This window comes from Bacillus sp. FSL K6-3431 (assembly GCF_038002605.1).
Taxonomy (GTDB): Bacteria; Bacillota; Bacilli; order Bacillales; family Bacillaceae_C; genus Lederbergia.
On the sequence record NZ_JBBOCT010000001.1, the window covers coordinates 1,211,101 to 1,268,771 of the forward strand.

The window sequence follows — 57,671 nt, forward strand, 5'->3', positions numbered from 1 at the left end:
TCAGTATCGGCAGTCATATTTCTAATTTTTCCACTGCTCCATAAATGTGTCACTGTCATCTTATTCTGCGTCATCGTTCCAGTCTTATCGGAGCATATAACAGATGCACAGCCTAATGTTTCTACGGCTGGTAACTTACGCACAATTGCTTTTTGCCTTATCATCCGCTGGACACCTAGCGACAATGCTACTGTTACAATTGCGGGTAGTCCTTCTGGAATCGCAGCTACTGCTAATGACACACCTGCGAGAAACATTGTATATGCATCATGACCGTGATATATTCCTGCTATGACAACCAATAACGTAAGAAGTAACGCTACTGTAATTAAGATTTTTCCTAGCTGTTCCAATTTTCTTTGTAATGGAGTAATTAGTGCATTGACTGATTGAATCATATCAGCAATTTTCCCCATCGCAGTTGTCATACCAGTTGCTGTTACTATTCCAATTCCATTACCCCGCGTAACCAGAGTCCCCATAAAGGCCATATTGCTTAAGTCGCCTAAACTAGGTTGTATACCTAAAATTGGATGGGTCGTTTTGGTTGTTGGGATAGATTCTCCCGTTAAGGCTGATTCCTCTATCTCTAAATTATTAGCGATCAAGATTCTTATATCGGCACCAATTTTATCACCAGTTGCAAACTTAATAATATCTCCTGGGACCGCATCACGTGAATCAGTTTTTACCCATATACCTTCTCGTAATAATAAAATTTGTGGCGCTGATAAACTTTTTAATGCCTCTAAAGATTTCTCCGCTTTTCTTTCTTGAAAAAAACCTAAAATACCATTGATAAATACAATCGCCATAATTGCGATGGCATCAATATATTCGCCGAGTAATCCTGATACAAGTGTCGCCCCAAGCAGAACAAGCACCATAAAATCTTTAAATTGACTAAAAAACAGAAGAATGGCTGATTGCTTCTCACCTTCAGATAGTTCATTCCATCCATACTTCTTCCTTCTATTCTCTACAATTTTGCTTGACATGCCATTTGATACATTTGTATTCAGTACTCGTTCTATTTCAGCCTGTTCCATCTCATGATACTTCATGTGTCTATCACTCACTTTCCTCTCGACAAGTTGTCCTCTATAATAGGAAGCATATTCAGTGTCAGAGTGATTCATGATATAATTTTTATTATCGGAACGTAGCGGAAGAAATTATATAGAGTAAAGGATGTTAATCATGTCATTTGATGGATTTTTCACAAGAGCTATGACGAGGGAACTGGCAGAAACAATTGGCGGAGGAAAGATTAATAAAATCCACCAGCCTTTTAAAAACGAACTTATTTTTACAATTAGAATGAATAGAAAAAATCACAGATTACTTATTTCAGCACATCCGACATATGCACGTATACAATTAACAAACGATCTTTTAGAAAACCCGAACGAGCCACCAATGTTTTGTATGTTACTTAGGAAGCATTTAGAAGGAGCAATCATCGAAAATATCCGGCAAATCGGTATGGATCGTATTATTGTGTTCGATTTAAAAGGCCGAAACGAACTTGGGGATGTGTCTTATAAACAATTATTTATAGAAATTATGGGAAGACATAGTAATATCATTCTTGTTGATCAAGAAAAGGAAATGATCCTTGACAGTATTAAACATATTCCTGCTTCAATTAACAGTTACCGAACAATCTTGCCTGGCTCTACCTATATTTCACCACCGCCTCAAGAGAAGCTAGAGCCCTTAGAAGCAAATAATGATGATGTATTAAAGGCTTTAAACTTTAATAGTGGAAAGCTAGACAAACAATTAGTTGCCAGTTTTGCTGGCATGTCGCCACTTTTAGCGAAGGAAATCATTTTTCAAGCCGGATTGGCTAATAGGGAAACCCTTCCACCAACATTTATAACATACATGGAAAAGCTCAGTGCACATGATTATCAACCAACCGTCACTACGGCTGAAGGTAAAGAATTCTTTTATTTAGTCCCGCTCATTCATCTTAAAGGAGAGTATAAATCATTTGCTTCTTTAAGTGAGATGCTAGATCGATTTTATTTTGGAAAAGCTGTTCGTGATCGCGTGAAACAGCAAGCATATGATCTTGAAAGGCTAATGAAAAATGAAAAGGAAAAAAATGAAACAAAAGTTAAAAAACTTGAAACTACGCTAAAAAAAGCGGAAAATGCTTCACATTACCAATTACTTGGAGAATTACTTACAGCTAATATGCATCTCGTAAAAAAAGGTATGCAAGAAATAAATGTCATTAATTATTATGATGAAGCAGGAAAAGAAATAACCATTCCACTTAATCCACGGAAAAATCCGGCAGAAAATGCTCAACAATATTTTTCAAAATATCAGAAAGCAAAAACAGCCTTACAGATTGTCAAAGTACAAATTGAAAAAGCACTGGATGAGATTAATTATTTTGAAGGATTGCTACAGCAAATCTCATCAGCAGCGACGAAAGATATCGAAGAAATACGGGAAGAATTGGCTGAAGAAGGGTATATCCGGTTGCGACAAAAAAGAGGACAAAAGAAAAATATTTCAGCAAAACCGGTTGTGGAAAAGTATATCGCTAGCGATGATACTGAAATTTTCGTCGGGAAAAATAATAAACAAAATGATTATTTAACGAATAAGATAGGACGCCGTGATGATATATGGCTTCATACGAAAGATATACCAGGTTCACATGTTGTGATTAAAAGCTCTGAGCCAAGTGAAGAAGTCATTCTTGAAGCAGCTAATCTTGCTGCCTACTTTAGTAAAGCAAAAAGTTCATCGGCAGTACCTGTTGATTTCACTAAAATAAGACATGTTAAAAAGCCAAATGGTTCTAAACCAGGTTTTGTTATATACGACCAACAACAGACGGTATACGTAACACCGAATGAGGATATAATCACAACAATGAAAAAAGGCTGATATCAGCCTTTTTTCATTGTTTCCCCCATACCTCTGGGTCTATTCGCCAGTCTCTAAGTGTGATGGCATCTTTTTCTTTGATTAGTTTTTTTGCAAGCGCAATATTGATTAGATCGGAATAGCCAATTAGAGATTTTACCTGAATATTTGCTGTTGCTAATAATTCTTTCCCTCTATCTAATTCATACGAAAATATCGCTGCGACACCTAACACTTCACAACCAGCTAAGCGCAGTGCTTCGGCTGCATTGATCACACTTCCACCAGTTGAAATTAAATCTTCAATGATAACTATCTTCTGTCCAGCGAGTGCTTTGCCTTCAATTTGATTTCCTTTGCCATGACTTTTCGCTGAAGAGCGTATATAGCACATTGGTAGATCAAGTAGATCACTAACCCATGCAGCATGAGGGATTCCTGCAGTTGCGGTACCCGCAATTACCTCTACCTCAGGAAAATTTTGTTTAATTATTTTTACTAGGCCAGACGCAATGTCTTTTCTTAAACGGGGATAGGAGAGTGTTAAACGATTATCACAATAAATCGGTGACTTCAATCCTGAGGACCATGTAAATGGTTCATTTGGGCGTAAAAAAACTGCTTCAATCTCAAGAAGTTGAAGCGCAAGTTGCTCTGCATTTTCATTATTCATTATTTCCACTCCATTCTAATAGCAATTTTCGATAGGCAGATACTGGATTCTCAGCTTGTGTGACTGATCTGCCAACGACAATCATTGATGCTGCATACGTTCGTGCTTGACTCGGAGAAACGATTCGCTTTTGATCATCGGCTGTATCACCAAGCATACGGATACCAGGTGTTACCCGTAAAAATGTTGGATGTGTCGCTTTAGCAATTGCACTTGCTTCTAATGCTGAGCAAACGACTCCATCTAATCCAGCTTCATTCGCAAGTTGCGCATAATGAATGACAGAGTCTTTCAATGGGACAGTGATTAATTGCTGCTTTTGCATTTCCGACTCACTCGTACTCGTCAATTGCGTGACAGCAATCAACTTTGGTCTCGTGTACCCACTTCGGGTACCTTCTTCCAAGCCTTTTAAAGCTGCTTGCATCATCGCTAAACCACCTGCAGCATGAACATTTACGATATCTACCTGAAAACCAGCTAATACTTTCATTGCTCGATAAACAGTATTAGGGATGTCGTGCAATTTTAAATCTAGAAAAATATCATGACCTTGCTCTTTTAACCATTTTAATAAAGGTGGGCCTTCTTGATAATAAAGCTCCATCCCTACTTTTACGAATAGTTTCTCATCTACAAATTGCTTTAGAAACTGCTCAGCAGTAGCTCTATCGTGAAAATCAAGAGCAATGATTGGTTTATGTACCATATTACTTCCAACTCCTTCCAACTAATTCCGAAATATGTGTAACACCTAATTCATCAAGTTTGCCAGGAAGTTGTTCTATTAAGTTTGGACAAATAAACGGATCTGTGAAATTTAATGTGCCAACAGCAACTGCACTTGCCCCCGCATAGAAATACTCGATAATATCATCAACCGACTCAATTCCACCCATTCCTATAATTGGGATATTTACTTTTTGGCTTACTTCATAAATCATCCGGATCGCAACCGGTTTAATTGCCGGTCCAGATAATCCCCCGCTTTTATTCGCTAAAATCGGTTTACCTGTTTTCAAATCGATGCGCATCCCAAGTAATGTATTAATCATTGTCAGACCATCCGCACCTGCTTCTTCCACTGCTTGTGCCATGCTACCAATATCTGCTACATTCGGAGATAATTTTACATAGACCGGAACTGTCGATACTTCCTTTACCTGCTTAGTTAATTCATAAGCCACTTCTGGAACAGTCCCAAAAGCAATTCCACCTTTTTTTACGTTCGGACAAGATATATTTAACTCAATTGCATGTACATTTCGAGCCGTAGAAATTTGTTTTGCTACCTCTACATAATCTTCTGTCTCTGAACCAGCAACGTTGGCAATGATTGGAACATCAAATTGCTCTAGCCATGGCAATTCGTTCGTCATTACGCCCGATAGGCCTGGGTTTTGCAATCCAATTGCATTCAACATACCAGCAGCAGTTTCGGCAACTCGTGGAGTCGGATTCCCGAATCGCTGTTCAAAAGTAGTCGCTTTAATCATAATAGCTCCAAGTAAATTAAGATCATATAACTGACTAAACTCTTTTCCAAAACCAAAACAGCCGGATGCTGGCATCACTGGATTTTTCAACGATAATCCGGGTAATTCTACTCGTAAACGATCCATCATAAAACCACCTTTCCGATTGGAAATACAGGACCATCGCTACACACTTTTATATAACTTGCCGGATCATCTGCTACATGGCAAACACACGCGAAGCAAGCACCAATGCCACAACCCATTCGTTGTTCGAAAGACAAGTACGCTTTTCGTTCACTAAAACGGTCTTCCAACGCTTTTAACATCGGCGTTGGCCCACAGGAATATAAAATATCAAAGTTAAATTGATATTCATCAATTACATTTGTCACAAAACCTTTCGTTCCACTAGTCCCGTCGACAGTTGTAATAAATGTTTCTCCTAGATCCGCAAATTGATCAGCATAAAATACTTTATCCGCTGTTTCAAAGCCTAATACATGGATAGTTCGAACACCTTGGGCATTGAGGCGTTTAGACAATTCGTATAACGGCGGTACACCAATGCCTCCGCCAACTAAAAGTGCCGTTTGATTCTCCGTCACTTCGTTAAGTGGGAAACCATTACCAAGTGGACCTAATACATCTGCTTGCCCACCGGCCATATTCATTGCTAGCAATTGCGTACCTTTTCCTTCTGCACGATAAATAATAGTAAAACGATTATTCTCTTGGTCTATCGAAGCAATGCTAATTGGTCTGCGTAAAAGCGGATCGAGACCCGGGTTTGTCCGAATATGGACAAATTGACCGGGCTCTTTCATATCTCCAACCATTTCACCTTCTAATGTCAGTTCATAAATATCTTTAGCTAGCTGTTGCTGCGAGATTATCCTCATATTTTCCTTTTGAATCATATGTTGATCGCCTCTTTCTGCCCAGCTCCTCCACTCGACATCGCTTCTGCTGAAAAGACCATTGATTCCAATACACCAAGGATGGCTACGGCCGTATCGAGTGAAGTTAAGCATGGAACTCCATTTTCTACAGATTCTCTGCGGATTTTAAATCCATCACGCTGAGGCTGTTTTCCTTTTGTTAAAGTATTGATGATTAGTTGTGCTTTTCCTTGTCTAATTACATCAATTAAGGTAGGTCCCTCGGAACCAATCTTCCCAACGACTTCTACCTTTACACCAGTGCTAGCAATCGTATCCGCTGTGCCGCTTGTCGCAATGATCCGATAACCAATGTCTGAAAAGCGTTTTGCGATTTCAGTTGCTTCTTGTTTATCTTTATCGGAAACGGTAATTAATACCGTACCATAACTTTTAATTTCCATTCCTGATGCGACTAGTCCTTTATATAGGGCTTTTTCCATTGTCGTATCTTTCCCCATTACTTCACCAGTTGATTTCATTTCAGGCCCTAATGTAATATCTACTCTTCTTAGTTTAGCAAAGGAGAACACAGGGACTTTCACGTATACCCCATTCATTTCTGGTGCAATGCCTGTTTCATAACCTAGTGACGTTAGAGATTCACCAAGAATCACTTTCGTTGCCACATTTGCCATTGGAATTCCTGTAATTTTACTCAAGAATGGTACTGTTCTACTTGAACGTGGATTTACTTCAATCACATATAATTCATCGTTAGAAATAACATATTGGATATTCAATAACCCGATGATTTCTAATCCTTTTGCCAATCTAATCGTATAATCTACAATTTTCTTTTTCATCGCTTCACTTACATTTTGAGGTGGGTATACAGCAATCGAGTCACCAGAGTGGACTCCCGCGCGCTCGATATGTTCCATAATGCCAGGAATTAGTACAGTTTCCCCATCTGAAATGGCGTCTACTTCAATTTCTTTTCCGATTAAATATCGATCAACTAGTACTGGATGTTCTGGATTTATTTTCACAGCATTTTCCATATAATGTAATAATTCATTTTCTTCATAAACAATTTCCATTGCTCTACCACCAAGTACGTATGATGGTCTGACGAGTACCGGATATCCAATTGAATTTGCGATTACAACAGCTTCTTCTACTGAAGTGGCCGTTTTTCCTTTTGGCATAGGAATGTCTAATTGAGTGAGTGCTTGTTCAAATTTATCACGGTTTTCTGCGCGATCAAGACTTTCTAATGAAGTTCCAAGGATTTTAACTCCTCTATCTGTCAAATCTGCTGCAAGATTTATCGCCGTCTGCCCACCAAATTGTACAACAACACCTTCAGGGTTTTCTAGGTCGATAATATGCATGACATCTTCAATTGTTAATGGCTCAAAATACAACTTATCTGAGATACTGAAATCAGTAGAAACTGTTTCAGGATTATTATTGATTATAATTGCTTCGTAACCTGCCTCTTGAATTGCCCATACACTATGCACTGTCGCATAATCAAACTCAATCCCTTGACCAATTCGGATCGGACCTGAACCAAGTACTACCACACTTTTTTTATCCGTTGTTATTGATTCATTCTCTATTTCATATGTACCATAAAAATATGGTGTATCTGATTCAAATTCTCCAGCACATGTATCTACTTTTTTATAGACAGGAATGATGCCATTTTCTTTTCTCCATTCATATACTTCTTTTTCATTTATCCCCCATAGCTTCGCAATTGTGATGTCAGCAAATCCATATTCTTTCGCTTTTCGCGCCATTTCGATATCAAATGTACAATCTATTAATTCATTTTCCAACTTAATAATTTTTTCCATCTTATATAGGAAGAATAGATCAATTTTGCTCCATTCATTCAATTCCTCAATGGTAATTCCTTGTCTCAATGCTTGGCCAAGATAAAATAGTCGTTCGTCAGTCGGATGGCGCATTTCTTTTTCTAACACAGATTTATCAATCATATCAGCGCCGTTAAGCTCTAAATGATATACATCGCTTTCTAAGGAACGGACTGCTTTCAATAAAGATTCTTCGAAAGTCCGGCCAATAGCCATTACTTCTCCCGTTGCCTTCATTTGTGTACCGAGCAAACGATTAGCTGATTCGAATTTATCAAATGGCCATCTTGGTATTTTCGTTACGATATAATCAATGACGGGCTCGAAGCAAGCATAGGTTTTACCTGTTACTGGGTTCATGATTTCATCTAATGTATATCCGATAGCAATTTTTGCAGCAAGCTTAGCGATTGGGATTCCAGTTGCCTTTGATGCCAATGCAGATGATCTACTAACCCGTGGATTTACTTCAATAATATAATATTGAAAACTATGCGGATCTAGAGCGAGCTGAACATTACAGCCACCTTCTATTCCTAGTTCACGTATTAACTTTAAAGAAACATTGCGCATCATCTGTATTTCACGATCACTTAATGTTTGGCATGGTGCTACTACAACCGAGTCACCTGTATGAACACCGACTGGATCAACATTTTCCATATGACAAACAACTATTGCATTATCATTTGAATCACGCATAACTTCATATTCTATTTCTTTAAATCCTGCGATACTCATCTCTAGCAAACACTGATTTACGGGACTATTCTTCAATCCACTAGCAACAATCTCATGTAACTCATCTATGTTATGACAAATTCCACCGCCAGTTCCGCCAAGTGTATATGCTGGGCGCACAATCACAGGAAATCCTATTCTTCCAGTAAACGTCACCGCTTCTTCAATTGTATGGATGATTTCGCTCTCTGGAACAGGCTCATTTAACGTATTCATCAGTTCTCTAAATTGATCACGGTCCTCTGCCTGTTCGATCGCAGCTAATTTAGTACCTAATACTTCTACATTACATTCGTCCAATACGCCTGCTTTTGCTAAATCCATTGCCATATTAAGACCTGTTTGACCACCAAGTGTAGGTAAAATTGCATCCGGTCTTTCCTTGCGAATAATTCGACTAACAAATTCGACAGTAAGTGGCTCTATATATACTGCATCAGCGATTTCCGTATCTGTCATAATTGTAGCGGGATTAGAATTGATTAATATTACTCGATAGCCTTCCTCTTTTAAAGCTAAGCAAGCTTGCGTTCCGGCATAATCAAATTCAGCAGCTTGTCCTATTACTATCGGACCTGATCCGATTACTAAAATGCTTTCTATATCAGTACGTTTAGGCATGATTTTCCACCTTTCCTTGGTTTTTAATGATCAATTGGATAAAACGATCAAAGACTATTTTTCCGTCTTCAGAGCCTGGTGAGGATTCTGGCTGATACTGGACTGAAAATGCTAGGTAATCCCGATGTTCGATTCCTTCAATAGATCCACCATTCAATGCTCGATGAGTAATAGAAAGTGGCGTGCCATCTATTGATGACTCTTTCACTTCATAACCGTGATTTTGTGAAGTAAATATTATTTTCCCTGTTTTTAGGTCTTTAACCGGATAGCTCGAACCCCTATGTCCGAATTTCATTTTCTCTACAGTACAACCATTAGCTATTGCGAATAATTGATGACCAAGTCCAATTCCGAATAACGGAACTTTTTCTTGCAACACGCGGATCATTGCCGTAGCTTCCTCCACATGCATTGGATTACCGGGACCGTTAGAGAGTAATACACCATCCGGACTTAAGGCACAAATCTCCTCGACAGGGGTGTTATAAGGGACAACTGTTACATCGCAACCTCTTTTTGTCAGCTCCCGAAGGATTCCATGCTTTACACCAAAATCGACAACAACAACATTTTTCCCCCGACCTGGGCTTGGATATGGCTTCGTTGCTGCTACTTGTTTTACTTCATCTACTGGAAAGGTGATAGCTTTTAATTTAGCTAATACAACTTCATCTTCTTCATCCAGATTGCAAATGGCACCCTTCATTGTACCTTTATCTCTAATTAGTCTTGTAAGCATCCGTGTATCAATACCAGCTATCCCCGGAATATTTTTTAATTTTAAATATTCATCAAGTGACATGTTATTTCTCCAATTAGACGGGTAGTCAGCAACCTCCTTTACAATTACACCTTTGATTACCGGTTGAATGCTCTCAAAGTCGTCACGATTAATGCCATAATTACCGATAAGCGGGTAGCTAAATGTTAGAATTTGACCATAATTAGACGGATCAGAAATGGCTTCCTGATAACCTGTCATACTAGTATTAAAGACTACCTCTCCCATATTATCTTTGTTACCACCAAATGATGTGCCGATAAAAACTGTTCCATCTTCTAATATTAGTTTACGTTTCACTGTTCCTCACCCCGTTCAGCCCATTTTAAGTTTCCATCAACAAATGTAGTAGCAGGCCATCCTTGGCATGTCCAGCCACCAAAAGGAGTATTTTTCCCTTTTGACGCAAAGTCAGATGGATTAATTTGTTTCTCCGTTTCCAAATCTATTAATGTAATATCAGCCGACTTACCGACTTCAAGCGTGCCACTTTCTAATTGGAATGTTTTTGCCGGCAAGACTGTTAACCAATTAATTAACTGCTCTATACTACAAATACCTTTTTTTACTAGATGCGTATAAAGCAATGGGAATGCTGTTTCTAGACCGACTATTCCAAATGGTGCAAGTTTGATGCCTTGGCTTTTTTCTTCGTGTGTATGTGGTGCATGATCTGTAGCAATAAAATCAATTGTTCCATCAAGCAATCCTTCGATAAGTGCTTCTTGGTCCGCTTTGCTTCTTAGCGGCGGATTCATTTTATAATTAGCATCGTCACCAGGGATATCATCTTCACATAAAAGTAAATGATGCGGACTTACTTCTGCTGTTACACGAATTCCAGCCTTTTTTGCATCCCGCACTGCTCGTACAGATTCTTTCGTGCTAATATGACACACATGGTAGTGGCAACCTGCTGCTTCAGCAAGTAGCACATCGCGGGCAATATGTACCGATTCACATATGGAAGGTATTCCGGCAAATCCATTTTCTTTGGAAAAATTACCGTCATGGACAGATCCGCCATAAATAAGTGAGTTATCTTCACAATGTGCGACAATTGCCATATCTAGGTCTGCAGCTTTTTTCATTGCTTCAAACATGGTTGCCGCTGTCTGCACCCCAACCCCATCATCCGTAAAGGCAAAAGCTCCAGCTTGTTTCAATGCGGCGAAGTCCACTAGTTCTTTTCCTAATTGACGAATAGTAATCGCTGCATAGGGTAAAACTTTTACGCTGCCTCTTTCTTTAACCTGGTTAACAAACCAACCCATTTGTTCTGCATTGTCCGGAACCGGCCTTGTATTAGGCATTGCAGCAACGGTTGTAAACCCGCCTTTCGCTGCGGCTTTAGTACCTGTTTCAATTGTTTCTTTTTGTTCACCACCTGGCTCACGCAAATGTATATGTACGTCTACAAAACCCGGAGCAACCGACATCCCTTTCGCGTCAAACTCTTGCTCACCATTTGACGAAAGATTTTCACCAATTTCTGCGATAATACCATCTTTTATTCGGAAATCAATTAACGCTCTATTATTTTCTTCACCGATACTTTTTGCATTTCTTATTAACCAGTTCATATTTATTCCCCTTTCTTATAGTAAGTGTTCAAAAAGGCGCCAAATTAGAAACAAGAAGTTCGAGGCGAGAAGGTTTTGAGGATCGGACTTGCACAGGATGTGCTGACTTCTGTGTTGCTAACAGGACGTGAGCGAACTTAACAGAAGATCCATCCTATGGCTACGTGAGAACCGGAAAAACCGAGCAACGAAGAAATTCGACGTTTATCATTTGGTGACTTTTGAACATCCTCTTATAGTTCAAGAATTGATTTAAGTACTGCCATTCTAGTAAAAACACCATTTCCCATTTGCTTGAAAATTCTTGACTTTTCGCTTTCTACTAGGGAGTCTGCTATTTCTACATTTCTATTAACAGGAGCTGGATGCATAATAATACTCGTCTTCTTCATTCTTTTTTCTCTAGCTATTGTCAATCCATATTCGGCATGATAACCATCAGCTGTCATAAAAGACGTACTTTCATGACGCTCATGCTGAATTCTTAATAACATTACTACATCCGCTGTTTCTACCGCATCATCAATATTACAAAAGGTAGCATTTAATTGATTACTGTCAAACCATTCTGGTGGTCCAGAGTATAATACCTCTGCCCCCAATGCAGAAAGTGCTTTATGATTTGATTTCGCTACTCTACTATGTGATAGATCCCCGATAATGGCTACCTTTAATCCACTAAATCCTCCGAACTCCTGCTTGATGGTAAATAAATCGAGAAGTGATTGAGTCGGATGCTGTCCACAGCCATCACCGGCATTTACAATACTAATTTGTAGTTGATCTAAAAAGTTCCGATAATAGGATTCTTCACCATGGCGGATGATAGCTGTATCCACCCCGATGGATTCTAAAGTTTTAAGTGTATCGTAAAGAGTCTCTCCTTTTAAAAGACTAGAGCTACCAATATCGAACGGAATAACTTCTAATCCTAGCTTTCTTTCAGCTATTTCGAAGCTCGATTTCGTTCGAGTACTTGGTTCGAAAAATAAATTTACGGCAAACTTTTTATTTTCCGGGTGCCATTCTTCCCCTTTTGCAAATGATTCTGCACTATGTAAAAGCGCTAAAATTTTATCTTTAGATAAATCGTTCATAGAGACGAGGTGCTTCATCTGTATCCCTCCGCTGTCTTCATAACATAATTTCGGATAAAAAAAACCTCTTTATCTAATTTCAGACAAAAAGGGTATGTAAACGCGAGGCATAATCAAGCCTCATTTACCCCCTTTGTCAGCCTCTCGGGACTGCATTTAAAAGGGAAAGTATTCAGTTCAGTTCATATATACTTACTTGATCTAGTTCATCCGTCTCCATTAGTTCAACAACAATACGTTCTTGATTAGAAGTCGGAATGTTTTTTCCGATAAAATCTGCACGAATTGGCAATTCACGATGTCCCCTATCAACTAGAACGGCGAGTTGAATTTGCGAAGAACGACCGATATCCATTAGGGCATCCATTGCTGCACGTACAGTTCTTCCTGTAAATAAAACATCATCAACGACAATGACCTTCTGGTTATTAATATCAACAGGGATTTTTGATCCTTTAACTTCAGGTTCAGCATCCGCATTTTTAATCGATAAGTCATCTCGATAAAGAGTAATGTCCAGTTCTCCTACAGGTATAGGTTCCCCTTCGATTTTCTCAATTCTTTTTGCTAATCTCGCGGCTAAATGAATGCCTCTAGTTTTTATACCAACTAAAACACAATCTTCAATTCCCTTATTACGTTCAATAATTTCATGAGCAATTCGAGTTAATGCCCTTTGTATCGCCTTTTCATCAAGAAGGACTGCTTTTTGAGTCATATAATGTCACTCCATTTTAGTTTTGCACCATATAAAAACCCTCTTACCGTAGACGGCAAGAGGGTATACTTATCCCAAACATAGTAACTGATCAGCATTCGATGCCAACAGTTCTGTTTTCGTATCCTTCTCAGTCTCACGGGACTAAATTAAAGGTGCTTTATTCAACTATTATTACTATAAGTCTAATTATATTATTTGTCAATCTCTATTTCGTAAACCTGCCAAAAGTTCATCAATATAATTAGGTAAAGGAGCTGAATATTCCATGTATTCCTGTAAACGTGGGTGCACGAAACCTAAAATACCCGCATGAAGGACTTGCCCCTCTGTCTTTAATGTTTTACGCGGGCCATATTTTGGATCACCAGCAAGTGGATAGCCAATATATTTCAAATGAACACGAATCTGATGTGTTCTTCCTGTTTCCAATGTACATTCTACAAACGTAAATTCTTCGAATCGTTCCAATACAGTAAAATGTGTCACAGCATCTTTACCAGTATCCGTGACAGTCATACTTTGACGATCCACCTTGTCTCTCCCAATCGGAGCTTCAATTGTTCCATGATCATGCGGAATAACACCATGAACAAGGGCAAAGTATTTACGGGTAACTGTTTTCTTCACTAATTGATCTACTAAACCTTCATGGGCAACATCGTTTTTAGCAACCATTAATAGCCCAGATGTGTCTTTATCTATTCGATGAACGATACCTGGGCGCATGACACCATTAATCCCAGATAGGTCTGTACAATGTGCTAGTAATCCATTAACAAGGGTTCCTCCAGGATGACCTGGAGCCGGGTGGACAACCATCCCTTTTGGTTTATTCACAACAATAACGTCTTGATCTTCGAAGTAAATATCTAAATCCATTTGCTCTGGCTCTACATCTAATGGTTCAGGTTCTGGAATGGAAATTACGATAAGGTCATCTATCACACATTTATAGTTTGATTTTCCTACATTCCCATTTACCTCAACATGTCCTGAACGAATCCATAACTGTACTTGGGAGCGAGACCACTCTTTATTTAATGATGTAATCACTTTATCCAATCTTAATCCACGTTCTTCTTCGAGAATGCGATGGTCAATTTTGTTCATTCTTTATCCTCTTTTCTTCTCGGCCTTCTTTGAACATTTGTATAAACATAAGAAATACTCCAACTGTTAAGGCAGAATCGGCGATATTAAAGATTGGAAAATCATATGTGAAAATATATGTATCGAGAAAGTCTACTACTTCTTTCCTGAAAAGTCGATCAATAAAATTCCCAATCGCTCCACCAAGAATAAAAACCAAACTAGTTTGAAAAAGTGGTTTACCTTTTGCATGCTTTTCAAAATAATATATAATGACGCCAATCACAACGATTGTAATAATATAAAAGAGCCACATCTGACCTTCCAATATCCCCCATGCTGCTCCACGATTACGATGAGAGGTAATATGGAAAAAGTCATTGATTATGACAATGCTTTCACCAAGCTCCATATTTTTCACGACTAACCATTTTGTAAACTGGTCCAATACCACAATAAATACTGCAATTATATAATATACCAATTCCAAACCTCCGAATCTCTAGAAGTCTTTCCATTGAATTTTAGCATTTAACTTTGTTGATGCCAACAATTATTACCAAAGACCCTGAAAGAATGATCAATACCTTCCAGGGTCCTTATCTAATAATACTATTTCACTACAGAAGCACAACGAAGACACAGCGTTGGATGTTCTTCATCTTTCCCAATTTCCGGAGTTACAACCCAGCATCTTTCACATGTTTCACCATCAGCTTTTTCTACAACAATTGCTACACGCTCAAATGCATGTGCATGCTCTGGTGCATCTTCAAGAGATCCTGCCACTTCAAAGCCTGAAACGATAAATAACTGCTTTAGATTTTCAGTAATATCGTCCAACAATACTTTCGTTTCAACATTTACGTATAAACTAATTTTTGCTGCTAAAGACTTACCAATGACTTTCTCATTTCGAGCAATTTCCAATGCTTTGAGAACATCATCACGAAGCTGTAAGAATGCTTCCCATTTCTCTTCTAATTGCTCAGATTTGGCAATTTCAGCATATTCCGGCATATTCGTTAGTTGCACACTTTCTTCCACTACTCCAGGCGTATGTGCCCATACCTCATCAGCTGTATGTGGGAGAATTGGTGATAGCAATTTAGCAAGTGTAATAACACACTTATACATAACTGTTTGCATCGCTCTACGCTCATATTGATCCGCCGCTTCGATATACAACACATCTTTAGCGAAATCCATATAAAAAGAACTTAATTCATTTGTACAGAAATTATTAACGGCATGGTATATACTTGCAAACTCATATTGATCATAAGATGTGCGGACTTCTTTCACTAAATTATTGAGTTTTACAAGGATAAATTGATCTACTTCACGTAATTCATCATATTCAATGACATCTTTTTCCGGATTAAAATCAGCAAGGTTTCCAAGTAAAAAGCGGAAAGTGTTTCTGATTTTTCGGTATACTTCACTTACTTGTTTCAAAATAGCGTCAGAAACGCGGACATCCGCTTGATAATCCACTGATGAAACCCATAAACGAATAATTTCTGCGCCAAGTTGATTTGTCACTTTACCCGGTAAAATAACATTACCAAGTGATTTACTCATTTTACGGCCATTACCATCAAGTACAAATCCATGACTTAATACACCTTTATATGGCGCTTTTCCTGTTACAGCGACAGCAGTCGTTAATGACGAGTTAAACCAACCACGATATTGATCTGACCCTTCTAAATACAAGTCTGCAGGTCGTTGTAGATCTTCGCGTTCCTCTAATACTCCTTGGTGTGATGAACCAGAGTCAAACCAAACATCCATAATATCTGTTTCTTTTGTGAATATTCCGTTCGGGCTACCCGGATGTTTAAAACCTTCAGGAAGAAGTTCCTTCGCTTCTTTTTCAAACCAAATATTTGAACCATATTGACGGAATAACTTTGCTACATTTGCAATTGTTTCATCCGTAATAATCGATTCACCATTTTCCGCATAGAAGACTGGAATAGGTACTCCCCATACACGTTGTCTGGAAATACACCAATCTCCTCTGTCGCGCACCATATTATACAGCCTTGTTTCTCCCCAATTCGGAACCCATTTTACATCTTTAATTGCTTCCAATAGGTCGGAACGGAAATCTTTAATCGATGCAAACCATTGGGCAGTAGCACGGAAAATTACCGGTTTTTTCGTTCTCCAGTCATGTGGATATGAATGCGTAATAAATTCCAATTTAAGCAATGCACCGACTGCTGTTAATTGCTCCGTAATTGGTTTATTCGCAGCATCATAAAATAAACCTTCAAATCCAGGAGCTTCATCTGTCATATTTCCTCGATCATCTACAGGACATAACACGTCAAGCCCGTATTTCTGTCCTACATAGAAGTCATCTTCCCCGTGCCCAGGTGCCGTATGGACACAGCCCGTTCCAGATTCAGTCGTCACATGATCACCTAATACTACAAGCGAATCCCGCTCATATAATGGATGTTTCGTAACGATGTTTTCCAGTTCTGATCCTTTGACCGTTTTAACTGTTGATACATCATCCCACTCTAAGGTTGTGGATACTTGTTCCAATAATGCTTCTGCTACGACAAACTGGTCTTCGCCAACTTTAACAACAGCATATTGTAAATCAGGATGAACAGCGATCCCTAGATTAGCAGGAATTGTCCATGGTGTTGTTGTCCAAATGATAAATTTAACACCTTGCTCTAATGTATCTTTGCCATCAGAAACAGCAAAAGAAACGTAAATAGAAGGTGATCGTTTATCTTGATACTCTATCTCGGCCTCGGCTAAGGCAGATTCACTTGATGGAGACCAATACACTGGTTTTTTCCCTTTATAAATATAACCTTTTTTCGCCATTTCTCCGAAAACATGAATTTGCTGAGCTTCATACTCAGGCTTTAGAGTGATATATGGATTATCCCAATCGCCTCTAACGCCAAGTCGTTTAAATTCATTTCGTTGATTTTCAACTTGTTCATAAGCATATTTAGTGCATAGTTCACGGAATTCAGCTACAGACATCTCTTTACGTTTAATTCCTTTATTAGCAAGTGCTTGCTCAATAGGTAAACCATGTGTATCCCAACCCGGTACATATGGTGCGCAATATCCGCTCATTGATTTATATCGAACGATGAAATCTTTTAATGTTTTATTTAGCGCGTGTCCCATATGGAGATCACCATTCGCATATGGAGGACCGTCATGTAAAATATATAATGGCTTCCCTTTCGTATGCTCTTGCACTTTACGATATATATCTTGTTCTTTCCATTTCGCTTGAATTTCAGGTTCTTTTTTCGGTAAGTTTCCACGCATTGGAAATTCTGTTTTCGGCATTAGTAAAGTATCTTTATACTCCATTATCCATTCCTCCTTTATTATTTCCGCAAAAAAAATATAACCTCCTTATCCCCAAAGGGACGAGAAGGTTATATTCCCGCGGTACCACCCACATAGACAAATCCCGATTACTCGGTTAACTGTCCGCTCATACTCCGTATCGTGGATGGCCGCTATCATTTACTAGCAATAAGCTTTCAATTCAAGAACTCGAGGGTGATCTTCTATTTCCCACCTATTCTAGGCTTACACTGTCCCTAGATCGCTATCCAATCTTCTATAGGTTTCTGAGAAATATACTGTCCCTGTCATCATTTAATTATTTAAAGTATATTTTATTATATGTGAGAAGCATCAAGTGGTCAAGATTACTGATCTACATCTTCCAATGCTTTCAATTCTGTTGCATCCACTTCAAATTCCATTAAGTGATCCCAATCATCATTGCCAATTAAATCCAATTGCGCTTCGACCAACATCTTAAATCTCGTTCTAAAAACTTTTGATTGTTTTTTTAGGTCTTCAATTTCAATTGCGATTTTACGCGCTTTAGACAACGATTCATTTACGATTCTATCGGCGTTTTTTTCCGCCTCACGAATAATAAGCTTCGCTTCTTTTTGAGCGTTTCCTCTCACTTCTTGAGCTGCTTCTTGAGCAACAACTATGGACTTTTGTAATGATTCTTCTATACTTTGAAAATGCCCTATTCGCTCATTAGCTGAAGATAATTTACTTTCCAATTCTTTCTTGTCACGAAGCACTATTTCAAAATCTTTAATAATTTGATCTAAAAATTCATTTACCTCATCTTGGTCATAACCACGTAACCCTTTGCTAAACTCTTTATTATGTATATCTACTGGCGTTAACGGCATTCATGCCACCTCCACTGCTCATCTTTCGACTTTGCGTATATTGATATTATACAGAATTTCGACCGAATATGTCGAAATTCTTGAAAAAACATCTTGTTTATTTTAATACCCCTATTTTTATACGCCATTTATCTTTTTTGGTTTTTCCTTGGATTTCAATTATTTTACATCTTCCCAATCCACGAACGGACAACACATCGCTTTCCATACATTCAAAAGCAGGTTGTTCTAGCTTTTCCCAATTCACTTTTACGAGCCCTTGTTGAATGAATGTCTGCGATTTTTGTCTGGAAATATTATATGCTGCGGCAAGTATTACATCAAGACGCATAGAACTCGTAGTTTTTTCAGATTCTCGCCATTGTTCATCTGATGTAATCGGGTCACTCACTTGTTTTTGAATCAATACTTTCGCTTTGCCAATTTGATTTAATTCAAAAAGAATATAATTTTCAACTTCTTCTGCCATAAAAAATTGGATTCGATCACCATTTACAATAATATCTCCAAATTTGTCCCGCTTTAATCCTAGAGACATGATCGAACCGAGTACCATCCTATGATCTATTTGTACGAATTTTCGCGGATAATCAATTTCATATAGACCAATTTGAAAATCCTCTATATTCCATTCATAGTAATCAGGAAAAATACAGGCTCTTTTCCGCTCACATATTTCTGTTCCCCCAAAGAATTGAAAACAAACATCATTATTCTCGCCCAAAAGTGAACTTAAAATAAACTGTTGACGAGGATCAAGAAAATCTGTTAATTTGGGGGCATATGTACGCTCAACATACTCTCGCCATCCAACAACTTGATCAATAAAATCTTTTTCTTCCGGTCTAAAATGCTGGTAAATCACAGACATTGTTCACACTCCATCTAGAGCTAATCACTTTGCTTGTTAGCCTATCCATCTTCCAAGTTCAGCTAATCCGTTTGTCGCCAATCTAAGAACGAAAAACGCAACAATTGGTGATATATCAATCATTCCAAGTGATGGTACAATTCGACGAAAAGGTTCTAAATACGGTTCACAAATACGCGCTAAAAATTTGCCAATACCTGTTTCCCGTGCATTTGGAAACCAAGACATTAAGATATAAATAATTAAAGCAAAAGAATAAAAATATATTATTTGAGAGATTAAACCAAAGATCATATTCATGCTACTCAACTCCACCTCGTATCTTGATATTCACTATCATTCATTAATTCGGATATATTACCAGATACTTCAACATTATCTGGTGTACATAAGAAAATTTCTTGGCCTACTTTTTGGATATCTCCACCAATTGCATAAACTGCACCACTTAAAAAATCAACAATACGGACAGCTTGATCTCTCTGTATACGTTGTAAATTTACCACAACAGCTTTACGGTTAACTAAATGGTCCGCTACTTCTTGTGCTTCAGCATAAACTCTCGGCTCGATTAAAATGACTTTTGATGATTTTTGAACGCTTTGCAGGCTGACAACATTCTGTTTCCGATTTACAGGCTGTTGCTCCGTTTCAACGCTTGGCCGGGTTTCTTTTACGACTTCTTCTTCCTCGTATTCATATTCATCCTCCAGCTGAAAAAAGTTTTTAAACTTTGTTTTAATGCCCATCATTTTCCCTCCTTTGATTCATCTCCTACAAGTGCTGTCCCAATCCGAACAAACGTTGCTCCTTCTTCGATAGCAATAAGATAGTCATTTGACATCCCCATTGATAATTCTGTGCATGGGGCATGTGGCATATCCATTGCTGCTATTTCCGTTTGAATATTCTTCAGTTTTCGAAAACAGGTACGTGGAACACTCTTGTCATCTGTATATGGCGCCATCGTCATTAAACCAACAACAACAATGTTTTGATATTCACTTAGTTTTTCAATGAACGGAATTACTTCTTCAGGACTAATACCATGTTTTGACTCTTCACCTGAAACATTTACTTGAACAAAGCATTTAATTTGATAAATTGCCCGCTTATCTATTTCCTGAGCAAGCGAAAGCCTGTCCAGGGAGTGAATATACGTCACTTTATCAATCATATTTCTAACTTTTCTCGTCTGCAATGTACCAATAAAGTGCCAAATACCCTTATCTTTTATTATCTCCCATTTAGAAGTAAGACCATCATCACGATTTTCACCAAAATGTTTGATCCCTGCATCATATGCTTCTAGGGCTCTTTCTGGAGAAACATATTTTGTCACCGCAATGATAGCTACTTCTTCGGGATTTCTATTTGATTGTTCACATGCTACTTCAATATTATCAATTATACATGCTAAATTACTCTTAACTGTCATAAACTTTAACTCCTAATGTTTCTTTGTCTCATTTAGACGAAAAGATATTTTCTATAGTGTACCATAAAAGCTTGTCAACGGATATTGTAAACTTATTCTTGTGGCTCATCTAGTTGTTGCTGAACAAATTTTGTTGCGTGATGTCTAACTAATATGACATCTGTTCCAATCTTAATAATCTGATTCCATGGGATGACTATTTCTTCTTCTTTGCCGAAAAAGCCTAATAGCTTTCCGCCATTCCCAATAATGATCGTTTCAATTTTTCCAGTCTCAAGATTAATTTCAATATCCCCAATATTCCCCAACTTTCTCCCGTCGCTAATATTTACAACATCTTTAATTTGAAATTCAGATATCCGGACCATAACAATCCCCCTCATGCATCCATTATTCGCTCTTATTATATATATGCTTAAGGGACCCCTGTTCATGAATAGATAAAAGCGTAATTCCCCACCTAGCCTAGATAGTGAGGAATTACGCTTTTTATTGGATATTTTTATTCATTTGTTTAATTGCTGCTTTTTCTAGTCTAGAAACTTGGGCTTGTGATATCCCAATTTCTTCTGCCACTTCCATTTGGGTTTTCCCTTGAAAAAATCGTTTACGAATGATCATCTTTTCACGGTCATTCAATCTTTGTAATCCATCATGAAGTGCGATTTCTTCAATCCAATGTGTGTCACGACTTTTCTCGTCACTTAACTGATCCATAACAAAGATTGGATCCCCTCCATCATTATAAATCGGTTCAAATAATGACACCGGGTCTTGGATAGCATCTAAAGCAAATACAACTTCTTCATGTGGGATGTCAAGCTCTTTTGCAATTTCCATGGCCGTTGGCTCTTTCGAATGCTTCGCCATTAATTTTTCACGTACATGTAAAGCCTTATAAGCGATATCTCTTAATGATCTGGAGACTCGGATCGGGTTATTGTCCCGTAAATATCTCCGTATTTCACCAATAATCATAGGTACTGCATAAGTAGAAAAACGAACATTCTGACCTAAATCAAAATTATCTATCGATTTCATCAGTCCAATACAGCCAACTTGGAAGAGGTCATCAACATATTCACCTCTGTTGTTAAAGCGCTGAATGACACTCAATACTAGCCTTAAATTTCCATTCACTAGTTTTTCACGAGCAGATAAGTCCCCTTGTTGCATTTGTCTTAAAAGTTTCCGCATTTCATCATTTTTTAGGACGGGGAGCTTAGATGTATCCACACCGCAGATTTCAACTTTATTCCGCTTCAACTTTTTCCCTCCTTGCAGGAGCAGTTATACAAAATTAAGTATCTCCGTAGAGGGAAAATCTATGCATGTTTACTTTTCTAATTAAAATGAAAAATGCGTGAAAACCTTTAGTATTATTGGGAACAACTCACTTAAAATTTTTCTAAACCATCTTGTTAAACTCTTTTCGAAGTCGTCTAATAATTCTTTTTTCAAGCCGAGAAATATACGATTGTGAAATACCAAGCATATCAGCTACATCTTTTTGTGTTTTTTCTTCACCACCAACAAGACCAAATCGAAGTTCCATAATTTGTTTTTCGCGATCAGATAACTTTTCAAGCGCACTGAACAATAATGATTTATCTACATCCGAATCTAATTCCTTAGTAATAATATCATTTTCCGTTCCTAATACATCAGATAATAATAATTCATTTCCATCCCAATCTATGTTCAATGGTTCATCAAAGGAAACCTCAGAGCGTGTTTTATTATTTCTCCGTAAATACATTAGAATCTCATTTTCTATACAACGCGATGCATATGTAGCTAATTTTATCTTTTTTTCGGGATTAAAAGTATTAACAGCTTTAATGAGACCAATTGTTCCAATACTAATTAAATCCTCGATATTTATGCCGGTATTTTCAAACTTTCTTGCGATATATACGACAAGACGCAAATTTCTTTCTATTAAAATCGATCGAGCAGTTTTATCACCATTTGGCAGTTTAGTTAATAATATTGCCTCTTCATCACGTGAGAGCGGAGGTGGTAATGCTTCACTACCACCTATATAAAAGATTTCGTCAGATTTCAAACCAAGTTTCTTCAGGAAACGATACCAATAATAATACAAGCGTAATCGAAGTTTTTTCAAGAATATCCTCCTTCCAACTTTCAAGCTTTTTACTGATTGCATCTGATACCTTACAATTTTTTTATTTATCTAGGAAGCTGGCTGAACGATTCCATCTGAAGCCATTAAAGGATGGATAATACATTGAAAACGTCCATCCGCTGAAAGGACCTGATCTGTGAATACGACTAATGCTTTTTTTACATCTTTAGCAGAATGATTATCAAGCAAGGTGATTTTATCCGGTTTAAAAGCACATAGTAATTGATTTTTTTGTCCTAGCGTCGTGGCTGGGATTAATCTCATCGTACTTGCCCATTGCGATGGTATCTGCCCTACTTTATCTAAATGATCACTATTATTAGAGGCTAATTGTAGTATTTCCTTTGGAAGCTGCCCTTCAACAGCTGTTGATTGTACAATCATTACAGGTACTTTGGAAATTGGATCATATAAACTGTTCCCACTATCAACTAATCCCTTAATTTGAAATTCTATGTCATTTATAACCACAACTACATCAACTAAAACATCATAGACTAGATTCGATATCGTAATACGATTCATGCTCCGTTGTGAGAAATGCCATGCAGCAGGAAAGCCAAAAATGACGAAAACCCAGCTAATTGGATCACCAAAACCTTGTATACTTTGTAACAGGACAGTCGACTGTATCTCATTATCGAAATTCACAAAATAATGAACACCAATTAAGATACCCCCCATTAAAAATGTAGAGAAATACAATGTCATTAAACCACTAAAGAAATAATTTACGCGCTTAAACCCAAACGCAATAATAATCATACAAATGGAAATACCTATTTTTGAAATAGGATGATTTGCAAATGTTGACCATGGTGTGACGGAAAGGATAATAAGTAAAGATCCAATTAGTCCTCCTGCAAAAATTCTGACAGGATGGATATTTCGCTTCAAAAAAATTGCGGTCATCCAGATAAGTAAACTATCAACAAGGAAATTTAACAGCCAGATCACATCTAAATATACGACCAAACGATCCTCCTCCCTTTCTTGAAAGCGAAACATATTATCTTTTCCTATGTTCTATTAGTGCTTGTTCAAAAAGATGGTAAATTAGAAACAAGAAGTTCGAGGCGAGAAGGTTTTGAGGATCTGACTTGCACAGGATGTGCTGACCTCTGTGTTGCCCACAGAACCTACTTGCACACGACGTGCTGACCTCTTTGTTCATAGGATGTAGTGATCTTGATCTTAACAGAAGTTCCTCCTTCCTAAACAGAGGTTCCTCCCTTCCTTAGTAGAAGTACCTAATTGCCTACGAAGAAATTCGCCGTTTATCATTTGGTGACTTTTTGAACATCCTTCTATTATGAAAAAGTATATAGTACATACATTTTGAAGTGTGTCGGTTTGTAGGTGGGAAATTGGAGAAGTTTTCACATCTTCTTTGGAAGATTGTCAAATTAACAGGGAATTTTTTGTTTCCATGTGAACGAGGATTTTATAAAGACTAAATCAAATGACAATTGAACCGAAATTTGTTTAATCATAGTATTTATGTTACCCATAGAAAAATAGACCTGACAAAATGTCCAGGTCTACTTTAATTCTAAGTATCTATATTAATATATTTAATCTAAAAACATATTTTTCTTAGTAAGCAATGTCAAAATCTAACTTTGATACTGAGTACTTTCTTATATTTAGTAGAATTCCGATTTATCTTCTTCTATTTCTATTTCGTAAAAATGTTGGAATGTCTAATGTGTCTTCAACAGGTTGTTGGTTTGATCGTGAAGGCTCTTCCGCCTCTTCTCTTTTTTGTTCACGTGGAGCTACACGTGGATTTGGGTTTGCTTGCTTAGGTTGCCCAAATGAAGGACGTTGTTGCTTTGGATGTTCAGGTGCTTCATCAAATCCTGTCGCTATAACAGTCACAATGATTTCATCCTTCAAATTATCATTGATGACAGAACCAAAAATCATATTGACTTCCTGGTCTGAGGCTGAAGCTACGATGTCTGCTGCTTCTTGTACCTCATACAAACTCAGGTTTGTACCACCTGTAATATTCATCAAAACACCTTGCGCACCTTCGATCGATGTCTCAAGTAATGGAGAGGAAATAGCCTTTTTAGCAGCTTCTGCCGCACGGCTTTCTCCAGTTGCAATTCCTATTCCCATTAACGCTGAACCTTTATTCGTCATTATTGTCTTAACGTCAGCGAAATCTAGGTTAATTAAGCCTGGAACAGCAATTAAATCTGAGATACCTTGCACACCTTGTCTTAATACATTGTCCGCTTCACGGAATGCTTCTAGCATTGGTGTACTTTTATCAACAATTTCTAGTAGTCTATCATTTGGGATGACGATAAGTGTATCTACTGCATCCTTCATGGCGCCAATTCCGCCACCTGCTTGATTTGCACGTTTTCTACCTTCAAAAGTAAACGGTCTTGTGACAACACCTACAGTAAGCGCACCTAAATCGCGAGCAATCTGAGCGATAACAGGAGCTGCACCAGTACCAGTACCACCACCCATACCGGCTGTTACAAACACCATATCTGCACCTCGTAATGCTTCTTCAATCTGCTCTTTGCTTTCTTCTGCAGCTTTTTTCCCGACTTCTGGATTAGCCCCTGCTCCAAGCCCTCTTGTAAGCTTTGCACCGATTTGCATCTTAATTTCAGCTTTTGATAAATTAAGTGCTTGTGCATCGGTATTTACCGCAATAAATTCTACACCTTGTACATCATGCTCTATCATTCGGTTAACAGCATTGTTTCCGCCGCCGCCTACACCGATAACCTTAATCGTCGCTAATGAATCTACGTTTGTATCGAAATCTAACATAGCAAGTCCTCCTAAATTGGTTTATCTTGATCTTTCTTTAGGGTATAAGACTCCCACCTCTATGCGAAGCGTAGATGGAATTTACCAATCAGATGGAATAATATCCACACCTGATTCCCCAATGTTTCAGCTTACTGGGATGACTTACTCAAAAAAGTAATCAAAAAATCTTTTTACTTTCGAGCCTATTTTCTCATCCGAATCTTTCTCTTTCCGCTGTTTTGATGAAGCTTCCTTCACAGGTCGTTTCTCAGTCGTATCACTTGAATGCTGAATCGATGAAGCACTAACATTCCTACCTTGTAATCTAGCATTTTTATAAGCATAGCGAATCAGTCCAACAGCTGTAGTAAATTGCGGCTCTCTTACACCTATATAATCAGGACTGGCAACACGTACACGATTTTGCAATATAAGCTGAGCCAAATCCATCACACCAGGCATATTTGCTACTCCACCTGTTAGTACATAGCCTCCGGGAAGATCAGAACTACCCATCCGCTTTATTTCCTGCTGAATTAGTTCAAATACTTCTTCCATTCTGGCCTCTATAATATCGGATAATTCTAGCTGGTTAAATTGTTGATGCTGATCACTACCAATGATCGGAACGCTGAATACTTCATCTTCAGATGCATGGTCATAAAAAGCATGTCCATACTTAATTTTAATTTTTTCAGCATCTTCCGTCGCAGTTCTCAACCCTATGGAAAGATCCTTTGTGATGTGTTCTCCGCCAATTGGAATGACACATGTACCTCTTATAGACCCTTGCTCAAATACAACTACTGTAGTAGAGCCACCACCAATATCGATCAAAGCGGTGCCGAGATTCTGTTCATCTTTTGAAAGCGCTGCTGAGGCAGTAGCTAATGGTTGTAATACAATTTCCACTATTTCAAGACCAGCTCTTTCAACACAACGCAATGTGTTATGTAAAATAGTTTTTGATCCAGTTATAAGTGTACCTTCCATTTCCAGTCGGACACCGATCATACCTCTTGGATCAGTGATTTCCTCTAATCCATCTACAATAAACTGTTGTGGTATAATATTGATTATTTCCCTTTCGGGTGGAATAGACACAACTTCTGCCGCATCCATCACCCTGGCAACATCGTCATCGGATATTTCTCTGTTTTCACTTGATACTGCTACTACACCATGACAAGATTGAAGCCCTACGTGATTACCTGCAATCCCAACGATAACATGATTAATTTCCATGCCTATCATTCTTTCTGCTTGTTCAACTGCCCTTCTAATAGACTGAACAGTTTCATCAATATCTACAATAGAGCCTTTCCTAATTCCTTCGGCTTTGGCATTTCCAACACCAATGATATTCAAAGAATCATTTGCCATTTCTCCAATTATCACTTTTACTGTGGATGTACCAATATCCAGGCTGACATATATTTCACTGTTGTTCAATCCATGGCACCTCCTTTACGAAACTTTTCTTCTTCGTTTATTTAACAATTTCATTAGTAATCATCCTACATTCACTTATTCCATTACATTCGGCATTAATTGATTATTTCCTTTTTATAATACTATTTATTTTGAACTTTCTCTAGCAGTTGCCCATTTATTTAAAAGAATTCTGCGGATAACGGCTATATTTTGAAATAATCTTACACCAAATGCAAAGATTGCAGCTAAATACAAGTCTACACCAAGATGAACACCTAGAAAAGCTAAACTTGCTGCTAATATAATATTAAAGAAAAAACCCGATACAAAAACGCGATTATCATAAAGATTTTGCATATGAGATCTAATCCCACCAAATAAAGTATCAAGTGACGCTAATACCGCTATAGAAAGATAGTTTGCATATTCATCTGGTATTTTTATATCGGTTAATAATCCAAATGTGATACCAATTAAAAGACCAAGTAATGGAAGCCACATATTATTTCTCTCCTTTTTCTAGTACGGGCTCCATATGTTGCATGCGAAGTTTATCGACGAATGGAGGAACTGTAATGGAATCTGAAGGCTTTGATATTTTCACACGTAAATTATCAATAAAAAAGTCTTCAATTGATGGAGATACTTGCATCCTATTATACATTTTTTCCGCTGATTCTTTATTCTCGGTAATAATTAATATGTTGAAAGGTAACATACCAAGAGCGTGATTACCAACTTTTGTTTCACCATTAATATCACGAATAACCGTTGTATTAATGATTCTTTCACCATCTACTGATATATGTTTTGCTCCAAACATATTTAATTCATTTATTAATCGCTGGAGAATAACCGGTGAAACAGAAACATACCTTTCACCGAGTAACATTGCTTCAGTAAGTGGTTCAATTGTTAAGACAATACCTGGACCCGTAGCCTCCATTAAACCGGCTTCCTTTTTTAACTCTGTGATTGTTGTTCTTAGTATTTCCTCTTTACTACCTGAAATTTCCGATTCATAGTCGCGGATTCTGTTTTCATTTTTTCGAATTTCTTCGATTAGCTTTGAATAAAGATCTAGTTCCTTTGTTAGTTCTTGACGAAGTTCCCAAGTGTCACGTGTATCCCTTACAATAGGTTCTTGCACTGTTTGAAACTGGATAGCTATCATAAAGCCAATAATAAATGTAATGATTGTAAAGTAAAGTTTGGCCTGTTTGGTCATTATGATGCCTCTCCTAAAACTGGTTCCAATACAATTTCTTTTTTCTTTTCCAACGTAAATGTAATATTATCATTCACCAATTGATCACGGATACCACCATTTAAAGTCAATGATGATGACATGACATCAGCATCACCGATTGCCGTAATATTAAAAGGTGCTGGAAATGGATTTCCATCTACCGTAATAACTGGACCGGTACAAACAATATATGAATCATGTTTTAATCTCTGTCCATTAACTGCAACTGCTGAAGCGCCAGAAATAAATAGTTCATTTATCACTTTAAATACATGATGTTCATGTACGAGATAATCATTTACATTGCCTTCGGCTGTAAACTCTCCGTCCTCTAGGCTAACAACAACACCTGGACCTTCGACTTTAATTTTCCCAAGAAACATTCGATATTTTTCCGCATTCTCCGCTAGGTCGGAAAAAGTTTGTTCTTCCTGTGATAACTTCTTTTCCATTTGACGTACTTTATCTTGTTTATCTAATAACTCTTTTTGCAAATCGCGATTTCTATCTTGATAACCGACTAATTGTTTTCGCAAATCCATTTCTTTCATATACTGTTTATCCGTTATGTTACTGGACGACTTTTTATCCTTGCTTGCATAGCTATACGAGAAAGCAAGGATAAAGCCGAATACTAAACAAACAAGAGACAAAACTACGTATTTACTCTTTCTTCGCTTCTTCATCCGAACCTTTCCCTTCTACTCCATAAGCTTTAAAAAAAGATCCTACTTCTAAGTCAAGTACCCCCCTAATATCTGGATCAAGCTGACTTATATATGAAGGATAATGGACCATTTTTTCCGAAAAGGACGAAATCGAAGCTTGTACTTCATTACCATCATTCATAAATAAGTAAATATGATATTTATCTGTTTTGTTTGGATCATAACGGATTTCAGAAATGACATGGACGATTTCGGGCGGAAGCTGTTCGAGTTCAACAGCAAGAGTTTCCAATATAGCACCCGATTCGAAATTCACTAGAATGGGTGCATTTTCAACTAGGTTCATTCGTTGTCCTTTTTTTAATACTTCACCAGTTTCCAGTAGTGGATAGAAATTTTGTTTGTTTTCTACATATGCAATCGTCGCATTTTCCACTAGGTCGATTTTTAATATATTTGGAAATGCGATACTTATATCTACCTTTTTAATCTCTGATAGATCCATTAATTTTTCTTTCGCAAAATGTTTGTCCACTTTCCATATATTCAAGCCTTCAGTAAGTCCTGTCACTGACAAAATGTCTTTAGCAGACATTTTTTCATTTCCGCTGATTTCTATTTTTTTTATATGGCTAAGTGGGGATTGAAAATATACGACAGATACAATTAATAGGAAGAATAAAGATAGCAGAAGAATAAGGCGTCTGTTTGCCTTTCGCTTTCGATGTTCTTTTATTTTTGGTATCCTTTCTTCTAGGGATAAAACCTTCCCTCTTTGCATAGCCACTTCCCCTTTTAAATACAACCTTTATTATAGTCTAGAATAACATGATCATACTTAAATTGCTCCGTTCTTCATCTAATTTTTGTCCCGATTTTTCTTTAAGGTTTAAGACCCCCACCTGATTCCACGATGTTTCAGCTTGCTGAAACGAGCTCACTGGATGTTTGATTTATTCTACTACTACATTACCTATTGTTTGTCAGCTCTTTGATTACGTCAAAAAGTCGATTTGATGCATCCTGAATACCAAGTTTTTTAGAAGCATTCCCCATATTTGTTCTTTCTGACTCATCCAATAATATTCTATCAATGGCTTCAATCAATCGTTGACTAGTCAATTCTTTTTCGGTCAACATATACGCTGCCCCTTTTTCGACGAGGGCTTCGGCATTTTTTTCCTGATGGTTATTTGTAACGTATGGACTTGGAATCAATATGGATGGTAAGCCAAGGGCTGTAATTTCAGCAAGTGATGTTGCGCCTGCCCTCCCAATGACAACATCAACAGATGCCAGCAGTTCTTGCATATTATGTATAAATGGCAAAATAACAATATTATTAAATTCACCAAACAATTCCGCTTCTTTTCGAACCTCATCATAATGTGATTCTCCCGTTACATATAGTACCTGATACGGTTTCGTTGATAATTGGGAAAGCGACTTAATTACTACTTCATTAATTGGTCTAGCTCCGCGACTCCCTCCAAAAATTAACGCTATAGGTAAGTCGTCTCTTAATCCAAATGATTGAATTACCCCCATTTTCTTCTTCCCGATTACTTCTGAGGCACGCGGGTTTCCTGTTAGAACTACTTTACTTTCGGGAAAATATTCACGAACTTGTTCAAAGCAAACAGCTACTTTATCTACATATCTACTTAAAAATTTATTAGTTAATCCCGGAATACTATTCTGTTCATGAATAATGGTTGGGATTCGTTTTTTTGCAGCAGCGTAAACGACCGGACCACAAACATATCCTCCAGTACCAACAACAGCATCTGGATTAAATTTTTTCAAAAGTTTTTTACTATCTCGAACACCTTTAAAAAAGCGGAAAATTGTTTTCAAATTTTCTAATGAAAGTGAGCGTTTAAAACCTGTAATATTAATTGTTTCAAAAGGAATATTTTCCCTGCGAATAATATCAGCCTCTAAACCTTTTTCTGTGCCGATATAGAGAAATTGTGTTTTAGGATATTCTTTTTTTATTGTTCGGATTAATGCTAAGGCAGGATAAATATGCCCTCCGGTGCCTCCACCACTTACAATTATTTTCATTATGACACCTCTATCTTATTTAATATCTATATTTTTACTATGTATAACACTGCAATTATCTTATTTTACTATATAAAGTACAATAAAAACGCGTTTTAGGTATATTGTTGTTGAAATGTAAAATAGGCACTAAAAAATGGAAACATTATCGCTCCCATTTTTAGTACCTTATGCCATTTCATCTAAATTTTGTGCTTAATCAAGCACTGTCTTCGCTATCTAGCATGACGGCTAATGTTTAATAATACCCCTATGGCCATGAGCATTAAGGTTAATGACGATCCACCATAGCTTAATAGCGGAAGAGTGATTCCCGTTACTGGCATCAACCCAATCACCACTCCGATATTAATCATCACTTGTATAGCAATCATTGATATAATTCCTACCGCTAAAAAACTACCGAATAGGTCTGGGGCCGAAAGAGCAATTTTAATTCCTCGCCATAAAAGTAGTCCAAACAGAAGCAGGATAAAACTACCACCGATAAATCCTAATTCTTCTGCAAGTATCGCAAAGATGAAATCTGTTTGTGGTTCAGGTAGATAGAAATACTTTTGTTTACTTTCACCCAAGCCTAGTCCCAATAATCCACCAGGTCCGATTGCATATAATGATTGGATGATTTGAAAGCCACTATTCAATGGATCTTGCCAAGGATCAAGAAAGGAAGTTATTCTTTTTATACGGTAAGGGGCTGAAATTACAAGCCCAACAAAACCAGCTAAGCCCAGAAAGCCTAGAAAGGCGAAATGAGCAATTCTTGCACCGCATACGTAAATCATTACTACGCATGTCCCGACCATAACTGTTCCTGTACCCAGGTCCGGTTGAAGCATTATTAATGCAAATGCTAGAAACACAAGTGAAAGGGAGGGTAATAATCCTTTTTTAATTGTTGTAATATACCTTTGCCGCTCAGATAGAAATTTTGCCAAAAAAACAATCATTGCTATCTTCATGAATTCTGATGGTTGTACAGAAAAAGCTCCTACCCCTATCCAACTTCTTGAGCCATTGATTTCTTTTCCGATGCCGGGAACGAGTACTGCAACCAAAAGCAGAAAGCAAATAATTATTATTGGCTTCGCCCATTGCTTCCACACCCAATAATCGAAGTTTATGATTAGAAACATTGCAACGATACCTACCCCAGCAAAAAGCAGCTGGCGTTTTAAGAAAAAGAAGGGATCGGCAAATTTATAATTAGCCCACACTGCACTTGCGCTGTAAACCATGATTAAGCCAACACCTAATAAAGTCAATGTAGTCATAATCAATATTAAATCTGGAGCTGTTTTTTTTGTTGGCACTGTGCATCCACCTCTGCCGCTCATATTGAAGCATTATTATGAGAGTCTTATCTTCATGGTGAGAATACACTTTCTGTTGTTTGCTCGTTCATAATGACATGCTTTATTTAAGCTTATGCACAGCTTCTATAAAAATATCACCTCGAACTTCAAAAGTTCGATACTGATCCCAACTTGCACATGCAGGAGATAATAAAATAATATCATCTTCCTCAGATAAATCGTAGGCAACCGGAACTGCTGCTTCCACATTCTCCACAAGTTGAATGTTTTCGATCCCAGCAATACGACCGGCTTTCTCCAACTTTTTAGCTGTCTCACCGAATACAATCATCGCCTTGACATTATTGAGGAATGGGACTAGTTCATCAAATTCATTTCCTCGATCAAGTCCACCTGCTAATAAAATGATAGGCTCGTTAAATGCTTTTATTGCACTCGCAGCCGCTAGAATATTAGTCGCCTTAGAATCATTATAAAAGCTTCTACCATTTATCGTTTGAACAAATTGCGTTCTATGCTTAACACCCCTGAATGTCATTAACACTGAACGGATCCCTTCATTTTCGATGCCCATTATTTTTACAGCTGCTACAGCTGATAAAATATTTTCTAAATTATGTGCACCTGGTAAAGCAATGTCATCCAAGTTAATAATCGCTTCCCCTTGGTAAAAGAGTTGACCGTTCTTCACTGAAGCACCCTCTTCTATATAACACTTCGTTGAAAAAGGAATAATCCTTGCCATAGAAAAATGAATGAGATCCATTAATTCATGTTGATCAGCGTTTACAATCAGAAAATCTTCTTCTGTCTGATTTTTAGTAATATTTACTTTCGCTTCTGCGTATTCCTTCCAAGTACCATGATAATCCAAATGTGCTTCATATAAATTTGTAATAATAGATACCTTAGGTCGCAATGTTTGGATACCCATCAATTGAAACGACGAAAGCTCTACAACCATTTTATGATCAGCCGTTGCTTTTTGGGCTACTTCCGAAGCAACTGTACCTATATTTCCAGCAATTAATGGATGCTGTCCTCCATTTTGGAGCATCTCATAAATAAGTGTCGTCGTAGTTGTTTTTCCGTTTGTCCCTGTAATACCAATCATATCTGCTTCAGAAATTCGATACGCTAATTCAATTTCTGTAATAATTGGAATTCCTAAATCGACAGCTCCCCGAACAAGTGGATTCGTATAAGGAATACCAGGGTTTTTTACGATTAATTCAAAGCCCTCATCAAGGAGTTCTACTGGGTGACTTCCACAAATTACTTTAATCCCTTGTTCAAGCAACCCTTGAGCATCTGGATTCTCTTCAAATGGTTTATAATCATTTACTGTAACAAAAGCCCCCAATTGATGGAGAAGCGATGCAGCGACAACTCCGCTTTTCGCTAATCCAAGGACAAGTACTTTTTTATATTCGTATTCCGTTATCCTTTTCATTTCACACCCACACCTCAATATATATTCCTAAAATGGCACAAAGCACTCCAACAGACCAAAACGTTACAACAACACGCCATTCGGACCATCCAGACAATTCATAGTGATGATGGAGTGGACTCATTTTGAAAATACGTTTCCCTGTAGTTTTAAACGAAGCTACTTGCAATATAACCGATAATGTTTCTAATACAAAAACTCCACCGATGAGTAATAGGATGATTTCCATTTTAGTAAGAATGGCGATCGCAGCAAGGGCACCACCAAGTGCTAATGAACCTGTATCCCCCATAAAAACCTTCGCTGGGTTTGCATTAAAAACAAGAAATCCTAAAACTGCACCCATTACCGATACTGAAAATAAAGTTATATCAAGCAAACCTTGACTCCAAGCCAAGATCGCAAACGCACCAAATGCAATAGCGGCTGTACCAGATAAAAGACCATCAAGTCCATCTGTTAAATTCGTCGCATTTGAAAAGCCAACTAACCAAAAAATGATAAAGAGGGCATATCCCCAACCTAAATCAATGGAAAAATCAGTAAGCGGAATGGTAATAGCAGTAGAGAAATCATTCATCTTTAAAATAATATAAAAAACAACAGCAATGACAATTTGCCCAATTAATTTTTGCAAAGACGTTAATCCTAAATTTCTTTTCATAGCTATTTTAATAAAATCATCTAGAAAACCTAGCAGGCCAAACCCTAATAGGACAAATAATAATAAGTATGTATCCATCCCTGGCTCCGAATACTTAGCCGTCATAACTAAAGTGGTAATGATAATCGAGATAACGATTAATATGCCACCCATGGTCGGTGTTCCACTTTTCTTTTGATGCGACTTTGGACCTTCGTCGCGTATACTTTGCCCAAACTTCAATCTTCTTAAAAAAGGAATAAACACTGGTGATAATATAACAGTTATGAGAAAAGCCATAATAATGGCAAATAGAATAATGCGCTCCATTATATATGCTCTCTCCCATTCTGATTATCATCATTTTTCTTACTTAATAACGAAATAACTTCACGAATATTTGTATCTTCAGTTGGTAATTCTGTACTTTTAAGTATCATATTTGTCATATCTCCACTATTATTCAATATTATTTTATTTATATGTTTTTTTACAATAACAATTAATGAATCCACAGGCTTATTTACATAAAAGATCGGAAAATGATTTGGGGTATAATGTGGCAGTTTCACATCATGTGGCCATATAGCTGCGATTGCACCATTTCCGATTGCTTCTAATAAATCAGGATCAGCATTATTGTAAATAAATAATCCTTTTGCCATTGGGATCGAACTATTTAATGTGATTGTATGAAAATGGATCGAAACATTTTTTATTCCCGATGTCTTAGGAATGATTTCAGCAAGATCAGCATAACTCAACATTTTTTACCGCCCCTTTAATGCTTCTAAAGCAACAAGACGATCATCAAAATCAAATACTTGCTTTCCAATAATTTGATATGTTTCATGCCCCTTACCAGCCACTAGCACAACATCCCCCGCTTTAGCTGATTGAATTGCATGGTTAATAGCTTCACTTCTATTTGGAATAATTTGATAATCTTTTCCTTTGACCCCTTGTTCCATATCTTTCAATATTGCGAGTGGGTCTTCACTTCTAGGATTATCCGAAGTGAAAATGGGATTGGTTGCGTATTTACAGGCTATATTAGCCATCAGTGGACGCTTTGTTTTATCTCTGTCACCACCACAACCAACAATCGCAAAAATTCTTTTTTCGGCAAACTGATTAATTGTTTTTAATACATTTTCCAAACTATCTGGTGTGTGAGCATAATCAACAATTATCGGAAACTCCTGACCACCATCAACAGATTCAAATCTCCCAGAAACACCAGCAACGGTTTCTATGGATTGAATGATTGAATCAAGGGGAATATTAGAAACATATGCAGTTGCAATGGCAGCCAATACATTGTATACATTAAATTTACCTATCAATTTCAAGCTAACTTTCTGTTCCGCCCCAGGAGATATCAGGGTAAATGTAGTCCCACTGCCATCCAATACAATATCTTTCGCACCAAAATCAGCTGGATGATCGATACCATATGTAATTATATGTGCAGCGGTATCGTTTAAAAACTGTTCCGTAGCTTTATCATCTTTATTCAAAACTGCAAATTTTGGTTTATCAGATTGGTACTTATTTCCTAGCCGGGAAAACAACAAACCTTTAGCGCGTTGATATTCTTCCATTGTCTGGTGGTAATCTAAATGGTCCTGACTAAGATTTGTAAACACCGCAACATCATAATCACATCCATTAACCCTTCCTTGAACAAGAGCATGTGAAGAGACTTCCATGATGGATGTATCGATTTCCGCTTGAACCATTTGCTGAAAAACTGATTGTAACATAATACTGTCAGGTGTTGTATTTTTTGTTTCAATCACATGATCTGCAACTTTCATATGAATCGTACCAATTAATCCAGTAGTTCTACCAACATCACGAAAGATTTTATCAATCAAATGACTTGTCGTTGTTTTACCATTTGTACCAGTAATACCGATCATATGCAGCTTATGTGTAGGCCTATCATAAAAAGCATCAGCAATGACTGCCATGATGCGTTTACTATCTTGTACTTGAATAACAGGAATGTTGACATCTAATGTTTCTTCAGCTAAGATCGCAGCTGCCCCTCTTAATTCAGCTTCCTGAGCAAATTGATGCCCATCAACCACGTGACCTTTCACGCAAACAAACATACAACCCGGTTTGGCATTCCTATGGTCATTAACTATACTTTTAATTTCCGGATTTTCAATAGGTAGTGATATAAATGGAATTGTCTGTAAAAGTGTATGTAATTTCATTTCTTCCTTCCTTCCCCATGCAAAAGAACTTTCGGTTCTTCATTAAAGTGCGTGTTCAAAAAGGTGCCAAATTAGAAACAAGAAGTTCGAGGCGCAAAGGTTTTGAGGATCTGAGCGTATGCTTTTCATACGTGAGAACCGGAAAAACCGAGCAACGAAGAAATTCGCCGTTTATCATTTGGTGACTTTTTGAACTCATTAAAACACTTTATTATAAACCATATTATCTATTCTACAAAATTATTGCTTATGAAGCTATCATGCTGGTAATATTTTTTTAGAATTATATTAGAAAAGCGTTTTCAACAAGTGAGATACATACCACTAATCGAAGGAAAAATACTGACCAAGATTAAATAAACATATACGCTTTGTCGAACTATTTAAATAAGCGGCAATGAATATTCATGCCGCAAACAAAGTTTATCTCGCTCTTTCACTAAGGACTAAGTGAAGGTGTACAATCAGGTGGAATAAAACCCCACCTGATTCCCGATCTTTCAGCTTTACCGAAACGAGTTCACTTCATATAAATACGAATAACAGATCCTACTTCAATTTCTACCCCAGCTTCAGGTGCTTGTTGAGCAACTGTATCACCTTCCCCATTCGTTTCAAGCTTTACATCATATATTTGTTGCTGCAAAATTTCTTTTTTTGTCATTCCGACTAAATTAGGAACAGTAATCTTAATGGGGTCATCCCATTTTTTCTTTTTTTCAATTTGATTATCTCTCGGTTTTACATCCATTGCCCGCAATGAATCCTCAATGATATTACCAACTATTGGAGCAGCAACTGTACCGCCAAATTGAATAATTCCCTTTGGATTATCTACTGCAGTATAAACAACGATTTGTGGATCATCCGCAGGAGCAAAACCGATAAAAGACACCACATGATTATTTTCGAGATAACGGCCATCTTTTGCTTTTTGTGCTGTACCTGTTTTACCTCCTACTCGATAGAAATCAACGAATGCATTTCCACCTGTACCTTGAGCAACAACACTTTCTAATGTATGACGAATCTCCTTTGAAGTTGCTTCCGAAATGACTTTCCGCTTAGCAATCGGTGTTTTACGCATAACAACTTCACCAGTAATCGGATCAATCAGTTCCTTCGCGATATATGGTTGGTATAAAGTACCTCCATTGACAGCAGCAGCAACTGCAGCCACCTGTTGAATTGGCGTTACAGAAACACCTTGACCAAACGCTGTTGTCGCCAACTCTACAGGCCCAATTTGATCCATTTTAAACAGTATACCAGTTCCTTCACCCGCTAAATCTATCCCTGTTTTCTGACCAAACCCAAAGTCTTTTATATATTGAAATAATTTTTCTTTACCTAGTCTCTGCCCAAGTTCAACAAATCCTGGGTTACATGAGTTTTCCACAACTTCTAAAAATGTTTGACTGCCATGGCCACCTCTTTTCCAACATTTTAAAGTAGAACCCCCGACCTTGACGAATCCTGGGTCATGAAAATGATCCTCCTCTAAATCTACTTTTCCTTCCTCAAGTGCAGCAGCAAGTGTAATAATTTTAAAAGTCGATCCAGGCTCATATGTGCTCCAAATGGGCAAATTTCGATTATAAATTTCTTGAGGTACCTCTCTAAAATCAGCTGGATCAAACGAAGGTCTACTTGACATCCCTAAAATTTCTCCGTTATTCGGGTTCATAGCTATTGTAACTAGACCATCGGGATTATATAATGCTTCCGCATTATCCATTTCTCTTTCGATAATTGATTCGATTTTTGTATCTATTGTTAATTTTAATTTGTATCCATCGATCGGTGCTTTGAAATCATCAGACATATCAGGCATTCTCTGACCTTTTGCATCGGAGAAAAATTGAACTGAGCCTTTACTTCCCTTTAACTCTTTATCATAATATAGTTCTAATCCCATTAATCCTTGATTGTCAACTCCTGTAAAACCAAGCACATGTGACAAATATTTCCCAAATGGGTAGTGACGTTTTGAATCTTCAGCGATATAAATTCCTTTTATATCTAATGCCTGAACTTCCCTCGCCTTTTCGAAGGTGATTTTTCTACCTTCTTTCACCCTGACGTTCATGGCATTCTCTACCAATTGTTTATATATTTTTTCTTCGGGCGCATCTAATAATGCCGCCAATTTCCGAGCCGCCTCAGCCGGTTTCTCTATTTGTCTTGGAACGACATAAACTGTAGGTGCACTTTCGTTTGTTGCAATCGCTACATCATTCCGGTCCACAATTTCACCACGTTCTGGTTCAAATGGTATTTCGCGACTCCACGAATCATGTGCACGATCCGTCAAAAAGTCACCCATAGCAAATTGGACATAACCAAGCCGTAAATCAATAATAAAAAAAATGATTAAGCCAGCTAAGAGGACAGTAAATAATCTTTTTCTAACTGTTACAGTTGATACTCGCTTCACAAAAAGAACCTCCTTTTTTTCGGCTCGTTCAACTATATGACTTGTCCCCTAACGATAGAACTTGAGAAAAAGCAAAATAGGCACTGAATGCAAACAGAGTAAAGCCGATAAATCACTTTAGATCGGTTTGAACTAAAACTATAACTGCCAAATCCGTTAGGCCTCTGTACAAGATTAGTATAGGTACCAGACTGCCTTTTCCAAAATTACTCCACCTATGCCTATGCTATGTGGTCTGTGCGATAAATTAAACGAGTGTGACCAAGCTCTCATGGGCTAGTGTACATTGATTTAATATACGAACACAAAGAACCGGCATCAATATGCCGGTTCTTTGTGTCTCTAATTTAATGGTGGATCTTCTTTTTGCTCAGATTGTTTCTTTTCTCTTTCTAGCTTTTGTATAGGTGTTTCAAAATTCACGACAATTTGATCTTCTGGTTTAAGCACCGAACCCGCTTTTAGATTTTGTTTAAAAGCAAATCCTTCACCAGTCATATTAACTTTTACCTCTAATTGTTGCGCTATTTTTAATACATCCCGTTTAGACCATCCAATCATATTTGGGATTGTCTTATCTCCTTTTAATCTTATGATTACTTTTTCACCTTCAAGAACCTGTGTACCTTGTTTCGGTGATTGGCTGATAATTTTATCGCCTTTTCCAATAATAACCGGCTCTAGCTTATTGTCTTTTAATACCTTAGTCATATCCTTCGTATTCATCGTTGAAAAGTCAGGTAATTCAAAGATTTTCGCTTCAGGTACCTTTTCAGGTTTTATATTTAAATATTGTAGGCTATTTTTCATAACAGAATTAAAAATCAATGAAACTGGTTCACTGCCGCTTTCAACTAATTTTAATTGCGGCTGTTCCACTGCAACATAAACAACCAATCGTGGATCATCCGCAGGGGCTGTTCCAAGAAATGAGAAAATGAAATTATTCCTACCTTCTAAGTAACCGCCGCCTTTGGGATTCGGAATTTGGGCTGTTCCAGTTTTCCCCGCTACACTATAGCCATCTATCTGAAAGTTTTGTGCTGTACCGTTTGGTGGTAATAATGTTGTCTCTAATATATCTCTTACTTCTTTTGCAGTTTCTTTACTAATTGGCTGACCAGCAATCTCCGCTTTATTCTGTTTTACTGTACCATCATTTGGATTAACGATTTTATCAACCACATAAGGCTTCATCATCTTACCATCATTAGCGATTGCCGACATTGCCTGTACCATTTGAATCGCAGTAACTGTTGTACCTTGTCCATACACACTCGTTACTTTCTCAATTGGCCAATCATATAAAATATTTCCTGCTACTTCATTCGGTAAGGCAATCCCTGTTTTCGTACCGAATTTAAATTCATCCATATATGCTCGCCACGTTTTGGTACCCATTTTTTCCAAAAGATAAGCAAATCCAACGTTGGATGAGCGTTGTACACCTTCTAAATAAGAGATTGGCCCCCAACCAGCCCCATTATTATGATCTTTAATCGTTTGACTTTTTTTGTCTACACGATAGGTTCCAGATTTAAACTTTTCATTCGGATTAAATTTCTTCTCTTCAACTGCAGCAGCCAATGAGAAAATTTTCATCGTTGACCCTGGCTCAAATGATGTTTCAATAATCTCATTATGCCAAGACTGATCAATTCCTTCTCTAGTGTCCGGATGATAGGTTGGACGTTGCCCCATAGCTAGAATTTTTCCCGTTTTTGGATCGGCAACAATCGCCATAATTCTTTTTGGTTTGTACTCCTCATCCACTTTATTCATTGCATCTTCTAGAAATGTTTGAATTTTTTTATCGATTGTCAAATACATTTCATGGCCCATTTCCGGCTCAACAATCTGTTTTTTAGAATTAGGCAAAATATAATCCCAAGAGTCGCCTTTATATTGGATCGACCCATCTTTTCCTTTTAACATTTTGTCGTAGCTTTTCTCAAGACCCATCATACCTACTATGTCTGCATCCACATCCTCAGATTGATCTTTTTGTGCATAACCAATAAGATGTGAAGCGAATATACCATTTGGATAAAAGCGTTTGGAGTCCTTTATAAATGAAACTCCCGGTAATTTCATTTCCTCTATCTTTTTTTTGACTGTATGCGATAAATCTTTCCCCGCCTTACCAAACTCCACTTGCTTACTCCCTTCTTTTGTTAGACGGGAATAAATATCTTCCTCACTCATTTCGATTTGCTTTGCAAGCTCTGTAGCCGTTTTTCGTGGGTCTACCACATGTTGGGGCTTTTTTTTATCCCAAGTTAATTTCTCATCTAATATAGCAACAAGTGTATATGATGCAGTATCTTCCGCAATTACCTTCCCATTTTGATCATAAATTGTTCCGCGCTTCGCTTGAATAATATCTTTACGTAAATAAGTTTGAGCAGCTCTCGCAGCAAGAGCTTTTCCATCTACCTCTCCTGTGAATTGGATTGTAATAAAACGTACAATCAAGACAAAAAAGAGCACTCCAAATATAATGAATAAGAAGGCTGCTCCTTTGTTTCTATTTTTTTTACTATCAGTCATTTTTTCTCTACAACCTTGACGTTATTCTCATCCAAATCCAGCCCTTGTTCTTTAGCTATTTTACGCACACGATCATATCTGCTTAGATCGCTAATTTGGTCTGTTAAATCACCATTTACCTTCTGTTGTTCGTGAATACTTGTTTTCATATCTTCAATTTCTTTATTTACTTCATAGATAGATGCTTGAGCAGTGATAATTTTAATTGCCATAAAAGCAAACATGGCAATGAAAAAAAATGCAATTACTTTTTCTCCTAGAGTAATTTTTGCATGTCGCTGTACTTTTTTGATTTGAACGTTTACTTGATTCATCGATTCATTTACTTGCTGCTCATGCTTACGTGCTAGATTACTCACTCCATTTCCCCCTATTCTTCTTTTTATATCGTCTTGTGCACTTCTCAATCTCATTTAAATTCATTCAATTTCCGTCCACATTAATATCTAAGTTGCTTACGCTTTTTCTTAAAGTTTTTCGGCAACTCTTAATTTAGCTGATCGAGCACGATTGTTCATTTCTAATTCCTGTTCAGATGAAACGATTGGCTTTCGATTAATTAATTTCATAATTGGTTCATACCCTGCAGGAATAGCAGGCATACCAGGTGGTAATGCTAAGCCTTCACTCGCTTCTTTAAAAACACTTTTACAAATGCGGTCTTCGAGTGAGTGAAAGGTAATGACACTAATTCTCCCACCAGGATTTAATAATTCAATTGCTTGTTTTAAAGAACTTTCAAACACGGCCAACTCATCATTTACAGCAATTCTTATTGCTTGGAAGATTCGTTTTGCTGGATGTCCGCCTTTTCTTCTTGCCGGTGCTGGAATTCCCGCCTTTATCAATTCTACAAGTTCAGCTGTAGATTGGATCGGCGATTTTTGTCTTGCAGCTTCAATCTTTCTTGCAATCTGTTTAGAAAACTTCTCTTCTCCATATTGGAAGAAGATACGTACAAGATCTTCATATGCCCATGTATTCACGATGTCATATGCACTTAGCTCACCTTGTTGATCCATTCTCATATCTAAAGGTGCATCATGATGGTAACTAAATCCTCGCTCAGGTGTATCTAGTTGCGGTGAAGAAACGCCAAGATCATATAAAATACCATCAACATTATGTATATCTAGATTGTATATTTGTTCTTGAATATACTTAAAATTACTTTTAACTAATATTAAGTTATGTTTATATTCCTTCAGTTTTTCTTCTGCATGTTTAAGAGCAGTTTCATCATGATCAAATGCAATTAGTTTACCTTTATCAGATAACTGCGAAAGGATTTTTTCGGAATGACCCCCGCCACCTAACGTGCAATCCACATAAATTCCATCAGGCCGTATATTCAAACCATCAACGGTTTCGTCCAATAGGACTGTTTTATGTATAAACAATGGCTATCACCTTTCATTCATCTGACCAGTTTTCACTTAAAGCGGATATTCAAAAAGTTCGATAAAAACGGCTGTCAATCTTCATTGTCAGCTTGCTTTCTAAAACTTAGGGATTCCTAGTGCCGACGTTGTAATAGGACGTGGCATTTTTGTCGGTCCCAGCTCTTTTATCTTCTTTTTTGAACACGTACTTAAATATCAAAACCAATCATGTTTTCTGCGATTTCTGCAAATGAATCTTCAGATTCTGTTATATAGTCTTCCCATAATTCTTTGCTCCAAATCTCAAATCTGCTTGATACCCCTAAAATGACACATTCTTTTGTGAGATTTGCATAACCAAGCAAAGATGTCGGCAAATTAATTCTACCCTGCTTGTCTAATTCGCACTCTGTCGCACCAGAGAAAAAAAATCTGGTAAATGCACGAGCGTCTTTTTTAGTAAGTGGTAATGCTTTTAACTTTTCTTCTAGCAGTCTCCATTCGTCCATTGGATATCCAAATAAACATTGATCGAGCCCACGGGTAACTACAAAGGTATCACCTAAGTGTTCCCTAAACTTTGATGGGACGATTAAACGGCCTTTTGCATCAATGTTATGTTGGTATTCACCCATGAACATAAGACATGCCCCCCACTTTCTATATTTAATGTACCACATCCCCCCACTTTGTACCACATTTTTTTCAACTCTTATAAAAAGTGAGAAGAAACACCTACTCATCAGTTAAATGTTCTCAAAAATGGTTTTGTTAAATAATATTTCCGATCGACTTTTTAAACTTTATTCGTATAAAACCAAGAGTGCACAGGCTTTTCGGCTTTCCTGCAGTATTGGTGATCTAGGCCAATAGACTGAAAGATAAATGAATCATAATACAATTATTAAGCCTATAAAATAGAAAAACAAAAAAGCCCTCCACATGGGAAGGACTTTAATGTTAAATTTTGATTAGTTTATGTTTGCCGTTAAATTCATATTCTTGGTTAACTAAGGTGTGTATAAAATCTTCTCCTCGATCATTCAAATAGTAAAAAATATTCCATACCCTTTCTTGAAAACTTTCATCGGGACAGAGATGTCGTTCAATCCGATCATATTTACGAATCATCGTTTTGTGTTGATTCTGGATAGATGTCTCTACTTTATTCTGTAAGAAATCAAACTGCTTAATATGATAAGCAAGGTTTTTTTCAGCTAAAGGTAAAAGCCCTGTATCTATATTATGTAATCTCTTATATAAACCGCTATACTGAGCAACCAAAAATTCTTTGGCTTGTTCCGTTATTCCATCAAACTCTTGATCAGAAACTGATCGAATAAACTGTTCTTTTTCATTATGAAGGCCATTCTTAATCACGTTCTGAACCGACAAAGTTAATTCATTTACATCTCTTTCGACAGAGGATTCCAGAAATGAGATATTCAACCTTGGAATAATAGGCGGCATCTTTTTATTTGTTAACTCAAAAGCTTGTTTTAATTCTCCCCAATATGCTATTTCACCAGGCCCAGCAATAAATGCAAGTGTCGGAAATAGCCATTCCTGCATCATTGGCCTTGTGACAACATTATTACTGAATCTCTCAGGGAATTGCTCCAATAAATCAAGTAATTCTGCTTTTTGGAAAGCTAGATCACCCTTTTTCGAAAAGAATAAATCCTGACTACAATCATAATAAAGAAGTATTCGCTCATTATTTACATAATAAAATACATTAGCCGAATTATTTTCTATTTCGATCGCTTGATTAAAGGCATTGCTTTTTATCATACCCTGCTGCTTCAATACGGAAGTAGTAATTTCTGCATTATTTTCCAGCAAATGATAGAAGTAACGTTTTTCCAATTTCCTAAGTTGCATATCTGCTGAATCAATCACTAATAGTCCATATTCTTTAAAAAAGTGGATAACGATATAGGTGAAAAAATCGGTAACCGTTTTATACTTTTTAACCGCATCATGTAAAAAGGTAATCATTTCTTTCGTATGCTTCCGTTCGCCTAACTGTTCAAAAATCTGATTAATCCAATCCAGCATTTGTTCTTGATCATAATGAATATCAGATACCATTCGTTTTTCATCAAATATACCTGAAAAACTCATTTTCTTCATTCCAGCATTAGTTTCTGCAAATATGTGGTTTATTTCTAAATAATCATGGTCTTCTCCCGCAACCCAAAACACTGGTACAACTGGCTTACCGAGTAATACTTCCTGTTGTTCTGCTAATTTAATCGTAGATATAATTTTATGGATTGTATATAAAGGACCTGTTAATAAACCCGCTTGTTGACCTGCAATAACAACGGTCGACGACGCATCTCGAAGTTTGTGAAGCGATTCTTCAATTTTTTCAGAATGAGGAAACCTTTTCATATACGACTCGATAATACTAGCTAACTCTTGCCTATTATATTCTTCCTTCGTTATATCTTTATACCTTTTTTCAAAAACAGCTTTCTCCGTTATATCATAATGAAAAAAACCTTTTACTGGTTCTTTTTGTTTTATATATAGAGAAGCAAAGTCATTTGTTGCTGGAATATCAATACTTTCCAGTTCCATAAGCAGAGCATCCTTCCTTTATCCGTTTTATCTTCGTTGAGTATAGCAAATTCACTCTTTAAATAACATCAATTTGTTTTGGTTAGTAACTAACTAGATATTACCGCCTCAATTGCTCGTATCGTTATGCCATAAACAAGTAAAATAATGTATACCAGTGTGAACAATAAAAAAATTAATCGCCAATACCCTAAAAGTAATTTACGATAAATAATCTCTTCTTTCATTTTCCAGTAAATGAAAGTAAAGGCAAAACCTATTAATAGCATAAAAATAATAATGTACCAAATTAACGAACGTGACCAGATGGCCAAAAATAAAAAGTGGACAGAAAAAAACAAAACCGGTGTGGTAATATTTATGGCTGTATTCATAGCCTGTCTACCATTTTTAGTCCAATATTTTATTCCTATAAATATAAGTAAATATAAAAAAAGCGGTAAAGTAATGAATGTCGCTGCCAAAGTGGATAAAACTAGCTCCATAATGTTCGAATACCCCTTTCAAACTCCATTCCGACAATAGCTTGATAAACAAATTGAACTACCGGAATATCTACACCTTTACTATCAGCAATTTCTATCACATATCCTAAGATGGCATCAATCTCTGTCTTTCGCCCCTCTGTCATATCCTTTAACATCGAAGAAGTATTCTTGCTCGTAGTAACACAAATATTCGTAATGACATCAATGTATTGATTATTCCATCGTGGGAAACATTTAACGACCTCGTCGTATAATTGTAGAAAAACCTGATGATAAGCCGGATTTGAAATTAACTCGCCATTCTTCACACAAAATAAAGTAGTTAAAGGATTAATAACAGCGTTTGCAATCAATTTCGCTTCCAACATTTCTAAAAAGTCATCCTTAATAGTAATAGGAAACAACTTATTTTCTAAAATAGGAAACTCTAAAATATCATTTGATTCCCCACGGAATATAGCTATATTCATTTTCCCGATCCCATTATGACTTACTATTCGATCATCCACTTTTACAGCTCCGTGCTCGATCGTTCCAACATATATCGTTCTCTGGGCCAATGTCTTTAATAAAGGTATATGTCCCATACCATTTTGTATAAATAACAGTGGCTTATGTAAAGGTAATGCAAATAAATCCGGCAATATTGATTCCAGTTGATGTTGTTTTACCGCTATGATAATTAGGTCTTGTAATGGAAGCGTCTTATCTTCATTTTTACCTGAAACCGGAATGATTCGTCCGATTTCTGAATGTACTAATTGTATTCCTTTGGATTCAATTTTTGCGGCTTGTTCTCGTCGTTTACAATATACTGTTACATAATGCTGTTCTCCATAATACGCCGCAAGTAACAGACCAATTGCCCCGCCACCAATAATACCAATTTTCATGATTTCACCTATTTCTCAATACTGTAACATAGATATATACTATTGTAACAAATTTCTAAGAAAAGCATATAACCTGGGGCTGTATATATTACACTTCTTTTGCCTTTGTTATATAATGAATATTATCCATTAATACTTTTACTATTTTATTTGAAGGAGGAGGAGTTATGGCTATTTCTGTAACTAAACTGAAAATAAATTATAAAACACTTGAAGAATTTAAGGATTTTAAGGAGTATGGCGCACAAGAACTATCTATGTTAGAGGATTTGGAAAGCAACATTGTTGAAGATGCTTCACAATCACCATTTTATGGTATTTACTTCGGTGATAAACTGGTTGCAAGAATGAGTCTCTATCGACAAAAGGCAGCATTTGATCATTATTTCGATCCCCCTCAAGATTATTTGGACTTATGGAAATTAGAGGTTTTACCAGGTCATCAACAAAAAAATTACGGGAAATTATTAGTTGATTATGCAAAAAGCTATAATATTCCAATAAAAACGAATCCTAGGATGAATTCCACGGCATTTTTTGAAAAAATGGGTTTTATACCTGTAACATACGATATGGATCGTGATAAGGGAGAAAATCCACTTGTCTGGTATCCTCCTGGTGTATCCGAACAAAAACAATGATTGTTTTTTGAAACTTTTTGTATCTCCATCCGTAAACAACTAGGTATCACAGCTTAATTTATGAAGGAGTGTTATTTTTGAAACGTACAGTAGAATTTGTATTAGGAATTATTGGTGTTGTGCTTAGTGCCTTAACGATTTTGTTTGCTTCGTTAATAAAGTGGGCAGGTAACTCTGCTGAATTTAAATCGACATTACTTGAAGACCCAGAGTTGGTAAGTCTATTCGAGGCGGAAGGTCAAGGCAGTATCAATGATATGTTTTCAATCTTGACGGGTTTCGGTACAGCACTTATGGTTGTAGCTATCATAGGAATAATTTTCGGTCTTGTCGGTGTAATTAGTATTAAAGGTAATAAAAAACCAAAACTTGCCGGAACTATGTTTATCCTTGGCGCAGTCTTAGTTGGAATTATTTCTCTAGGAACTGGCTTCTTGCCTGCATTACTCTATTTAATAGCTGGCATTATGTGTTTTGCAAGAAAACCTTCAGTGGAAACAAGTGAGCCAACACAATATTAAGTAAAAAAGAAGAGCCGAAATGAGCTCTTCTTTTTATGTTTAATTATTTATCCTAGTATTTAATGCCCCCACCTAATTCCTCGATGTTTCAGCTTACTGGAACGAGTACACTTTATATTGCACTTAACTAGATGTTCTCTCCCTAGCTTGGTTAAGAATATTTAGCAAGGTTTGATATTCAGTCTGCAAATGATCAAAGGTTTTCATACTTTTTTCATTATCTCTAAGTACATCATTTAAACTTTCTACTTCTCTCTGTAATCGTTGATTTTCAAGTTTAGTTTTTGCTAACGCCGCGATGGTCATCTCTAATTTCTGAAAAAAAATAGTAATATCATTATTATTTAATTGCTCTACCATATCTGAATCAAGGATTTTATTCCCCTCTTGAAATGGTTGATAAATAGGGTTTACATTTTTTCTTTCTTTTTTTGCTATTTCAATTCCTTGTTGACATTGCTTTCTTACAAAACTATTCCAACGAAAACCACATGCAGCTGGCGTTCTTTTTAACTTTACGCCGGCTTCTTCGAAAGCCTTCAACTGGGTACTACCAGCCTTAATGTATGAAAGCACCAACTCAGCTAGTAAATGATCTTCATCAGATGTCCAAGCATCTTGTCGTATCGCAGCCATTTTCCTCACCCCTACTTTTTTATTATATATATGTATTCAATACAAAATTATTATATAAACAATCAGTTTTTTAATATAAACACAAACTTAATCTTCAATCTACATTTTTAATATAGATTTTATATTCTGAGTGAAACATATCGGAAATATAAGAAAAGTGAATGAGGAAACTAATAACTTGCAATATCTGATACACAGAGATTATATCAATGCTCTTCAGACAAATGGAGTGTGATTAAGAGTGGGTTTTAGGCTAACCATTCCTTTGAATAGCTAAAGGTAATGTTTTTGTTCAAAGCACCGCATTTGATAGACAGGTGATGTTCGCAATTCTACTTTATATTTATATAAATAAAAAAACGTGAAGATCCATGGTCTCTTCACGTTTTTTCATATTATTCGCCTACAACTGTTTTTCCTTTGTATGTTCCACATTCTTTACATACACGGTGTGCAAGTTTCATTTCACCACAATTTGGGCATGCAACCATTCCAGGCACTTGAAGTTTGAAATGTGTGCGGCGTTGTTTTTTTACAGTTTTAGAAGTTCTTCTTTTTGGTACTGCCATTCTTCCCACCTCCTTAAAAAATAACATGTCAAATCAATTTCATATATGATACAGTTACTCTTTTTCGCTTTTAAACAAGTCAGCGAGACCTGCTAAACGTGGGTCTATTTTATTCTCACGTTCATTTTCAAGCTGTTCCTCAGTCATCAATTCCCAACCTTTTCCTTGAGGTAGTGAATGATCATTCTCTACATCTTCGGCAAAAATTTGCATAGGAATTTCCAAAAGAAGGAGTTCCTCTATCACTGGCTGTAAATCAATCATTCCAGCCTCTGCTACATAATACTGATTAGTTTCATCTAGATTTTTATCTAGTGGATTTAACAAAAAAGTTTCCATAGCATTAACGTCAATTGGATAATCTACATCTACGAGTGTTCGCGAGCACGGAAGTACCATTGTACCAGATAAATGGATGTGGAAGATTGCTTTCTGAGAGTCGATATCAACCCTTCCTGTAACATGCACAGGAGACATATCCCTAATCTCTGGATCTGTTTGTTTAAGCTCTTTAGCAACATCTATTATCTCGTCCATTTTTAATTTACTATCGCGAAACTTTTGAAGCTCAGTTACTGTCCATTTCAATGTTATCACCTCTAGGCAACAAAAATAATTATAGCTTTCGATATAGCGTTTGTCAACATATTATCTTTACATTAGCCATTAATACAACTCTGAACAAAGCAAGTCCTATCTATATTCTACTTGAATATACAAACATTGCAAATAGAGATTAATTCTCCTAGCGATAAAATATGCTTTCAGTGGAGTTAACGAATATCCACACCACTATCAAACACGAATTTTCCCCCTAAAATATTTCCAGTGATTGTATAAAACTTGAATTCCTAACCCATATTTTGAGTCATTTTCATTCAATATAGTTTAACCTAATTACAGACATCCAACTCCTGTAGGCATGCCTAGCCGATACAAGCTATGTCGACTTTGACGTGAACGCACCATGTTCTAGCCGACCTAACTCGTATACAGGCGCTTACTTTTTTCTTTTTTGAAGCTTTTCAAGTATGATGTGATTAAGTATATTATAGACTCTCCAAATTTCGAGGCGTAAATCTGTCGTATTTCCAAAAACCAACTGGGAATTAAGCTTTATTGTTTGGTATTCGGTTTCAAATTTTTTTTCAAAAAGATACATACCAAAGAAGCGCGTCACATATTTATTTTTTTAAAAAGGCTGTTTTTGCAAACATTGTTGCTTTACCAAGGTAGTGCGTGGTTGATTTCCGCTACAGTTGATCCCTTTCCGCGGGGCGGGCGGTTTGTCTAGCTACAGCGCCTAGCCCCTAGAGGTCATAAGTCATATTTCTACGTGGCTGAAAGGCAAGCCACTACGCAACCTGCCTAAGGGTTGGTTTAGCTAAGAGTAGCAAAAGGTATGAACAGTCGCCCTACTATGAGCCTAAAAATATCTCGGTTGATTGGAGTGGGAGGCGGCAACTGAGGGATATTACGGAACGAAGCCGTTGCAACATCGTGTGGCAACGGCTTCGTGACCAACATTCTGTTGGCTTGAGGCGGTTTACCGCACGCCCCCCGGAACGCGTCCGCCTGGAACGGAAATCAACGGTGGTAGGAAGACACGTCGTATGTAGAGTATTTATCTCATTCCATATAGAATGGGTAATTCTACTAATAAAAAGTGAACGATCCCCTATTAAAAGTAAGAGGCGTCATGAAAAAATGGCACAAGAAAATCTTGTACTATCCGGCTTGGTGAATGCCGAGAGTCTATTAGTCCCATGGAGGTTTTAAAATGAGAAGTGCAGGTGTTGTAGTAGAATATAATCCTTTTCATAATGGACATAATTATCATATCCAAGAAACAAAACGCAAATCTCAAGCGGATGTTATTATTGCGGTCATGAGCGGAAATTTTTTACAAAGAGGTGAACCAGCACTTGTTTCAAAATGGAGCCGTACCAAAATGGCTTTGAAAGCTGGTGCAGATATTATTATAGAGCTTCCTTACGCTTTTGCTGTTCAAAAAGCCGAAACCTTTGCTTACGGGTCAGTGTTTCTGCTAAATGCACTAAAATGTAATACTATTTGCTTCGGAAGTGAAAGAGGAGATTTATTACCCTTCATACGTACACTCCACTTTCTAGAACAGCATAAGGAAGATTATGATGATTGGATACATAGCTATATGAAAGAAGGATTAAGCTACCCTACTGCAGCAAGCAATGCATATAAGAGGTTAGATCCTCCTGATGACTTGATTGATCTGTCCAAACCTAATAATATACTCGGATTTCATTATTTATCCGCAGCAGCTAATATAAATAAACAAATCGAGTTTATTACGATTAATCGACAAAATGCTGACTACCATGATGAAGATTTTCAGCATGCAACAATTGCTAGTGCTACTGCAATTCGCAAATCATTGCAGCAACACTCGAGTTTAGATAAGGTACGTTCTTTTATGCCTGATACTACATATTCAGAACTTGCTACATACAAAACAGCATATGGACAATTTCATGATTGGGAAAACTATTGGCCATACTTGCAATACCAATTACTCACGATCGATGCAGATGAATTACGAACTATTTATGAAGTTGAAGAAGGAATTGAAAACCGCCTCATTAAAGCTGCGCGGCAAGCAGAAAGCTTTTTAGCCTTCATGCAAATGATTAAGACAAAAAGATATACATGGACAAGGCTTCAGAGATTATGCACACATATTTTATGCAATTGTAAAAAAAGTGATATAAATAAAATAGGTAAAAATCCTTCATATATTAGACTACTTGGTATGAGTGAAGCTGGTAGAATTTATTTAAATCAAGTAAAGAAGGATCTTCCTATACCACTTATTGCGAAAGTTTCAGCTTTTCCTAAAGAATTACTACAGCTCGATTTAAAAGCAGCTAATGTATACACACTTGGTTTATCTGAGCCTGAGAGATCCAAATTATTTAAACTTGAATTCGAACAGCCTCCGATTTATTTTGACTCCGCAAAACAATAGAAAAACAGTCGACTCTGGCTAATCTATTGTTTTAATCATTAAGTTAACATAATAATATTATATTCACTTGTCACATCTATTTATTTGAAATTCATTTATTACTGCTTTTATTTGTGGCATTTTTTTAATTGTAGCTTCTTCTCCCGCTTTAATAATGTCAGCAATATTTTTAAACGCACGTGCACTAAACATTTCTACGGAAGGATGGATCATGACATCTGATTCATTCTCTCGTGTAGCACCAATTTCCATCTGCAATATATCTAGGCTTTGCATAATAACATCATATACATTCGATATTTCTGCCTGTTTATTTACTCTTGCAACATCTGAGCCGATAATAATATCTGCCCCCATTCTTTTTACAGTTGATACAGGAACTCGATCTACAACGCCTCCATCCACTAATAATCTGCCATTTATCTTTTCTGGTGAAAATATTCCTGGTATGGAAATACTCGCCCTCACTGCCTCCGCTATCGATCCTTTCATAAATTCCACTTTTTCACCTGTTTGTAAATCTGTTGCAATGACACAAATAGGAATTTTTAAATCCTCTATATTACCACCATGGACGAAAAGTTTAATGAGGCTTTTCACCCGTTTACCAGCTATAAATCCCATTTTAGGTACAGTTAGGTCAAGATAATATTTTTTTCGGAAGGCAATAGACAACTGAATCATCTTGTCAATATCGTGTCCAAATGCATAAAAGCAAGCTACAAGCGCACCCATACTACTTCCAGCAATTAAATCGACGGGAATATTATTTTCTTTTAATACTTTTAATACACCTAAATGGGCAAAGCCTCTAGCACCTCCAGATCCTAATGCCAACCCTATCCTCGGCATATCCATTCATATCTCCTCCTTTTTTATTTTATGGTCTAATCTCAAGGCATATGAGTATATTGATTATGTGGATGTTGGACAGGAGGTAGATAAATTGAAGCTTTCTATTATAAAAACATTTTTTCTCGCTTTAGTAGTTACAATCATGGCATTCTCCATGATCCTTCTACCTAAAGAATCATTTGAAGCATCCATAAGAGGTTTAAATATGTGGTGGGAAATTGTATTCCCTTCTTTATTTCCTTTTTTTGTTATTTCAGAGTTATTGATTGGTTTCGGGGTAGTTAGATTCTTGGGTGTTTTACTTGAACCATTTATGAGACCACTGTTTAGAGTACCTGGCGTTGGAGGGTTTGCATGGGCGATGGGAATGGCAACAGGTTTTCCAGCAGGAGCAAAATTAACTTCTCACCTCCGTATGGAAGGACATTTAACTAGAATCGAAGCGGAACGGTTAGTTTCATTCACTAATTCATCTAGTCCACTTTTTATTTTCGGAGCAGTTTCTATTGGCTTTTTTCAAAATCCAAGGCTAGGTTTCCTGTTAGCCTTTGCACATTATTTAGGTAATTTTTTCGTAGGAATTACAATGAGGTATTATGGTAGTAGTAAAACAAAAAAAGGAATCAAAAGAGCTTCATCAAGAACATTATTTGTTCAAGCCTTAGCTGCCCTTCATCACACACGAATAAAAAATAACAAACCTTTAGGTAAGCTTTTGGGTGACGCTGTTATCTCATCGATTCATACCCTACTAATGATCGGCGGTTTTATCATCTTGTTTTCAGTGATCAATAAAATATTATTCCACTTGCACATTACGTCCATTCTTGCCAAATTGATGGGATTTGTACTTGGCTTTTTCCAACTACCAGCAGAATTAAGTACTTCTTTGATCGCGGGTCTGTTTGAAATCACACTTGGAAGTCAAATGTCGAGTGAGGTACACGCAGCAAGTATGATGGCACAAGTTATTGTTGTTAGTTTTATTTTAGGGTTCAGTGGTTTTAGTGTACAAGCTCAAGTTGCGAGTATTATAGCTCAAACAGATATCAGGTTTAAGCCTTTCTTTTTTGCACGAATATTACATGGATTATTAGCTGGCTTTTTTGCATTTGTTCTTTGGAAGCTTATTCCAAAGACATTTTACTTAGTAACCGAAGATCAAGCAGTACCTGCCATTGTCTTTCTACATGACACTTGGTGGGCTAATATCTTTCACTTCTTTGCTAAAAGCGGACCACTAATAACCATTTTCTCGTTACTTATATATATCTTTATTTATTTTTCAAAAACAAAGAAAACATAATCATTCCAACTTGGTTGGGATTATGCCTTCTTTGTTTGCGGAATCTTTAGTTAAATTTATGATATAATGCCTTTTCAACTTGGGTTGGTACAAGTTCGGAAATGTCACCATTGTACTTAGCTACTTCCTTGACAATACTGGAACTTAAAAAGGAATATTGATTGTTTGTCATAATGAAGAATGTTTCAATGTTATCATTCAATACCCTATTCATCGATGTTACTTGCATTTCGTATTCAAAATCTGAAACTGCACGCAATCCTCTAATAATTGCATGTGCATTTACACTTCGTGCATAATCAACGAGTAGGCCGTTAAATGAATCTACTTTTACATTAGGTATATCCTTAGTGACTGCTTGAATCAAATCAGTTCTTTCCTCAACTGAAAACAGTGGCTTTTTTGCAGAATTGCTTAGTACTACAACATATATTTCATCAAACACCTTTGCACCACGGCGGATAATGTCCAAATGACCAAATGTCACTGGATCAAAGCTGCCAGGACATACTGCGATTTTCTTCATTGCTGTTACTCCTTTAATCCATGTCTAATTTTGAATAAATAGTTAGGCCAATACTTCCAAAATCGCCTTTTTTCACTTGTTTTAGACCGCCTATATCTTCTGGAAGTCTAACGTCTGCACCATGCTCACATATAATGGCACCTTCATTGATAAGTAGATTGTTGTTTTCAATCATCTGTAAAAGTAATGTTAACTTTTGTTTATGATATGGAGGATCAAGAAAAATATATGTAAATTGCAGCTCTCTTTTAATAATTGCTTTTAAAGCTCGCTCCGCATCATTACGAAAAACCTCACTACGCTGATCTAAATCGCATAACGAAAGATTTCCTTTAATCGTCTGAATTGCTTTCATATCTCTGTCGACAAATATTACTTTATCTAGACCACGACTTAAAGCTTCTATCCCTAAGCCACCGCTCCCGGCAAATAAATCAAGACCTAATCCACCAGAAAAATACGGTCCAATAACATTGAAAAGTGTTTCTTTCACTTTATCTGTTGTTGGCCTTGTTTGATTACCAGGAACTGCTTTTAATTGTCTGCCTTTACACTCACCTGAAATAACTCTCATTATCTCCACCATTTTACCTTTAGATTTTCTTTTCCATCCTACCATATTTTAATTTAGCAAGCTATTGTTAGAGCGTAAGTATTCCTGATTGTATAATATTTCTATTTTAGGAAATAATGAAGATAACAGCATCCACAAGGTGTTGTTGCAAAACACGGAGAAGACTTACGTTTCCCCATAAGTTCTTCATCCGGTTTCTCCTCTCCCTTTGCCTTCTATCTGCTTAGTGCAGAATTAGAAGGACCCTGCATTATTTATGCAGGGTTTTTTTTATTGATTTTTAGAAGATATTAATTTGAGTATCCTCTTCCGTAATTGTTACATTAAAAAAGGTGTTTATTAATCCAAATTCTATATAGATATCATGATTAAGTTCAACTACTGGACTTTCCTTCATACCATACTTTTGCTCATCCAAGCGAAAAATTCGTTTATTTACATAAAACCGGTATTTTACTGGCCCTTTTTCAGTATGCACTTCCTCTTTATTATCATATTTTACTTGATATTCCAATTCAGTAAGGAGCGGAACAAGCGAGATATATCTCTTTCCATCTTGGATAATAATATGTGCTTTTAATGACTTTTGTTCATTTATGTGAATATCACGCGCATCTACAAAATATAAAGGGATCATCGAATCTTCTATTTGTGCATTAATAGAAAAAAACTTTGCTTCCATTCCTAAGGGTGCCTCAATAAAACCATCTAGTTTTTCAGCGTTTATATCAACCTCTTTACCATCAAATATCTTATCAAGCCAAGCTGCAAAACTTTCTTTGCCAAGTTCTGTTTTGAGCTCTGAATACATAGTCTGTGCTTTCTTTTCACCAATGGGCTTCTGAAGCAAACCAGATGCAATAATATCTACTATCCATTTTTCTTGTTCCGGAAATTGAAATAATAGTGCGAGCTGCTTTTTAACTATTTCTTCTTGAATGAGCGACAACTTCTTTTGCGATTGAATGATCATTAAACTATCTATTTTCATCTCTTCATGCAAATTAGTAAGGATTATTTGTATTTGTTGTTCACTTTTTAATCCCTTAACTGATCTGAATGCAGAAATAATATCTTTGTCTAGAATAAAATCTTGATTTGAATAAATTGTCACATTATCAAATTCCGCTTTTTTTAACAGCTTTTCCTTTTGCCAATAAAGAACAGGTGCATCACCAGAGTTTTCAAATACATAATAGTCGAGTAAACTCATTTCTTTTAGCCCAAGCAAACGTGCATCAGCTATCCAACTTCCAGAATGACTTTTTCTATCACTTAATTGCACTCTAGTTAAAGCAATTGGCTGATCTTGTAGTTGAACAGACCAGTTTGTTAAAAGAACACTTTTTTCAGAGTTAAGCGCTGGTAATGTATAACGGAAGGTCAGTTCATTCCCCTCCAAAACGATTTGCTTTTTTTCAGGGCCTATCCATTTACACTCTTTTTCCGAGCCATTCGTGCATGACATATCCGTTGCTTCGGCTGGAAAAGAAACAGGCACAGTTTCTTCTTCCAGATTAGAGATTATTTGTTCTACAATCAGGCCTTCTTTTTGATGAATCACTTTTATCAATTGTTTTTTATCTTTTGTTTCTGGTCCATCACTTGCAGATGTGTATCCATTCCATTGCAAAAAAATAAGACTCGATGTCAAGAAAATTAACATAAATATTAGTATAAAAAAGGTTTTTTTCATTCATACATTCTCCTTGTTTTAAAAAGAAAAACTAATTA

54 protein-coding genes (1 of these 54 running past the window's edge) are annotated in these 57,671 nt (G+C 36.8%); 5 read left to right on the forward strand and 49 right to left on the reverse strand.

Going from position 1 to position 57,671, the window contains the following annotated elements; all coding sequences use genetic code 11:
- Positions 1 to 1,064, reverse strand: the 5' portion of a protein-coding gene (locus tag MHB53_RS06130; RefSeq protein ID WP_445661401.1) for a calcium-translocating P-type ATPase, SERCA-type. It extends 1,591 nt beyond the left edge of the window; 1,064 of the gene's 2,655 nt are visible here — the first part of the coding sequence; the start codon lies at positions 1,062 to 1,064; the stop codon falls past the left edge of the window.
- A 136-nt stretch (positions 1,065 to 1,200) separates the two neighbouring features.
- Between MHB53_RS06130 and MHB53_RS06135 the strand changes: the two genes are divergently transcribed.
- Positions 1,201 to 2,913, forward strand: a complete 1,713-nt coding sequence (locus MHB53_RS06135; protein ID WP_340916309.1) for an Rqc2 family fibronectin-binding protein — start codon at positions 1,201 to 1,203, stop codon at positions 2,911 to 2,913.
- Positions 2,914 to 2,926: 13 nt separating this feature from the next.
- Here the strand turns inward: MHB53_RS06135 and pyrE are convergent, their stop codons facing one another.
- The 41 genes from pyrE to MHB53_RS06340 all read right to left on the reverse strand — a co-directional run bounded on the left by pyrE (position 2,927) and on the right by MHB53_RS06340 (position 47,305).
- On the reverse strand, positions 2,927 to 3,565 hold the full coding sequence (pyrE, locus tag MHB53_RS06140; protein ID WP_340916310.1) for an orotate phosphoribosyltransferase: 639 nt from the start codon (positions 3,563 to 3,565) through the stop codon (positions 2,927 to 2,929).
- The gene (gene pyrF, locus MHB53_RS06145; protein WP_340916311.1) at positions 3,558 to 4,274 is read right to left on the reverse strand and encodes an orotidine-5'-phosphate decarboxylase; all 717 of its coding nucleotides are present in this window, start codon (positions 4,272 to 4,274) and stop codon (positions 3,558 to 3,560) included. The genes pyrE and pyrF overlap by 8 nt, the downstream gene beginning before the upstream one ends.
- Before the next feature lies 1 nt (position 4,275).
- A complete protein-coding gene (locus MHB53_RS06150; protein WP_340916312.1) occupies positions 4,276 to 5,187 on the reverse strand; it encodes a dihydroorotate dehydrogenase in 912 nt (303 codons plus the stop codon).
- Positions 5,187 to 5,960: a dihydroorotate dehydrogenase electron transfer subunit gene (locus MHB53_RS06155; RefSeq protein WP_340916313.1), complete on the reverse strand. Its 774-nt coding sequence runs from the start codon at positions 5,958 to 5,960 to the stop codon at positions 5,187 to 5,189. The genes MHB53_RS06150 and MHB53_RS06155 overlap by 1 nt, the downstream gene beginning before the upstream one ends.
- Complete coding sequence (gene carB, locus MHB53_RS06160; RefSeq protein ID WP_340916315.1) at positions 5,957 to 9,172, reverse strand: carbamoyl-phosphate synthase large subunit; 3,216 nt, start codon at positions 9,170 to 9,172, stop codon at positions 5,957 to 5,959. Before carB ends, MHB53_RS06155 begins: the two co-directional genes overlap by 4 nt.
- Positions 9,165 to 10,256 (reverse strand): carbamoyl phosphate synthase small subunit, encoded by a 1,092-nt coding sequence (locus tag MHB53_RS06165; protein WP_340916317.1) that lies wholly within the window; start codon positions 10,254 to 10,256, stop codon positions 9,165 to 9,167. Before MHB53_RS06165 ends, carB begins: the two co-directional genes overlap by 8 nt.
- Positions 10,253 to 11,539, reverse strand: a complete 1,287-nt coding sequence (locus MHB53_RS06170; RefSeq protein WP_340916318.1) for a dihydroorotase — start codon at positions 11,537 to 11,539, stop codon at positions 10,253 to 10,255. The genes MHB53_RS06165 and MHB53_RS06170 overlap by 4 nt, the downstream gene beginning before the upstream one ends.
- A 233-nt stretch (positions 11,540 to 11,772) precedes the next feature.
- Positions 11,773 to 12,654 carry an aspartate carbamoyltransferase catalytic subunit gene (locus MHB53_RS06175; RefSeq protein WP_340916319.1) on the reverse strand — a complete coding sequence of 294 codons (882 nt, stop codon included), beginning with the start codon at positions 12,652 to 12,654 and terminating at the stop codon, positions 11,773 to 11,775.
- A gap of 154 nt (positions 12,655 to 12,808) precedes the next feature.
- The gene (pyrR, locus tag MHB53_RS06180) at positions 12,809 to 13,354 is read right to left on the reverse strand and encodes a bifunctional pyr operon transcriptional regulator/uracil phosphoribosyltransferase PyrR (protein ID WP_340916320.1); all 546 of its coding nucleotides are present in this window, start codon (positions 13,352 to 13,354) and stop codon (positions 12,809 to 12,811) included.
- A gap of 201 nt (positions 13,355 to 13,555) precedes the next feature.
- Positions 13,556 to 14,467, reverse strand: a complete 912-nt coding sequence (locus MHB53_RS06185; protein ID WP_340916321.1) for an RluA family pseudouridine synthase — start codon at positions 14,465 to 14,467, stop codon at positions 13,556 to 13,558.
- Entirely contained in the window at positions 14,454 to 14,930 is a 477-nt protein-coding gene (gene lspA / locus MHB53_RS06190; protein ID WP_340916322.1) for a signal peptidase II, read from the reverse strand. Before lspA ends, MHB53_RS06185 begins: the two co-directional genes overlap by 14 nt.
- Positions 14,931 to 15,058: 128 nt before the next feature.
- Positions 15,059 to 17,809 carry an isoleucine--tRNA ligase gene (gene ileS / locus MHB53_RS06195; RefSeq protein WP_340916323.1) on the reverse strand — a complete coding sequence of 917 codons (2,751 nt, stop codon included), beginning with the start codon at positions 17,807 to 17,809 and terminating at the stop codon, positions 15,059 to 15,061.
- Between the two features lie 347 nt (positions 17,810 to 18,156).
- Positions 18,157 to 18,666 (reverse strand): DivIVA domain-containing protein, encoded by a 510-nt coding sequence (locus MHB53_RS06200; RefSeq protein WP_340916324.1) that lies wholly within the window; start codon positions 18,664 to 18,666, stop codon positions 18,157 to 18,159.
- 97 nt (positions 18,667 to 18,763) lie between these two features.
- Positions 18,764 to 19,537 (reverse strand): YlmH family RNA-binding protein, encoded by a 774-nt coding sequence (locus tag MHB53_RS06205; protein ID WP_340916325.1) that lies wholly within the window; start codon positions 19,535 to 19,537, stop codon positions 18,764 to 18,766.
- Positions 19,538 to 19,573: 36 nt separating this feature from the next.
- Positions 19,574 to 19,837 carry a YggT family protein gene (locus tag MHB53_RS06210; RefSeq protein ID WP_340916326.1) on the reverse strand — a complete coding sequence of 88 codons (264 nt, stop codon included), beginning with the start codon at positions 19,835 to 19,837 and terminating at the stop codon, positions 19,574 to 19,576.
- A 5-nt stretch (positions 19,838 to 19,842) separates the two neighbouring features.
- Complete coding sequence (locus tag MHB53_RS06215) at positions 19,843 to 20,286, reverse strand: cell division protein SepF (protein ID WP_340916328.1); 444 nt, start codon at positions 20,284 to 20,286, stop codon at positions 19,843 to 19,845.
- The gene (locus tag MHB53_RS06220) at positions 20,286 to 20,975 is read right to left on the reverse strand and encodes a YggS family pyridoxal phosphate-dependent enzyme (RefSeq protein WP_340916329.1); all 690 of its coding nucleotides are present in this window, start codon (positions 20,973 to 20,975) and stop codon (positions 20,286 to 20,288) included. Before MHB53_RS06220 ends, MHB53_RS06215 begins: the two co-directional genes overlap by 1 nt.
- 92 nt (positions 20,976 to 21,067) lie before the next feature.
- Positions 21,068 to 21,343, reverse strand: a complete 276-nt coding sequence (locus MHB53_RS06225) for a YlmC/YmxH family sporulation protein (protein WP_340916330.1) — start codon at positions 21,341 to 21,343, stop codon at positions 21,068 to 21,070.
- Positions 21,344 to 21,464: 121 nt separating this feature from the next.
- Positions 21,465 to 22,241 carry an RNA polymerase sporulation sigma factor SigG gene (gene sigG / locus MHB53_RS06230; protein ID WP_340916331.1) on the reverse strand — a complete coding sequence of 259 codons (777 nt, stop codon included), beginning with the start codon at positions 22,239 to 22,241 and terminating at the stop codon, positions 21,465 to 21,467.
- A gap of 142 nt (positions 22,242 to 22,383) precedes the next feature.
- The gene (gene sigE, locus MHB53_RS06235) at positions 22,384 to 23,103 is read right to left on the reverse strand and encodes an RNA polymerase sporulation sigma factor SigE (RefSeq protein WP_340916333.1); all 720 of its coding nucleotides are present in this window, start codon (positions 23,101 to 23,103) and stop codon (positions 22,384 to 22,386) included.
- A 69-nt stretch (positions 23,104 to 23,172) separates the two neighbouring features.
- On the reverse strand, positions 23,173 to 24,099 hold the full coding sequence (spoIIGA, locus tag MHB53_RS06240; RefSeq protein ID WP_340916334.1) for a sigma-E processing peptidase SpoIIGA: 927 nt from the start codon (positions 24,097 to 24,099) through the stop codon (positions 23,173 to 23,175).
- A 687-nt stretch (positions 24,100 to 24,786) separates the two neighbouring features.
- A complete protein-coding gene (ftsZ, locus tag MHB53_RS06245; protein WP_340916336.1) occupies positions 24,787 to 25,926 on the reverse strand; it encodes a cell division protein FtsZ in 1,140 nt (379 codons plus the stop codon).
- 144 nt (positions 25,927 to 26,070) lie between these two features.
- Positions 26,071 to 27,360: a cell division protein FtsA gene (ftsA, locus tag MHB53_RS06250; RefSeq protein ID WP_340916337.1), complete on the reverse strand. Its 1,290-nt coding sequence runs from the start codon at positions 27,358 to 27,360 to the stop codon at positions 26,071 to 26,073.
- Between the two features lie 126 nt (positions 27,361 to 27,486).
- The gene (locus MHB53_RS06255) at positions 27,487 to 27,843 is read right to left on the reverse strand and encodes a small basic family protein (RefSeq protein ID WP_340916338.1); all 357 of its coding nucleotides are present in this window, start codon (positions 27,841 to 27,843) and stop codon (positions 27,487 to 27,489) included.
- A 1-nt stretch (position 27,844) separates the two neighbouring features.
- Positions 27,845 to 28,570, reverse strand: a complete 726-nt coding sequence (locus MHB53_RS06260; protein WP_340916340.1) for a DUF881 domain-containing protein — start codon at positions 28,568 to 28,570, stop codon at positions 27,845 to 27,847.
- A complete protein-coding gene (locus MHB53_RS06265) occupies positions 28,570 to 29,277 on the reverse strand; it encodes a DUF881 domain-containing protein (RefSeq protein ID WP_340916341.1) in 708 nt (235 codons plus the stop codon). Before MHB53_RS06265 ends, MHB53_RS06260 begins: the two co-directional genes overlap by 1 nt.
- Positions 29,255 to 30,040 (reverse strand): cell division protein FtsQ/DivIB, encoded by a 786-nt coding sequence (locus MHB53_RS06270; protein WP_340916342.1) that lies wholly within the window; start codon positions 30,038 to 30,040, stop codon positions 29,255 to 29,257. Before MHB53_RS06270 ends, MHB53_RS06265 begins: the two co-directional genes overlap by 23 nt.
- Before the next feature lie 188 nt (positions 30,041 to 30,228).
- Positions 30,229 to 31,326: an undecaprenyldiphospho-muramoylpentapeptide beta-N-acetylglucosaminyltransferase gene (murG, locus tag MHB53_RS06275; RefSeq protein ID WP_340916343.1), complete on the reverse strand. Its 1,098-nt coding sequence runs from the start codon at positions 31,324 to 31,326 to the stop codon at positions 30,229 to 30,231.
- A 215-nt stretch (positions 31,327 to 31,541) separates the two neighbouring features.
- Positions 31,542 to 32,639: a stage V sporulation protein E gene (spoVE, locus tag MHB53_RS06280; protein ID WP_340916346.1), complete on the reverse strand. Its 1,098-nt coding sequence runs from the start codon at positions 32,637 to 32,639 to the stop codon at positions 31,542 to 31,544.
- A 103-nt stretch (positions 32,640 to 32,742) separates the two neighbouring features.
- Positions 32,743 to 34,095, reverse strand: coding sequence for a UDP-N-acetylmuramoyl-L-alanine--D-glutamate ligase (gene murD / locus MHB53_RS06285; RefSeq protein WP_340916347.1), 1,353 nt, complete (start codon positions 34,093 to 34,095; stop codon positions 32,743 to 32,745).
- 1 nt (position 34,096) lies between these two features.
- Complete coding sequence (gene mraY / locus MHB53_RS06290) at positions 34,097 to 35,071, reverse strand: phospho-N-acetylmuramoyl-pentapeptide-transferase (RefSeq protein WP_340924516.1); 975 nt, start codon at positions 35,069 to 35,071, stop codon at positions 34,097 to 34,099.
- Positions 35,068 to 35,505: a hypothetical protein gene (locus MHB53_RS06295; RefSeq protein WP_340916348.1), complete on the reverse strand. Its 438-nt coding sequence runs from the start codon at positions 35,503 to 35,505 to the stop codon at positions 35,068 to 35,070. Before MHB53_RS06295 ends, mraY begins: the two co-directional genes overlap by 4 nt.
- Positions 35,506 to 35,508: 3 nt before the next feature.
- Complete coding sequence (locus tag MHB53_RS06300; RefSeq protein ID WP_340916349.1) at positions 35,509 to 36,966, reverse strand: UDP-N-acetylmuramoyl-L-alanyl-D-glutamate--2,6-diaminopimelate ligase; 1,458 nt, start codon at positions 36,964 to 36,966, stop codon at positions 35,509 to 35,511.
- Between the two features lie 520 nt (positions 36,967 to 37,486).
- The gene (locus MHB53_RS06305) at positions 37,487 to 39,403 is read right to left on the reverse strand and encodes a stage V sporulation protein D (protein WP_340916350.1); all 1,917 of its coding nucleotides are present in this window, start codon (positions 39,401 to 39,403) and stop codon (positions 37,487 to 37,489) included.
- A gap of 342 nt (positions 39,404 to 39,745) precedes the next feature.
- On the reverse strand, positions 39,746 to 41,953 hold the full coding sequence (locus MHB53_RS06310) for a penicillin-binding protein (protein ID WP_340916351.1): 2,208 nt from the start codon (positions 41,951 to 41,953) through the stop codon (positions 39,746 to 39,748).
- Positions 41,950 to 42,312 (reverse strand): cell division protein FtsL, encoded by a 363-nt coding sequence (gene ftsL, locus MHB53_RS06315; RefSeq protein WP_340916353.1) that lies wholly within the window; start codon positions 42,310 to 42,312, stop codon positions 41,950 to 41,952. The genes MHB53_RS06310 and ftsL overlap by 4 nt, the downstream gene beginning before the upstream one ends.
- Positions 42,313 to 42,420: 108 nt before the next feature.
- On the reverse strand, positions 42,421 to 43,353 hold the full coding sequence (gene rsmH, locus MHB53_RS06320; protein WP_340916354.1) for a 16S rRNA (cytosine(1402)-N(4))-methyltransferase RsmH: 933 nt from the start codon (positions 43,351 to 43,353) through the stop codon (positions 42,421 to 42,423).
- A 191-nt stretch (positions 43,354 to 43,544) separates the two neighbouring features.
- Entirely contained in the window at positions 43,545 to 43,976 is a 432-nt protein-coding gene (mraZ, locus tag MHB53_RS06325; protein WP_340916355.1) for a division/cell wall cluster transcriptional repressor MraZ, read from the reverse strand.
- Between the two features lie 319 nt (positions 43,977 to 44,295).
- Complete coding sequence (gene bshC, locus MHB53_RS06330; protein ID WP_340916356.1) at positions 44,296 to 45,924, reverse strand: bacillithiol biosynthesis cysteine-adding enzyme BshC; 1,629 nt, start codon at positions 45,922 to 45,924, stop codon at positions 44,296 to 44,298.
- A gap of 89 nt (positions 45,925 to 46,013) precedes the next feature.
- Positions 46,014 to 46,409: a DUF3397 domain-containing protein gene (locus tag MHB53_RS06335; protein WP_340916357.1), complete on the reverse strand. Its 396-nt coding sequence runs from the start codon at positions 46,407 to 46,409 to the stop codon at positions 46,014 to 46,016.
- A complete protein-coding gene (locus MHB53_RS06340) occupies positions 46,400 to 47,305 on the reverse strand; it encodes a 2-dehydropantoate 2-reductase (protein ID WP_340916358.1) in 906 nt (301 codons plus the stop codon). Before MHB53_RS06340 ends, MHB53_RS06335 begins: the two co-directional genes overlap by 10 nt.
- 167 nt (positions 47,306 to 47,472) lie before the next feature.
- Between MHB53_RS06340 and MHB53_RS06345 the strand changes: the two genes are divergently transcribed.
- Both MHB53_RS06345 and MHB53_RS06350 read left to right on the forward strand, forming a co-directional pair.
- Complete coding sequence (locus tag MHB53_RS06345; RefSeq protein WP_340916360.1) at positions 47,473 to 47,946, forward strand: N-acetyltransferase; 474 nt, start codon at positions 47,473 to 47,475, stop codon at positions 47,944 to 47,946.
- A gap of 77 nt (positions 47,947 to 48,023) precedes the next feature.
- Entirely contained in the window at positions 48,024 to 48,467 is a 444-nt protein-coding gene (locus tag MHB53_RS06350; RefSeq protein WP_340916361.1) for a DUF4064 domain-containing protein, read from the forward strand.
- Between the two features lie 123 nt (positions 48,468 to 48,590).
- On the opposite strand, the gene MHB53_RS06355 is transcribed toward MHB53_RS06350, so the two are convergent.
- The 3 genes from MHB53_RS06355 to MHB53_RS06365 all read right to left on the reverse strand — a co-directional run bounded on the left by MHB53_RS06355 (position 48,591) and on the right by MHB53_RS06365 (position 50,260).
- Positions 48,591 to 49,103, reverse strand: a complete 513-nt coding sequence (locus MHB53_RS06355; RefSeq protein WP_340916363.1) for an RsfA family transcriptional regulator — start codon at positions 49,101 to 49,103, stop codon at positions 48,591 to 48,593.
- A gap of 395 nt (positions 49,104 to 49,498) precedes the next feature.
- Positions 49,499 to 49,672, reverse strand: coding sequence for a 50S ribosomal protein L32 (gene rpmF, locus MHB53_RS06360; RefSeq protein ID WP_340916364.1), 174 nt, complete (start codon positions 49,670 to 49,672; stop codon positions 49,499 to 49,501).
- Positions 49,673 to 49,726: 54 nt separating this feature from the next.
- Positions 49,727 to 50,260, reverse strand: a complete 534-nt coding sequence (locus tag MHB53_RS06365; protein WP_445661402.1) for a YceD family protein — start codon at positions 50,258 to 50,260, stop codon at positions 49,727 to 49,729.
- A 1,192-nt stretch (positions 50,261 to 51,452) separates the two neighbouring features.
- On the opposite strand from MHB53_RS06365, the gene MHB53_RS06370 reads away from it, so the two are divergent.
- Positions 51,453 to 52,676: a nucleotidyltransferase gene (locus tag MHB53_RS06370; RefSeq protein ID WP_340916368.1), complete on the forward strand. Its 1,224-nt coding sequence runs from the start codon at positions 51,453 to 51,455 to the stop codon at positions 52,674 to 52,676.
- Positions 52,677 to 52,739: 63 nt separating this feature from the next.
- On the opposite strand, the gene MHB53_RS06375 is transcribed toward MHB53_RS06370, so the two are convergent.
- Positions 52,740 to 53,534 carry a patatin-like phospholipase family protein gene (locus tag MHB53_RS06375; protein WP_340916370.1) on the reverse strand — a complete coding sequence of 265 codons (795 nt, stop codon included), beginning with the start codon at positions 53,532 to 53,534 and terminating at the stop codon, positions 52,740 to 52,742.
- Positions 53,535 to 53,622: 88 nt separating this feature from the next.
- Between MHB53_RS06375 and ylbJ the strand changes: the two genes are divergently transcribed.
- Entirely contained in the window at positions 53,623 to 54,837 is a 1,215-nt protein-coding gene (gene ylbJ, locus MHB53_RS06380) for a sporulation integral membrane protein YlbJ (protein ID WP_340916371.1), read from the forward strand.
- Positions 54,838 to 54,883: 46 nt separating this feature from the next.
- Here the strand turns inward: ylbJ and coaD are convergent, their stop codons facing one another.
- From coaD to MHB53_RS06395, 3 genes are all read right to left on the reverse strand, one after another.
- On the reverse strand, positions 54,884 to 55,363 hold the full coding sequence (gene coaD / locus MHB53_RS06385; protein ID WP_340916373.1) for a pantetheine-phosphate adenylyltransferase: 480 nt from the start codon (positions 55,361 to 55,363) through the stop codon (positions 54,884 to 54,886).
- A 13-nt stretch (positions 55,364 to 55,376) separates the two neighbouring features.
- Positions 55,377 to 55,937 carry a 16S rRNA (guanine(966)-N(2))-methyltransferase RsmD gene (gene rsmD / locus MHB53_RS06390; RefSeq protein WP_445661403.1) on the reverse strand — a complete coding sequence of 187 codons (561 nt, stop codon included), beginning with the start codon at positions 55,935 to 55,937 and terminating at the stop codon, positions 55,377 to 55,379.
- Between the two features lie 280 nt (positions 55,938 to 56,217).
- The gene (locus MHB53_RS06395; protein ID WP_340916375.1) at positions 56,218 to 57,633 is read right to left on the reverse strand and encodes a stalk domain-containing protein; all 1,416 of its coding nucleotides are present in this window, start codon (positions 57,631 to 57,633) and stop codon (positions 56,218 to 56,220) included.
- Positions 57,634 to 57,671: the final 38 nt, after the last annotated feature.

Coding starts and splice junctions, on each gene's coding strand:
- MHB53_RS06395 (WP_340916375.1), bottom strand. CDS start 57,633: ATGAAAAAAACCTTTTTTATACTAATATTTATGTTAATTTTCTTGACA.
- MHB53_RS06270 (WP_340916342.1), bottom strand. CDS start 30,040: ATGCAAAGAGGGAAGGTTTTATCCCTAGAAGAAAGGATACCAAAAATA.
- MHB53_RS06150 (WP_340916312.1), bottom strand. CDS start 5,187: ATGGATCGTTTACGAGTAGAATTACCCGGATTATCGTTGAAAAATCCA.
- pyrR (WP_340916320.1), bottom strand. CDS start 13,354: ATGACTCAAAAAGCAGTCCTTCTTGATGAAAAGGCGATACAAAGGGCA.
- pyrF (WP_340916311.1), bottom strand. CDS start 4,274: ATGGTACATAAACCAATCATTGCTCTTGATTTTCACGATAGAGCTACT.
- MHB53_RS06340 (WP_340916358.1), bottom strand. CDS start 47,305: ATGAAAATTGGTATTATTGGTGGCGGGGCAATTGGTCTGTTACTTGCG.
- MHB53_RS06370 (WP_340916368.1), top strand. CDS start 51,453: ATGAGAAGTGCAGGTGTTGTAGTAGAATATAATCCTTTTCATAATGGA.
- MHB53_RS06260 (WP_340916340.1), bottom strand. CDS start 28,570: ATGACCAAACAGGCCAAACTTTACTTTACAATCATTACATTTATTATT.
- MHB53_RS06185 (WP_340916321.1), bottom strand. CDS start 14,467: ATGAACAAAATTGACCATCGCATTCTCGAAGAAGAACGTGGATTAAGA.
- pyrE (WP_340916310.1), bottom strand. CDS start 3,565: ATGAATAATGAAAATGCAGAGCAACTTGCGCTTCAACTTCTTGAGATT.
- murD (WP_340916347.1), bottom strand. CDS start 34,095: ATGAAAAGGATAACGGAATACGAATATAAAAAAGTACTTGTCCTTGGA.
- MHB53_RS06175 (WP_340916319.1), bottom strand. CDS start 12,654: ATGAAGCACCTCGTCTCTATGAACGATTTATCTAAAGATAAAATTTTA.
- coaD (WP_340916373.1), bottom strand. CDS start 55,363: ATGAAGAAAATCGCAGTATGTCCTGGCAGCTTTGATCCAGTGACATTT.
- bshC (WP_340916356.1), bottom strand. CDS start 45,924: ATGGAACTGGAAAGTATTGATATTCCAGCAACAAATGACTTTGCTTCT.
- MHB53_RS06200 (WP_340916324.1), bottom strand. CDS start 18,666: ATGCCGTTAACGCCAGTAGATATACATAATAAAGAGTTTAGCAAAGGG.
- MHB53_RS06215 (WP_340916328.1), bottom strand. CDS start 20,286: ATGGGCATTAAAACAAAGTTTAAAAACTTTTTTCAGCTGGAGGATGAA.
- MHB53_RS06255 (WP_340916338.1), bottom strand. CDS start 27,843: ATGTGGCTTCCATTACTTGGTCTTTTAATTGGTATCACATTTGGATTA.
- ftsZ (WP_340916336.1), bottom strand. CDS start 25,926: ATGTTAGATTTCGATACAAACGTAGATTCATTAGCGACGATTAAGGTT.
- MHB53_RS06335 (WP_340916357.1), bottom strand. CDS start 46,409: ATGGAGCTAGTTTTATCCACTTTGGCAGCGACATTCATTACTTTACCG.
- MHB53_RS06355 (WP_340916363.1), bottom strand. CDS start 49,103: ATGGCTGCGATACGACAAGATGCTTGGACATCTGATGAAGATCATTTA.
- MHB53_RS06265 (WP_340916341.1), bottom strand. CDS start 29,277: ATGAAGAAGCGAAGAAAGAGTAAATACGTAGTTTTGTCTCTTGTTTGT.
- MHB53_RS06300 (WP_340916349.1), bottom strand. CDS start 36,966: ATGAAATTACATACACTTTTACAGACAATTCCATTTATATCACTACCT.
- MHB53_RS06225 (WP_340916330.1), bottom strand. CDS start 21,343: ATGGTCCGGATATCTGAATTTCAAATTAAAGATGTTGTAAATATTAGC.
- ileS (WP_340916323.1), bottom strand. CDS start 17,809: ATGGAGTATAAAGATACTTTACTAATGCCGAAAACAGAATTTCCAATG.
- rpmF (WP_340916364.1), bottom strand. CDS start 49,672: ATGGCAGTACCAAAAAGAAGAACTTCTAAAACTGTAAAAAAACAACGC.
- MHB53_RS06295 (WP_340916348.1), bottom strand. CDS start 35,505: ATGTTGAGTTATGCTGATCTTGCTGAAATCATTCCTAAGACATCGGGA.
- MHB53_RS06310 (WP_340916351.1), bottom strand. CDS start 41,953: ATGACTGATAGTAAAAAAAATAGAAACAAAGGAGCAGCCTTCTTATTC.
- MHB53_RS06135 (WP_340916309.1), top strand. CDS start 1,201: ATGTCATTTGATGGATTTTTCACAAGAGCTATGACGAGGGAACTGGCA.
- mraZ (WP_340916355.1), bottom strand. CDS start 43,976: ATGTTCATGGGTGAATACCAACATAACATTGATGCAAAAGGCCGTTTA.
- MHB53_RS06210 (WP_340916326.1), bottom strand. CDS start 19,837: ATGAATATGATCTTTGGTTTAATCTCTCAAATAATATATTTTTATTCT.
- MHB53_RS06345 (WP_340916360.1), top strand. CDS start 47,473: ATGGCTATTTCTGTAACTAAACTGAAAATAAATTATAAAACACTTGAA.
- MHB53_RS06170 (WP_340916318.1), bottom strand. CDS start 11,539: ATGAACTGGTTAATAAGAAATGCAAAAAGTATCGGTGAAGAAAATAAT.
- MHB53_RS06220 (WP_340916329.1), bottom strand. CDS start 20,975: ATGACAGTTAAGAGTAATTTAGCATGTATAATTGATAATATTGAAGTA.
- carB (WP_340916315.1), bottom strand. CDS start 9,172: ATGCCTAAACGTACTGATATAGAAAGCATTTTAGTAATCGGATCAGGT.
- rsmD (WP_445661403.1), bottom strand. CDS start 55,937: ATGAGAGTTATTTCAGGTGAGTGTAAAGGCAGACAATTAAAAGCAGTT.
- MHB53_RS06205 (WP_340916325.1), bottom strand. CDS start 19,537: ATGTCTGTGATTTACCAGCATTTTAGACCGGAAGAAAAAGATTTTATT.
- MHB53_RS06375 (WP_340916370.1), bottom strand. CDS start 53,534: ATGGATATGCCGAGGATAGGGTTGGCATTAGGATCTGGAGGTGCTAGA.
- murG (WP_340916343.1), bottom strand. CDS start 31,326: ATGAAAATAATTGTAAGTGGTGGAGGCACCGGAGGGCATATTTATCCT.
- MHB53_RS06155 (WP_340916313.1), bottom strand. CDS start 5,960: ATGATTCAAAAGGAAAATATGAGGATAATCTCGCAGCAACAGCTAGCT.